Source organism: Arthrobacter pigmenti (assembly GCF_011927905.1).
GTDB classification, from domain to species: domain Bacteria; phylum Actinomycetota; class Actinomycetes; order Actinomycetales; family Micrococcaceae; genus Arthrobacter_D; species Arthrobacter_D pigmenti.
Genome location: NZ_JAATJL010000001.1, coordinates 1667110 through 1724409, shown reverse-complemented (window position 1 = coordinate 1724409; position 57300 = coordinate 1667110). Strand labels below are relative to the sequence as shown.

At 64.0% G+C, this 57300-nt stretch carries 54 protein-coding genes, 4 tRNA genes and 1 riboswitch (2 of these 59 cut by a window edge); of the genes, 40 read left to right on the top strand and 18 right to left on the bottom strand.

What is annotated here, in order from left to right:
* A protein-coding gene (locus BJ994_RS07880; protein ID WP_167993137.1) for a mycothiol-dependent nitroreductase Rv2466c family protein crosses the window boundary here: on the top strand, window positions 1-361 show its 3' portion. The gene continues 260 nt to the left of window position 1, outside the view; only the last 361 of its 621 coding nucleotides appear in the window; the start codon falls outside the window, past its left edge; its stop codon occupies window positions 359-361.
* A gap of 95 nt (window positions 362-456) precedes the next feature.
* On the opposite strand, the gene valS is transcribed toward BJ994_RS07880, so the two are convergent.
* Window positions 457-3093, bottom strand: coding sequence for a valine--tRNA ligase (gene valS, locus BJ994_RS07875; protein WP_167993135.1), 2637 nt, complete (start codon window positions 3091-3093; stop codon window positions 457-459).
* Window positions 3094-3168: 75 nt separating this feature from the next.
* Here valS and BJ994_RS07870 point away from each other — a divergent pair, with 75 nt between their 5' ends.
* The 6 genes from BJ994_RS07870 to BJ994_RS07845 all read left to right on the top strand — a co-directional run bounded on the left by BJ994_RS07870 (window position 3169) and on the right by BJ994_RS07845 (window position 10841).
* Window positions 3169-3927 carry an SDR family oxidoreductase gene (locus BJ994_RS07870; protein WP_167993133.1) on the top strand — a complete coding sequence of 253 codons (759 nt, stop codon included), beginning with the start codon at window positions 3169-3171 and terminating at the stop codon, window positions 3925-3927.
* 319 nt (window positions 3928-4246) lie between these two features.
* Window positions 4247-7528 (top strand): isoleucine--tRNA ligase, encoded by a 3282-nt coding sequence (gene ileS / locus BJ994_RS07865; RefSeq protein WP_167993131.1) that lies wholly within the window; start codon window positions 4247-4249, stop codon window positions 7526-7528.
* A complete protein-coding gene (locus tag BJ994_RS07860) occupies window positions 7525-8910 on the top strand; it encodes a bifunctional folylpolyglutamate synthase/dihydrofolate synthase (protein ID WP_167993129.1) in 1386 nt (461 codons plus the stop codon). The genes ileS and BJ994_RS07860 overlap by 4 nt, the downstream gene beginning before the upstream one ends.
* Before the next feature lie 9 nt (window positions 8911-8919).
* Window positions 8920-9366, top strand: a complete 447-nt coding sequence (locus tag BJ994_RS07855) for a DUF4233 domain-containing protein (protein WP_167993127.1) — start codon at window positions 8920-8922, stop codon at window positions 9364-9366.
* An 81-nt stretch (window positions 9367-9447) separates the two neighbouring features.
* Entirely contained in the window at window positions 9448-9864 is a 417-nt protein-coding gene (ndk, locus tag BJ994_RS07850; protein ID WP_167993125.1) for a nucleoside-diphosphate kinase, read from the top strand.
* A 17-nt stretch (window positions 9865-9881) separates the two neighbouring features.
* Window positions 9882-10841: an aldo/keto reductase gene (locus BJ994_RS07845; protein ID WP_167993122.1), complete on the top strand. Its 960-nt coding sequence runs from the start codon at window positions 9882-9884 to the stop codon at window positions 10839-10841.
* 78 nt (window positions 10842-10919) lie between these two features.
* Here BJ994_RS07845 and BJ994_RS07840 read toward each other — a convergent pair whose 3' ends face one another.
* From BJ994_RS07840 to BJ994_RS07800, 9 genes are all read right to left on the bottom strand, one after another.
* The gene (locus tag BJ994_RS07840; RefSeq protein WP_167993120.1) at window positions 10920-13031 is read right to left on the bottom strand and encodes a 3-hydroxyacyl-CoA dehydrogenase NAD-binding domain-containing protein; all 2112 of its coding nucleotides are present in this window, start codon (window positions 13029-13031) and stop codon (window positions 10920-10922) included.
* Window positions 13028-14275 (bottom strand): thiolase family protein, encoded by a 1248-nt coding sequence (locus tag BJ994_RS07835; protein WP_167993118.1) that lies wholly within the window; start codon window positions 14273-14275, stop codon window positions 13028-13030. Before BJ994_RS07835 ends, BJ994_RS07840 begins: the two co-directional genes overlap by 4 nt.
* Window positions 14276-14352: 77 nt before the next feature.
* Window positions 14353-15645 (bottom strand): HRDC domain-containing protein, encoded by a 1293-nt coding sequence (locus tag BJ994_RS07830; protein WP_167993116.1) that lies wholly within the window; start codon window positions 15643-15645, stop codon window positions 14353-14355.
* 82 nt (window positions 15646-15727) lie between these two features.
* Window positions 15728-16357 (bottom strand): DUF3000 family protein, encoded by a 630-nt coding sequence (locus tag BJ994_RS07825; protein ID WP_167995920.1) that lies wholly within the window; start codon window positions 16355-16357, stop codon window positions 15728-15730.
* A gap of 89 nt (window positions 16358-16446) precedes the next feature.
* Window positions 16447-17520 carry a beta-eliminating lyase-related protein gene (locus tag BJ994_RS07820; RefSeq protein ID WP_167993114.1) on the bottom strand — a complete coding sequence of 358 codons (1074 nt, stop codon included), beginning with the start codon at window positions 17518-17520 and terminating at the stop codon, window positions 16447-16449.
* Between the two features lie 26 nt (window positions 17521-17546).
* Window positions 17547-18263, bottom strand: a complete 717-nt coding sequence (locus BJ994_RS07815; RefSeq protein ID WP_167993112.1) for an SDR family NAD(P)-dependent oxidoreductase — start codon at window positions 18261-18263, stop codon at window positions 17547-17549.
* The gene (locus BJ994_RS07810; RefSeq protein ID WP_342450441.1) at window positions 18260-19612 is read right to left on the bottom strand and encodes a DUF6421 family protein; all 1353 of its coding nucleotides are present in this window, start codon (window positions 19610-19612) and stop codon (window positions 18260-18262) included. The genes BJ994_RS07815 and BJ994_RS07810 overlap by 4 nt, the downstream gene beginning before the upstream one ends.
* Before the next feature lie 184 nt (window positions 19613-19796).
* The gene (gene msrB / locus BJ994_RS07805; protein ID WP_167993108.1) at window positions 19797-20243 is read right to left on the bottom strand and encodes a peptide-methionine (R)-S-oxide reductase MsrB; all 447 of its coding nucleotides are present in this window, start codon (window positions 20241-20243) and stop codon (window positions 19797-19799) included.
* Window positions 20244-20257: 14 nt separating this feature from the next.
* Complete coding sequence (locus BJ994_RS07800) at window positions 20258-20749, bottom strand: hypothetical protein (protein WP_167993106.1); 492 nt, start codon at window positions 20747-20749, stop codon at window positions 20258-20260.
* A 104-nt stretch (window positions 20750-20853) separates the two neighbouring features.
* Between BJ994_RS07800 and BJ994_RS07795 the strand changes: the two genes are divergently transcribed.
* A complete protein-coding gene (locus tag BJ994_RS07795; RefSeq protein WP_167993104.1) occupies window positions 20854-22092 on the top strand; it encodes an alpha/beta hydrolase family protein in 1239 nt (412 codons plus the stop codon).
* On the opposite strand, the gene BJ994_RS07790 is transcribed toward BJ994_RS07795, so the two are convergent.
* Window positions 22081-22524 (bottom strand): SufE family protein, encoded by a 444-nt coding sequence (locus tag BJ994_RS07790; protein ID WP_342450318.1) that lies wholly within the window; start codon window positions 22522-22524, stop codon window positions 22081-22083. The two genes, BJ994_RS07795 and BJ994_RS07790, sit on opposite strands and share 12 nt — an antisense overlap.
* An 89-nt stretch (window positions 22525-22613) precedes the next feature.
* The gene (locus BJ994_RS07785; protein ID WP_167993100.1) at window positions 22614-23516 is read right to left on the bottom strand and encodes a sulfurtransferase; all 903 of its coding nucleotides are present in this window, start codon (window positions 23514-23516) and stop codon (window positions 22614-22616) included.
* A gap of 217 nt (window positions 23517-23733) precedes the next feature.
* On the opposite strand from BJ994_RS07785, the gene zapE reads away from it, so the two are divergent.
* Window positions 23734-24768, top strand: a complete 1035-nt coding sequence (gene zapE, locus BJ994_RS07780) for a cell division protein ZapE (protein ID WP_167993097.1) — start codon at window positions 23734-23736, stop codon at window positions 24766-24768.
* 360 nt (window positions 24769-25128) lie between these two features.
* Window positions 25129-25190: riboswitch (guanidine-III (ykkC-III) riboswitch) on the top strand.
* A 14-nt stretch (window positions 25191-25204) separates the two neighbouring features.
* Window positions 25205-25519 carry a DMT family transporter gene (locus BJ994_RS07775; RefSeq protein ID WP_167993095.1) on the top strand — a complete coding sequence of 105 codons (315 nt, stop codon included), beginning with the start codon at window positions 25205-25207 and terminating at the stop codon, window positions 25517-25519.
* Between the two features lie 45 nt (window positions 25520-25564).
* On the opposite strand, the gene BJ994_RS07770 is transcribed toward BJ994_RS07775, so the two are convergent.
* From BJ994_RS07770 to BJ994_RS07755, 4 genes are all read right to left on the bottom strand, one after another.
* Window positions 25565-25638 (bottom strand) — tRNA-Gly (locus BJ994_RS07770).
* Window positions 25639-25670: 32 nt separating this feature from the next.
* Window positions 25671-25742 (bottom strand) — tRNA-Val (locus BJ994_RS07765).
* A 22-nt stretch (window positions 25743-25764) separates the two neighbouring features.
* Window positions 25765-25838 (bottom strand) — tRNA-Cys (locus BJ994_RS07760).
* A 54-nt stretch (window positions 25839-25892) separates the two neighbouring features.
* Window positions 25893-25966, bottom strand: a tRNA-Gly gene (locus BJ994_RS07755).
* Window positions 25967-26205: 239 nt separating this feature from the next.
* Between BJ994_RS07755 and BJ994_RS07750 the strand changes: the two genes are divergently transcribed.
* The 5 genes from BJ994_RS07750 to rpe all read left to right on the top strand — a co-directional run bounded on the left by BJ994_RS07750 (window position 26206) and on the right by rpe (window position 30911).
* Window positions 26206-27111 (top strand): cytochrome, encoded by a 906-nt coding sequence (locus tag BJ994_RS07750; RefSeq protein WP_167993092.1) that lies wholly within the window; start codon window positions 26206-26208, stop codon window positions 27109-27111.
* A gap of 105 nt (window positions 27112-27216) precedes the next feature.
* Window positions 27217-27804: a peptide deformylase gene (gene def, locus BJ994_RS07745; protein WP_209066689.1), complete on the top strand. Its 588-nt coding sequence runs from the start codon at window positions 27217-27219 to the stop codon at window positions 27802-27804.
* Window positions 27801-28718: a formyltransferase family protein gene (locus BJ994_RS07740; RefSeq protein WP_167993088.1), complete on the top strand. Its 918-nt coding sequence runs from the start codon at window positions 27801-27803 to the stop codon at window positions 28716-28718. The genes def and BJ994_RS07740 overlap by 4 nt, the downstream gene beginning before the upstream one ends.
* Window positions 28715-30211: an RsmB/NOP family class I SAM-dependent RNA methyltransferase gene (locus tag BJ994_RS07735; RefSeq protein ID WP_167993086.1), complete on the top strand. Its 1497-nt coding sequence runs from the start codon at window positions 28715-28717 to the stop codon at window positions 30209-30211. Before BJ994_RS07740 ends, BJ994_RS07735 begins: the two co-directional genes overlap by 4 nt.
* Window positions 30212-30257: 46 nt before the next feature.
* On the top strand, window positions 30258-30911 hold the full coding sequence (gene rpe / locus BJ994_RS07730; protein WP_167993084.1) for a ribulose-phosphate 3-epimerase: 654 nt from the start codon (window positions 30258-30260) through the stop codon (window positions 30909-30911).
* Between the two features lie 44 nt (window positions 30912-30955).
* Here the strand turns inward: rpe and BJ994_RS07725 are convergent, their stop codons facing one another.
* Window positions 30956-31615, bottom strand: coding sequence for an acVLRF1 family peptidyl-tRNA hydrolase (locus BJ994_RS07725; protein ID WP_167993082.1), 660 nt, complete (start codon window positions 31613-31615; stop codon window positions 30956-30958).
* A gap of 61 nt (window positions 31616-31676) precedes the next feature.
* On the opposite strand from BJ994_RS07725, the gene BJ994_RS07720 reads away from it, so the two are divergent.
* The 13 genes from BJ994_RS07720 to nusB all read left to right on the top strand — a co-directional run bounded on the left by BJ994_RS07720 (window position 31677) and on the right by nusB (window position 44180).
* Entirely contained in the window at window positions 31677-33137 is a 1461-nt protein-coding gene (locus BJ994_RS07720; RefSeq protein WP_167993080.1) for an AAA family ATPase, read from the top strand.
* A 208-nt stretch (window positions 33138-33345) separates the two neighbouring features.
* Complete coding sequence (rpsD, locus tag BJ994_RS07715) at window positions 33346-33972, top strand: 30S ribosomal protein S4 (RefSeq protein WP_167993055.1); 627 nt, start codon at window positions 33346-33348, stop codon at window positions 33970-33972.
* A gap of 152 nt (window positions 33973-34124) precedes the next feature.
* On the top strand, window positions 34125-34499 hold the full coding sequence (locus BJ994_RS07710) for a DUF948 domain-containing protein (RefSeq protein WP_167993053.1): 375 nt from the start codon (window positions 34125-34127) through the stop codon (window positions 34497-34499).
* Between the two features lie 44 nt (window positions 34500-34543).
* Entirely contained in the window at window positions 34544-34768 is a 225-nt protein-coding gene (locus BJ994_RS07705) for a DUF6167 family protein (protein ID WP_167995919.1), read from the top strand.
* Between the two features lie 63 nt (window positions 34769-34831).
* Window positions 34832-37510 carry an alanine--tRNA ligase gene (alaS, locus tag BJ994_RS07700; protein WP_167993052.1) on the top strand — a complete coding sequence of 893 codons (2679 nt, stop codon included), beginning with the start codon at window positions 34832-34834 and terminating at the stop codon, window positions 37508-37510.
* Between the two features lie 15 nt (window positions 37511-37525).
* Window positions 37526-38104 (top strand): Holliday junction resolvase RuvX, encoded by a 579-nt coding sequence (gene ruvX, locus BJ994_RS07695; protein ID WP_425339372.1) that lies wholly within the window; start codon window positions 37526-37528, stop codon window positions 38102-38104.
* Window positions 38101-39324: an endolytic transglycosylase MltG gene (mltG, locus tag BJ994_RS07690; RefSeq protein ID WP_167993051.1), complete on the top strand. Its 1224-nt coding sequence runs from the start codon at window positions 38101-38103 to the stop codon at window positions 39322-39324. The genes ruvX and mltG overlap by 4 nt, the downstream gene beginning before the upstream one ends.
* On the top strand, window positions 39325-40218 hold the full coding sequence (locus tag BJ994_RS07685; RefSeq protein ID WP_167993050.1) for a shikimate dehydrogenase: 894 nt from the start codon (window positions 39325-39327) through the stop codon (window positions 40216-40218).
* A 31-nt stretch (window positions 40219-40249) separates the two neighbouring features.
* Window positions 40250-41449 carry a chorismate synthase gene (gene aroC / locus BJ994_RS07680; protein ID WP_167993049.1) on the top strand — a complete coding sequence of 400 codons (1200 nt, stop codon included), beginning with the start codon at window positions 40250-40252 and terminating at the stop codon, window positions 41447-41449.
* Window positions 41449-42006: a shikimate kinase gene (locus tag BJ994_RS07675; protein WP_167993048.1), complete on the top strand. Its 558-nt coding sequence runs from the start codon at window positions 41449-41451 to the stop codon at window positions 42004-42006. The genes aroC and BJ994_RS07675 overlap by 1 nt, the downstream gene beginning before the upstream one ends.
* On the top strand, window positions 41996-43087 hold the full coding sequence (gene aroB, locus BJ994_RS07670) for a 3-dehydroquinate synthase (RefSeq protein WP_167993046.1): 1092 nt from the start codon (window positions 41996-41998) through the stop codon (window positions 43085-43087). The genes BJ994_RS07675 and aroB overlap by 11 nt, the downstream gene beginning before the upstream one ends.
* A 122-nt stretch (window positions 43088-43209) precedes the next feature.
* Complete coding sequence (efp, locus tag BJ994_RS07665; RefSeq protein ID WP_167993044.1) at window positions 43210-43773, top strand: elongation factor P; 564 nt, start codon at window positions 43210-43212, stop codon at window positions 43771-43773.
* Window positions 43770-44180, top strand: coding sequence for a transcription antitermination factor NusB (gene nusB, locus BJ994_RS07660; RefSeq protein ID WP_167993042.1), 411 nt, complete (start codon window positions 43770-43772; stop codon window positions 44178-44180). The genes efp and nusB overlap by 4 nt, the downstream gene beginning before the upstream one ends.
* Before the next feature lie 24 nt (window positions 44181-44204).
* Here the strand turns inward: nusB and BJ994_RS07655 are convergent, their stop codons facing one another.
* On the bottom strand, window positions 44205-45293 hold the full coding sequence (locus tag BJ994_RS07655) for a PrsW family intramembrane metalloprotease (protein WP_167993040.1): 1089 nt from the start codon (window positions 45291-45293) through the stop codon (window positions 44205-44207).
* A 293-nt stretch (window positions 45294-45586) separates the two neighbouring features.
* On the opposite strand from BJ994_RS07655, the gene pyrR reads away from it, so the two are divergent.
* The 12 genes from pyrR to metK form a co-directional block, all read left to right on the top strand.
* A complete protein-coding gene (pyrR, locus tag BJ994_RS07650) occupies window positions 45587-46162 on the top strand; it encodes a bifunctional pyr operon transcriptional regulator/uracil phosphoribosyltransferase PyrR (RefSeq protein WP_167993038.1) in 576 nt (191 codons plus the stop codon).
* Window positions 46159-47157: an aspartate carbamoyltransferase catalytic subunit gene (locus BJ994_RS07645; protein ID WP_167993036.1), complete on the top strand. Its 999-nt coding sequence runs from the start codon at window positions 46159-46161 to the stop codon at window positions 47155-47157. Before pyrR ends, BJ994_RS07645 begins: the two co-directional genes overlap by 4 nt.
* Complete coding sequence (locus tag BJ994_RS07640) at window positions 47154-48485, top strand: dihydroorotase (protein ID WP_167993034.1); 1332 nt, start codon at window positions 47154-47156, stop codon at window positions 48483-48485. Before BJ994_RS07645 ends, BJ994_RS07640 begins: the two co-directional genes overlap by 4 nt.
* Complete coding sequence (locus BJ994_RS07635) at window positions 48476-49015, top strand: PH-like domain-containing protein (protein ID WP_167993032.1); 540 nt, start codon at window positions 48476-48478, stop codon at window positions 49013-49015. Before BJ994_RS07640 ends, BJ994_RS07635 begins: the two co-directional genes overlap by 10 nt.
* On the top strand, window positions 49012-50259 hold the full coding sequence (gene carA, locus BJ994_RS07630) for a glutamine-hydrolyzing carbamoyl-phosphate synthase small subunit (protein WP_167993030.1): 1248 nt from the start codon (window positions 49012-49014) through the stop codon (window positions 50257-50259). Before BJ994_RS07635 ends, carA begins: the two co-directional genes overlap by 4 nt.
* Window positions 50260-53565, top strand: a complete 3306-nt coding sequence (gene carB / locus BJ994_RS07625; protein ID WP_167993028.1) for a carbamoyl-phosphate synthase large subunit — start codon at window positions 50260-50262, stop codon at window positions 53563-53565.
* Window positions 53558-54421 (top strand): orotidine-5'-phosphate decarboxylase, encoded by an 864-nt coding sequence (pyrF, locus tag BJ994_RS07620; RefSeq protein WP_167993026.1) that lies wholly within the window; start codon window positions 53558-53560, stop codon window positions 54419-54421. Before carB ends, pyrF begins: the two co-directional genes overlap by 8 nt.
* 99 nt (window positions 54422-54520) lie before the next feature.
* Window positions 54521-54856, top strand: a complete 336-nt coding sequence (gene mihF / locus BJ994_RS07615) for an integration host factor, actinobacterial type (RefSeq protein ID WP_167993025.1) — start codon at window positions 54521-54523, stop codon at window positions 54854-54856.
* Window positions 54857-54871: 15 nt separating this feature from the next.
* Window positions 54872-55441: a guanylate kinase gene (gmk, locus tag BJ994_RS07610; protein WP_167993024.1), complete on the top strand. Its 570-nt coding sequence runs from the start codon at window positions 54872-54874 to the stop codon at window positions 55439-55441.
* A gap of 46 nt (window positions 55442-55487) precedes the next feature.
* Window positions 55488-55745 (top strand): DNA-directed RNA polymerase subunit omega, encoded by a 258-nt coding sequence (gene rpoZ / locus BJ994_RS07605; protein ID WP_167993023.1) that lies wholly within the window; start codon window positions 55488-55490, stop codon window positions 55743-55745.
* 29 nt (window positions 55746-55774) lie between these two features.
* Window positions 55775-56992, top strand: a complete 1218-nt coding sequence (gene coaBC / locus BJ994_RS07600; RefSeq protein ID WP_167993022.1) for a bifunctional phosphopantothenoylcysteine decarboxylase/phosphopantothenate--cysteine ligase CoaBC — start codon at window positions 55775-55777, stop codon at window positions 56990-56992.
* Between the two features lie 109 nt (window positions 56993-57101).
* A protein-coding gene (gene metK, locus BJ994_RS07595; RefSeq protein WP_167995917.1) for a methionine adenosyltransferase crosses the window boundary here: on the top strand, window positions 57102-57300 show its start. 1001 nt of this gene lie beyond the right edge of the window; 199 of the gene's 1200 nt are visible here — the first part of the coding sequence; the start codon lies at window positions 57102-57104; its stop codon lies beyond the right edge, outside the window.

The following is a 57300-nucleotide window of genomic DNA, read 5'->3' as shown; positions in this document are numbered from 1 at the left end:
GAAGCTTTACGGCGCCATGGGCACACGCATTCATAACGGAGGAAACAAGGATTACCAGGCAGTGATCCGCGAATCGCTTGCGGAGGTGGGCCTCCCAGCCTCGCTTGCCGAGCATGTGTCTTCCGATGAGTACGACGACGCCCTGCGCGCTTCCCACGAGGAAGGGATCAACAAGGTCGGCGACGAGGTCGGAACTCCCGTTGTCGCCTTCAACGGCACCGCCTTCTTCGGACCCGTCCTGACCCGCATCCCGAGGGGTGAGGAGGCGGGCCGCATCTTCGACGGTGCTGTGATGATGGCCGAGTTCCCTGAATTCTTCGAGCTCAAGCGTTCCCGCACCGCAAGCCCGTCCTTCGACTAGGGGCCGGAGCCGTCATCGCGGTCGGCTATGAAACGGCTGAGGCCCCTCAACGCAAGCGTGCGTTGAGGGGCCTCAGCCGTCTCCACGAGAGCTTGTCAGGAGACGCTCCCGGTTTCCTCGCTGGCTGCGAGCCGGACGTCGCGGACCGTTAGCTCGCCCTCGCGCACCAGCAGCTCGAGTGAGCTGGCGTTGCCGGCGGCGCAGAGGTCCGAGCGCGCTGCATCGAGCTGGCGCACTTGCGTTTCGGAACCGCTGATGACGGCCGAGAGCACCTCGGTGCGCTGCTTGACCTTTGCTTCCGACTTGGCCTTGCGGAGACCGCCCAGGGCGGCGCCGACCGTTGGGAGGAGCCCGGTGTCAGCCTCCAGTGCTGCCGCAGTGAACTTTCCGGAAGCGGGCCAGGCGGCCTGATGCACTGAGCCGCGCCGCCACCAGCTCCAGACCTCCTCGGTCGCGAACGGGAGAACCGGTGCGAACAGGCGGAGCAAAGCATCGAGCGTGGTTGCGAGCGCGCCGAGTACCGACGCCTTCTCCGCCTCCCCGACACTGCCGTAAGCACGGTCCTTGATCAGTTCGACGTAATCGTCCGTGAAGGACCAGAAGAAGGTTTCGCTCAGTTGCAGTGCCCGTCCATAGTCGTACTTCTCGAACGCGGCTGTCGCCTGCGCGATGACCTCGTCGAGGGAGGCCAGCAGCGAACGGTCGAGCGGGTTGGTGACGGCCGGCGCGTTTCCGGAAGCAACGTCGGCTTCAGTAGCTCCCAGGTTGAGTACGAACTTCGACGCGTTCAGCAACTTGATCGCCAGTCGCCGGCCAATCTTCATCTGGGCGATCTCGTACGCGGTGTCCGCCCCAAGCTTCGCGGAAGCTGCCCAGTAACGCACGGCGTCGGAACCGAACTGTTCCAGGGCGTCAGTCGGGACAACAACGTTGCCCTTCGACTTGGACATCTTCTTGCGGTCCGGATCGAGGATCCATCCGGAGATCGCTGCATGCTTCCAGGGAGCGGAATCAAGCAGCGAATCCGCACGGACCACGGAGGAAAAGAGCCAGGTCCGGATGATGTCGTGTGCCTGCGGCCGAAGGTCGAACGGATACACGGCCGAGAAGAGGTCTTCATCCCTTGACCAGCCGCCGATGATCTGGGGCGAGAGCGACGAAGTGGCCCAGGTGTCGAGCACGTCGGGGTCGCCCATGAATCCGCCCGGCTCCCCGCGCTGCGATTCATCGTAGCCGGGCGCCGGCTCAGCGGCCGGGTCGACCGGGAGCATCTCGTCCGAAGGCAGGATCGGATTCTCGTAATCCGGTTCGCCGACCTCGTCCAGTGCGTACCAGACAGGGAATGGCACGCCGAAGAATCGCTGGCGGGAGATCAGCCAGTCACCATTGAGCCCTTCGATCCAGTTCTCGAACCGGCTGCGCATGAACGAGGGATGGAAGTCGATCTCACGCCCGCGGGCGATGAGGCGTTCCCGGCGGTCGGCGTCGCGTCCGCCGTTGCGGACGTACCACTGGCGGCTGGTCACCACCTCGAGCGGCTTGTCGCCCTTCTCGAAGAAGTTGACAGGGTGGGAGATCTTCTTCGGTTCACCGTCAAGGAGCCCAGCCTCGGTGAGCATCTCCGCCACGGTTTCTTTGGCGGAAAAAACGGTTTTGCCGGCGAGGCGCGCGTAGTTCTCGCGGCCCGCCGTCGTCGTAATCCACTCGGGTGTGTCCGCGAGGATGCGCCCGTCGCGGCCGATGATGGCGCGCGTGGGTAGCTCGAGCTCGCGCCACCAGGTCACGTCGGTCAGGTCACCGAAGGTACAGACCATCGCGATGCCGGCACCCTTGTCCGGCTTTGCGAGTGGGTGCGCCTTGACTTCTACCTCCACACCGAACAGCGGTGAGGTGACCTTCTGCCCGAAGTACGGCTGGTAACGCGCGTCATCGGGGTGGGCAACGAGCGCCACACACGCAGCGAGCAGTTCGGGACGGGTGGTCTCGATGTGGATCTTCGTGCCGTCCACGGCGTCGAACGGGTACCGGTAGTAGGCGCCTGGTACTTCGCGGTCCTCGAGTTCGGCCTGGGCTACGGCAGTGCGGAACGTGACGTCCCAGAGGGTAGGCGCTTCGGCGAGGTAGGCGTCTCCCTGCTTGAGGTTGGCCAGGAACGCACGCTGGGACACGGCGCGGGACGTCGAATCGATCGTGCGGTAGGTCAGGTTCCAGTCCACGGAAAGGCCGAGTGAGAGGAAGAGATTCTCGAAGACCTTTTCGTCCTCAACCGCGAGCTCCTCGCACAGTTCGATGAAGTTACGGCGCGAAATCACATCGAAGTCCCGCTGGTTCTTGGCGGGCTGCGCGGGCGGCCGGTAAGCGGCATCGTACGCGACCGTTGGATCGCAGCGCACACCATAGTAATTCTGGACGCGACGCTCGGTGGGCAGCCCGTTGTCATCCCAACCCATCGGGTAGAAGACGTTCTTGCCGTTCATCCGCTGGTAGCGGGCCATGACGTCGGTCTGGGTGTAGGAGAACACGTGCCCGACGTGCAGGGAGCCTGACGCCGTGGGCGGCGGGGTGTCGATCGAGTACACCTCCCCGCGGGAGGTCTCGCGGTTGAAGGTGTAGGTTCCTTCTTCGCGCCAACGCTTGTTCAGCGCGGCTTCCAGCCCTTCCAGAGCGGGCTTTTCGGGAACATTGATGGGGGCGGGTGTGGGCGTGTCTGTACCCTCAGTGTTGTGTGCCATGCGGTCAATTGTTCCATGCGCACGCCGAGGGGCTCGCGGATGCGTTCCATATGCCCTTTCGGATAGTTTGAGGGTATGACTTTCCAGCAGGGCAGGGCGGCAGTGGTAACCGGTGCGAGCACTGGAATCGGCGAGGCGACCGTTCGGAGGCTCGCGGCGGACGGCTGGCGTGTCTGGGCAGTCGCGCGGCGGGCAGAACGGTTGGCCGCTTTGGCGGATCAGACCGGCGCCACCGCCGTCGCGCTGGATATCACCGACGACGACGGCGTTGCCCGCCTCGTGCAGCAGGTCACCGCCGGGGGTGGGATCGACACACTGATCAATATTGCCGGGGGAGCCAGGGGTACAGACTGGGTTGCCGATGCCAAGACCGAAGACTGGGAATGGATGTACGAGGTCAATGTGGTCGGCACCATGAAGCTGACCCGCGCGTTTCTGCCGATGCTGCGGGAGCACGGCACGGGCACGGTGCTGAACCTGACATCGACGGCCGCGACAGCTTCCTATGAGGGCGGCGGCGGATACAACGCGGCGAAGGCAGCGCAACGGGCAATGACGCGCGCACTCAGGCTGGAGGAGGTGGAGAACAATGTGCGGGTGGTTGAGGTCCTTCCCGGCATGGTGCACACCGAGGAGTTCTCCCTTAACAGGTTGGGCGACAAGGGGGCTGCTGAGAACGTGTATGCGGGGGTCGAGAAACCGTTGACTGCCGCCGACGTCGCCGACGTCGTCGCCTATGCCGTGTCAGTGCCGCACCACGTCAACCTGGATGAGATTGTTGTGCGTCCGGTTGCGCAGGCTGCCGCGCACAAGGTGATTCGACGCACGAATTAGAGCTGCTTGAACGGCGGCACGGCACGGTTCGCCGAAAACTACGCCGGCCGTTAGAATTGAACCACCAGCTTCGACCCGGCAATCACCGGTGAGCTTCCGGAAGAAAACCCCGTGCAGGGGCCAGTAGAACCGGACGGGTAAGCCCGTCACAGCAGTCATGAAGCGGCCTGTGCCTGGGTGTCCGGTGAAGATCGGGGAAACAGGGAAGGGCAAGCAAGGTGGTACCGCGGGTCCTTCCACGGCTTCGGCCAGGGGAATCCGTCCTTGCACACGCGAACCACCATTGCCCGTCGCACATTCGCCAGCTTCAGGACGTACCATGTCACAGATCTACCCCAAGGCCAGCGCCGCCGATCCGGCCGTCTCCGGGTCCGCTTCCCCAAGGTTCCCCGAGCTTGAGCAGCGCGTGCTCAAATACTGGGACGAAGACGGTACTTTTCAGGCCTCCATTGACCAGCGCGACGCCGGCGAAAACGGCGCGAACGAGTTCGTCTTCTACGATGGCCCTCCCTTCGCCAACGGACTGCCGCACTATGGGCACCTGCTCACTGGTTACGCCAAGGATCTCGTCGGCCGCTACCAGACCCAGCGCGGACGCCGGGTCGAACGCCGCTTCGGATGGGACACGCATGGCTTGCCTGCAGAGCTCGAGGCGATGAAGCAGCTCGGGATGAGCGACAAGAAGCAGATCGAAGCGATGGGCATCGACAAGTTCAACGATGCCTGCCGCGCCTCGGTGATGAAGTATGCCGGGGAGTGGCGGGACTACGTGACGCGCCAGGCGCGCTGGGTGGACTTCGAGAACGATTACAAGACGCTCAATGTCGAGTACATGGAGTCCGTGCTCTGGGCCTTCAAGACCCTCCATACCAAGGGTCTGACCTACAACGGGTACCGCGTGCTGCCGTATTGCTGGAAGGACGAGACGCCGCTGTCCAACCACGAACTGCGGATGGACGACGACGTCTACCAGGACCGCCAGGACCAGACCGTCACGGTGACCTTCCCGCTCGTGCCTGGAGATACCCCCCTCTCACGTGAGCTTGCCGGCGTCGAAGCCCTCGCGTGGACCACCACGCCCTGGACACTGCCGACCAACGCCGCACTGGCGGTCGGGCCGGACATCCACTACGCCATCGTTCCCGGCGCCGGTGAGGTCCAGGGCCGTCGGTTCCTCATCGCCGAGGAGCTGTTGGGAGGGTACGCCAAGGATCTGGGTTACGCCTCCGCCGAGGAGGCGCGCGCCGTCGTCGTCGGTACCCACCGGGGAACTGAACTTGAGGGGCTCGCATACCAGCCGCTCTGGGACTACCTCGTTGATCCGGAACGCGGCGGATACCGCAACGCGTTCCGTTTCCTCGTGGCGGACTATGTGACGACGACGGACGGCACGGGCATCGTCCACCAGTCACCCGCCTACGGTGAAGAGGACCAGCGGATCTGCGAGGAGGCCGGAATCCAGGTTGTCCTCTCGGTCGATGAAGGTGCGCGTTTTCTTCCCATGTTCGACGACGGTCCGCTGGCCGACATCGTTGGCCTGCAGGTCTTCGACGCCAACAAGACCATCACGCGGGTTCTGCGCGACGCCGGCCGGCTGGTCCGCCAGGCGAGCTACGTCCACAGCTACCCACACTGCTGGCGCTGCCGCAATCCGCTGATCTACCGGGCTGTGTCCTCGTGGTTCGTCGAGGTGACGAGAATCAAGGACCGCATGGTTGAGCTGAATCAGCAGATCAACTGGATCCCGGAGAACGTCAAGGACGGCCAGTTCGGGAAGTGGCTCGAAAACGCCCGCGACTGGTCGATCAGCCGCAACCGCTACTGGGGCAGCCCTATCCCGGTCTGGGTCTCCGATGATCCCACCTACCCGCGGACCGACGTCTACGGCTCGCTTGCGGAGATCGAACGGGACTTCGGCCGTTTGCCGCGCAACGCCGCCGGGGAGGTGGACCTGCACCGCCCGTTCATCGACGAGTTGACCAGGCCCAACCCGGATGACCCTTCCGGAAACTCCACCATGCGGAGGGTGCCCGACGTACTGGACGTGTGGTTCGACTCCGGCTCGATGCCCTACGCCCAGGTGCACTACCCGATGCAGAACGAGGACTGGTTCGAGTCCCACAACCCGGCCGACTTCATCGTTGAGTACATCGGGCAGACCCGCGGCTGGTTTTACACGCTCCACATCCTGGCAACCGCCCTGTTCGACCGGCCAACGTTTAAGAACGTCATCAGCCACGGCATTGTCCTCGGTTCGGACGGACAGAAGATGTCCAAGAGCCTGCAGAATTACCCGGACGTGTCCGAGGTCCTGGACCGCGACGGTTCCGACGCCATGCGCTGGTTCCTCATGGCCTCGCCGATCCTGCGCGGAGGCAACCTGATCGTGACCGAGCAGGGCATCCGCGATGGCGTCCGCCAGGTCATACTGCCGCTGTGGAACGTGTGGCATTTCTTCTGCCTCTACACCAACGCGGCGGCCGGCGGCGCGGGTTACGAGGCCAGGACCGTGACGGCCGAGGCGGCTTCGGCACTGGCCGACCCGTTAGACCGCTACATCCTCGCCTACACCGGGAACCTGGTCGAGGACATGACAGTCTCGCTCGACGCCTTCAATATCAGTGACGCCTGTGAATCCCTGCGCCGCTACCTGGACACCCTGACAAACTGGTATGTCCGGCGCGGCCGGCAGCGTTTCTTCGACGAGGACACCGACGCCTTCGACGTGCTCTATACGTGCCTCGAGGCCGTGTGCCGGGTTGCGGCTCCATTGCTGCCCCTGGTCACCGAGGAGATCTGGCGGGGACTGACGGGTGGCAGGTCGGTGCACCTGACGGACTGGGCGCCGTCGTCGTCGTTCGCTTCTGCCACTGACCTCGTGGAGCGGATGGACCGCACCCGGCAGGTCTGTTCCACCGGCTCCAGCCTGCGGAAGGCGGCGAACCTCCGGGTGCGCCTCCCACTGTCCGAGCTGACCGTGGTGGCCCCTGGCGCAGGCGAGCTGGAAGGCAACTACCGCGCAATCATCGCGGATGAACTGAACATCAAGTCCGTCCGGCTGATCGACTCCGCTGACGCCTCGCCCGAAGAATTCGGCATCACCCGGAAGCTCGTGGTCAATGCGCGGGCCGCAGGGCCCCGCCTCGGGAAGAACGTTCAGACCGCGATCAAGGCCGCGAAGGCCGGGGACTGGTCCGTGGACGACGACGGCGCGGTCACCGCCGGAGGACTCGGTCTCGAACCCAACGAGTACACCTTGGAGACGGTCGTGGAAAACGACGACGCCGGATCCTCCTCCGCGGTCAGCGTGCTGCCGGGCGGTGGCTTCCTCGTGTTGAACACAGACGTCACAGACGAGTTGGCGGCCGAGGGCACAGCCCGCGACGTAATCCGTTCGATACAGCAGGCGCGACGGGATGCGGATCTTCATATCAGTGACCGCGTCCTCACCACGGTGGAGGCGGGGGAGGAGATCCTCGGTGCCCTCTCTGTGCACGCCGAACTGGTCAAGCAGGAGACTCTGACCGCCGAACTGGAGCTGGTGAGGGGCGAATCATCCGGAGGGGATGGGGTAGTGGTGAAGGTGGTGCGGCAGGCATGAGCGAGAACAACAACCAGGCCGACGGCGGCATCGACCGCTTCTCCGTCGAAAGCGTCTACGCGGAACTGTTGAGTCGCGCACCCGAAAACAAGATGGAGCCGCGCATGGCTCCGCTGTTCCGGGTCATGGAGATCCTCGGCGAACCGAACAGGGCAGTGCCGATCATCCACATCACCGGTACCAACGGGAAGACATCCACGGCGCGCATGATCGAGGGGATCCTGCGCGCACACGACCTGCGAACCGGGCGTTATACCAGTCCCCACCTCACGCGCGTGACGGAGCGGATCAGTATTGACGGCGAGCCGGTAGCGGACGAGACCTTCGTCCGGATCTGGGACGAGATCCGCCCCTACCTGGAGATCGTCGACGGTGAACTGGACGCCGCGGGTGAGCCCCGGTTGACCTATTTCGAGTGCGTGACCATCCTTGCGTTCGCGGTCTTCGCTGATGAGCCGGTGGATGTGGCCGTGATCGAAGTCGGGCTGGGCGGCATCACGGACGCCACGAACGTGGGAGATGGAGCAGTGGCGGTGGTGACGCCGATCTCGCTCGATCACACAGAGCTGCTGGGGGACACACCGGGCGACATCGCTGTAGAGAAGGCCGGGATCATCAAGCCCGGTGGATTCCTGGTCAGCGCCGCGCAGCCGCAGGACGCCGCTCAGGTGCTCCTTGAGAGGGCCCGTGAGGCCGGTGTCGAGTTCCGTTTCCAGGGAGTGGAGTTCGGGGTGGAGGAGCGTCGGATCGCTGTTGGCGGCCAGCAAATCTCAGTGTCGGGTATCGCCGGCCGGTATTCCGAGGTGTTGCTTCCGCTGCACGGCGAGCATCAGGCCCAGAACGCAGCAGTAGCCATTGCAGCCGTGGAGGCGTTCCTTGGCGGGGGCACCAGGGAGCTCGATGCCGACGTCGTCCGTGCCGGGCTCGAATCGGTGACCTCTCCCGGGAGGCTCGAGCTCGTGAGGACGGCGCCGAGCATCCTGATCGACGCGGCACACAATGCTGCGGGCGCCCGCGCCTCGGCCAAGGCCATCAACGAGGCGTTCGAGTTCAGCAAGCTGGTCCTGGTGATCGGCGTACTCAGGGACAAGGACGCCGGCGCCATCCTTGCGGAGCTGCACGAGGAACTCGGTGGCATTCTGGAGGACGTGTGCCTCACCCAGTCAACCTCCCCCCGCGCGATTCCGCCGGAGGAGTTGCGCCGGGAAGCGCTCGCGGCGGGGTTCGCCGACGAACGCATACACATCGCCGAACGCCTCGACGATGCGCTCGAATGGGCAGTCATGACGGCCGAGGCAGACGGGGATCTCGGTGGGGGCGGAGTTCTCGTGACCGGTTCAATCACGGTGGTGGGCGAAGCCCGCACCCTGCTCGGCAAGTAGGAGATGGCGATGGTTCGACAGACCAAGGCACAGCGTCAATGGCGCCCCGGCATGCCGAAGAAACGCCGTTCAGTGAAGGTGATGTTCGCCTCCACGGTGCTGCTCCTAGAAGCGTTCGTGGTTCTCTTCGCCACTCTCGTAGTGTTCGGGCTGCGCGGCGACGAGATTCCCGTCGGGGTCATCCTCGGAGTTGGCCTGGGACTGAGTGCGGTGCTGATTTTCTCCTGCGCCCTGCTGACCAAACCGTACGGTATCCTCCTGGGCTGGATACTGCAGGGACTGATCATCCTGACGGGAATCGCTGAACCGATGATGTTCGTGGTCGGAGTCCTGTTTGCCCTGACCTGGCTGTACGGGATCAGGACAGGCGCCAGGCTGGATCGCGAGAACGTTGAACGCGACAGGCAGCAGGCCGAATGGGAGCGCGCACACCCCGAGCAGGCAGACGGGGCGTAGTACGCCTCCTGCGTTTAGTAGAGTCAACGGTGGAAACGGGCCGGGTACACCGGCCGCATCAACGTGGAAAGAGGTTGTTCGATGAGTGCTGAGCGCACCCTGGTACTGGTCAAGCCCGACGGCGTCTCCCGAGGACTGAGCGGGAAAATCCTCGCGCGGGTTGAGGCCAAGGGATACAGGCTGATCGATCTGTCGCTTGTTTCCGCCACACGGGAGAAGCTCGAAGCCCACTACGCCGAGCACGTCGGCAAGCCGTTCTACGAACCGCTCGTCGAGTTCATGCTCAGCGGGCCCATTGTTGCGGCCGTCTTTGAGGGTGAACGTGTGATCGAGGGCTTCCGCTCACTCGCCGGAGCAACGGAACCGACGACGGCGGCACCCGGCACCATCCGTGGCGATTTCGGCCGTGACTGGGGGCTGAAGGTGCAGCAGAACCTCGTGCACGGATCGGATTCCGTGGAGTCCGCCGAAAAGGAAATCGGCATCTGGTTCAGCTGACCCGTAGGCTTGAGCGCATGACTGAATACCGGAGACTTGGCACATCTGGATTGAGCGTTTCGGTGGTCGGCCTGGGGTGTAACAACCTTGGCCGGCCGGGAACGCCGTCGGAATCGCAACGAGGCGCCAACGCCGTCATCAGCGCCGCGGTTGAAGCGGGCATCACCCTGTTCGACGTAGCTGACTCCTACGGCCGGACGCCCGGGCTGAGCGAGGAGATGCTCGGCAGGGCGCTGGGGCGCAACCGGGACGACGTCGTTCTGGCAACCAAGTTTGGGCTGGACCTGAAGGGCGCCAACGGGCCGGACTGGGCTGCCCGAGGCTCGCGCCGATACATCATCCGGGCTGTCGAAGCTTCCCTGAAACGGTTGAACACTGAATGGATCGACCTCTACCAGTACCACGCGCCCGACGCCGCAACGCCGATCGATGAGACGCTGTCCGCGCTGGACCACCTCGTACAGAGCGGCAAGGTCCGGTACATCGGGCACTCAAATTTTGCGGGCTGGCAGGTCGCTGAAGCCGAGTACGTCGCCCGCCAACTCGGGCGTACCCGGTTTATCTCAGCGCAGAACCACTACAACCTGCTGGAACGCAGGGTGGAACGTGAGGTTGTCCCGGCCGCGGCCGCTTACGGCCTCGGTCTCCTGCCCTACTTCCCCCTCGCCAACGGCCTCCTCACGGGGAAGTACGGGGCGGGTAGCGCTCCTGCGGGGAGCCGGTTGACGCATTCCCGCACAAATCTGCTCGATCAGGCGGACTGGGATCAGCTCGCCGATTTCAGCGCCTACGCGCGGGCCCGCTCCCTGACCGAGCTCCAGGTGGCGTTCTCCTGGCTGGCGAGCCGGCCCACCGTAGCCAGCGTGATCGCCGGGGCTACGAAACCGGAGCAGGTCAGGCAGAACGCGGAGGCTGTCAGCTGGGTCCCCACGGAGGCAGACCTTGAGGAGCTGGACAGGATCTTTCCGGCGAACTGACGCCAGGCACGCATCGAGCGGCCGGCAACAACGCTTCTACAGAATGGAATCCGTTATTGCCGCCAACGCGATGAGGGATTAGTGGAACGTTCGGCCGTTCACACGATCCGACGCACCCACCCGGTCGAGGTAGGGGGTGATACCGCCAAGATGCATGGGCCAGCCAGCGCCAAGGATCATGCAGAGGTCAATATCCTGGGGAGCGGCAACCACGCCCTCGCTGAGCATTCGGCCAATCTCATCCGCGAGCGCGTCCTGGGTGCGCCGCAGCACTTCCTCGCTGGTCGAGGGCGATGAACCAAACTCAAGCAGCGCAAGGGTTTCTTCCGGCACGACGTCGTTGCCCGAGTCGTCCTTTTCCCACAGCCCCTGCTTCCCGGCGTCAATAAGCCGCTGTTGGTTCTTCGACAGATGGAAGCGGTCGCCGAAAGCGTCGTTCAACGATTCCTGTACATGCTGTCCAACGGGTAGCCCTACGAGGGCCAGGAGTTTGAACGGTGTCATAGGAAGGCCCATCGGGCGCAGCGCATTATCCGCGGTGGCGGCATCCGTTCCCTCATCGAAGACTGCGGTGATTTCGCCGAACATGCGGCCGAGAATTCGATTGACCACAAATGCCGGCGCATCCTTCACGAGCACCGCGGACTTCTTGAGTTCCTTTGCCGCCGCGAACGCGGTAGCGAGGACTTCCTGGCTGGTGTGCGGAGCATTCACCACCTCCAGCAGCGGCATTGCAGCCACAGGGTTGAAGAAGTGGAAACCCACCACGCGCTCGGGGTGCTTGAGGTTCTCGGCCATCGCTGCAACGGAAAGGGACGACGTGTTGGTGGCGAGGATGCATTCGGGTGAAACGACCTCCTCCACCTCCGCAAACACGGTCTTCTTCACCTGAAGTTCTTCAAACACCGCTTCGATAACGAAGTCAGCGTCGGCGAAGGCTGCTTTCGATACGGACCCGGATACCAGTCCCTTGATCCGATTGGCGCCGTCAGCGGACAGGCGCTTCTTCGCGAGCAGCTTCTCCGCTTCGCCGTGCACCCAGCCCACGCCCTTGTCCACCCGCGACTGGTCTATATCGGTAAGCACAACCGGAACGCGAAGCTGCCGCGCGAAAAGCAGTGCAAGCTGGCTCGCCATCAATCCGGCACCAACCACGCCCACCTTGGTAACCGGCCGTGCCAGGGCTGCGTCGGGTGCGCCGGCGGGACGCTTGGCCCGTTTCTGGACCAGGTCCAGGAAGGCATACACTGTGGCGTGGAACTGGGGCGACTGCATCAGTTCCGTGAGTGCCTCGCATTCGGCGGCCGCGGATTCTTCGCGCGTTCGGTGCTGGGCCGCCTCAAACAGGTCCAGCACCTTTCCGGGCGCGGGGGCAGCGTTTCCCGTCTTCGACTCGACGAAGGCACGCCCTGCCGCCACGGTAGCCTTCCACTCGCCGTCGTCATGGCGGGACAGCTCGGCGCGACGCGCCTGGACGGAAGAAGCATCCGAGAGCACTCCCAGGGCCCACTGAAGCGACTGCTCCAGGAAATCGGCCGGCTCAAAGAGCGCATCAGCGATGCCGATGTCATATGCCGCGCGGCCGTCCAGCATGCGGTTGTTGCTGAGCGGGTTTTCAATCATCACCTTCAACGCCGCAGCCGGGCCGGTGAGACGGGGCAGCCGATACACGCCGCCCCAGCCCGGGACCAACCCGATGAAAGCCTCCGGCAATCCGATACCGGAAGCTCCGGTCGAGACTGTGCGATAGGTGGCCGCGAGTGCAATTTCCAACCCGCCGCCCAAGGCAACACCGTTGATGAAGGCGAAGCTCGGCACACCCAGATCGCCGAGCAGGTTGTACGCAGAGTGGCCAAGCTCGGCCATGAGGCGGCCATGCTCGGCCGCCTTCAGTGATTTCACCGTTGACAGATCGGCGCCTGCGGCGAGGAAATAGGGCTTGCCGGTCAGCCCGACGGCGACCAGCTCGCCCGCACCCGCGCGTTTCTGCAGCGATTCCAGGGTGCGACCGAACTCGATGAGCGTGTTGGGCCCGAGGGTGGTTGGTTTGTTGTGGTCCAGCCCGTTGTCCAGCGTTATCAGCGCCATGATCCCGGCGCCGCCTGGTAGCTCGACATCCTGCACCAGCGAGTGGGTCACCACTTCATCGGGTACAAGCGCGGCCAGTTCTTCGAAGCGATCAAAACTCATGCTGCGTCCTCCGACATCTTCAGCGAGTAGTCTGCGTGATGAGGGTTCTCCCAGATGACGGTCCCACCCATTCCCAATCCCACGCACATGGTGGTCATTCCGTATCGCACGCTGGGATCCTCCTCGAACTGGCGAGCGAGTTGGGTCATCAGACGCACTCCCGAGGAGGCCAGGGGATGCCCGACGGCAATCGCGCCTCCATAGCGGTTGACCCTCGGATCATCGTCGGTGATGCCGAAGTGATCCAGGAACGAAAGCACTTGAACGGCGAAGGCCTCATTGATCTCGAACAGGCCGATGTCCTCAATGCGCAACCCCGCCTGGCGCAGTGCCTTTTCCGTGGCGGGAACTGGCCCGATTCCCATTACTTCGGGTTCTACGCCCGCGAAGGCATAGGAGACCAGCCGCATTTTCACCGGCAAGCCCAGCTCGGCCGCGGCGTCGGAGGAGGCGAGCAGGGCCGCCGTCGCGCCGTCGTTCAGCCCTGCTGCGTTGCCGGCTGTGACCCGCCCATGCGGGCGGAACGGGGTGCGAAGCGAAGCGAGATCCTCCAGCGATGTGCCGGGTCGAGGGGGCTCGTCCGTGTGGTGCAATGTCCAGCCCGAACCGGGCTTCCTCCCCGCAACGGGGACGAGGTCGGGCTGGATCCGGTTGTTGCCGTAGGCTTCGGCGAGTTTCGCCTGACTCGCGACGGCATAGGAATCAGCACGCTCCTTGGTAACCGCAGGGAAGCGATCGTGCAGGTTCTCCGCAGTGTTGCCCATATTGAGTGCCGCCGGATCCACAAGCTTCTCCGTGAGGAACCGGGGGTTGGGATCGGTCCCGGCGCCCATCGGATGGTGGCCCATGTGCTCAACGCCGCCGGCCACAACGACGTCATAGGCTCCGAAGGCGATGCCCGAAGCTGTGGTGGTCACAGCGGTCATGGCGCCCGCACACATCCGGTCGATAGCGAATCCCGGGACCGTTCGCGGCAGCCCGGCGAGCAGGGCGGCCGTTCGTCCGATTGTGAGTCCCTGATCGCCGGTCTGGGTTGTTGCGGCGATCGCGATGTCGTCGATGCGTTCCGGGGGAAGCGACGGATTGCGGCGCAGAAGTTCGCGAATGCATTTGACGACAAGGTCATCAGCCCTGGTTCCCGCGTGGATTCCCTTCTCGCCGGCCTTGCCGAAGGGCGTCCTTACGCCGTCAACAAAGACAACCTCTCGAACGTGCCGCCCTGTTGCTGTGGGCTCTGTGGGCATAATCGCTCCTCATCGAGTAACTGGATCAGCCCTATGTTACTCGCCGGTAACATCGCGCCGCAACATGGCTGACGCCCTCACTGGCCTTTCGGTTGTTTGGGCTGAAGCGGATCGGGGTCAAGGAAGGCAACGGTGATCACGGCGGCTACATGCTCGATCTGCCAGCGGCGGGCGCCGAGCTCGGCCAGAGCTGCCGATACAGTGTCGAGGTCAATCCGTGCAGGAGGGCGCCAGGAGAGCCGGCGAAGGTAATCGGGAGTGAGAAGGTTTTCGATTGGCATATCCAGCTTCTCAGCTACGGCGGCTACCCGCGGCTTGGCGGTTTGAAGCCGTGCCGCAGCCGCCGGATCCTTCTCCGGCCAAACGCGCGGGGGAGGAGGGGCGTTGGTGGGCAGCTGTAGCTCCGGCAGGTCCCGCGACATACGAGCCGCGGTGATGCACCGAAGCCACCGCGGAGCTTCACGCTGGGCTGCCCTTCCATGAAATCCGTTCACGCCGAGCAGCTGGGGTACGGTCTGCGGCATGGCCCGTGCCGCTGCTACTATCGCGGCGTCCGGGATCAATCTGCCGGGTGCGACGTCGCGTTTCTCCGCCAGAAGCTCCCGCTCCGTCCACAACTCACGTACTGCCGCTAACTGGCGCCGGTCACGCACCTGGTGGACGCCGGATGTACGACGCCAGGGATCCATCTTCGGGGGCATCGGCGGACTGGTACGAATGAACTCGAATTCCTCCTGCGCAATTGCCAGTTTGCCGTTCCCCTCGAGGATCTCGATGAGGTGCCCGCGCAGTTCCACCAGGACTTCGACATCCAGCGCCGCGTAGCGTAGCCATGGTTCCGGCAGCGGACGCTGAGACCAGTCTGCCGCCGAGTGCTCCTTTGCCAGCGTGAATCCCAGCAGGCTCTCGATGACCGCGGCAAGCCCTACCCTCGGCAAACCGGCAAGGCGGGCAGCCAGCTCGGTATCGAAAAGCTTGTCCGGCCACATACCGAGCGCAGACAGGCACGGAAGGTCCTGGGTGGCAGCGTGGAGAATCCACTCAACCCCGGAGAGAGCGTCATTGATGATCGACAAGTCGGTATAAGGTTCCGGATCAATCAGCCAGGTGCCGGCGTCCTCCCGACGAATCTGGACCAGGAACGCCCGCTGGCCGTAACGGAAACCGGACGCTCGTTCGGCATCAACTGCGGCCGGCCCGGTTCCGGAGGCGAGCGCCTTTGCCGCGCGTTCCAGACCGGCGGGTGTGTCGATGACGAATGGGACGCCTTCTCGGGGTGATTCGAGCAAGGGCAGTTCAGTCGAGGTGCCTGCAGCGGATGCGCTGACACCTGCGGCGCTGCTGTCAGGCTCGGATTGCTGCTGGATCATGGTGATGCCAGTCTAACCGTGCTGCTGCGCGGAACCGGGGCATTGCAACGCCCCTGCTCCGGTGTTACTCCGACGGATAGCTCTAGTTTCGGCGTCGGCTCGGCAGTGCGGCAACGCCGTCGGGCAACGGCGGAAGACCGGCGAACGTGCACACCATGTCCGCCCACGCTTCGAGGTGGTTCTGCACACTTCCTGAATCGGGGGTCCAGGACGCCCGCAGTTCGATATCAATGGTGTCAACACGATCGGCCAGTGATCCGAAACTTTCGGAGAGGATGCGGGTGGCGGTTCCGCCTGCTGACCGGTGGCCCGCGTCGTGCGTCTGCAGCGCTTCAACCAGCCAGGTCCATGCAACCGACCCCAGGAGTGCGTCGTTGCCCATATCCGGCTCCAATTGGGCACGAATGTAGGTGACGATCCGGAACGTTCCATCCCAGACCTCGGAGCCGTCTGGGTCATAGAGGAGGATGAAGCGGCCTGTGGCCAGCTCCTCGGGGTCTGCAGGCTGTAGGGCGGCCCGCGCCGGACCGTGCACGGGAACGGGTCCCGGACGAGCGTCCTGCAGGACCTCGGCGCCCAACGCCACCGCGTATGGCGCGAGCCGGGAGGGCGCCGGAATCTCATCGAGGCGGAGTTCACTGCGGCACTTCGCCCGCCTCAGGCCGGCCAGGGCATTCAGGAATTCTGGGGGGACCTGCGAAAGGTCACCAATAGCACTCACCTTCGAAGGTTAAGCCCCAACCCGGTGCCCGCGCGGAGTGCCACGCCGGACGGCCTCGCAAGACCCGGCGGGAAACGCGGCTAACCGGCCGCAACTTCGCTCCGGATGGCCGCAGCGAAAGCATCCACGTCCTCCGGCGTAGTGTCGAAGGAGCACATCCACCGCACCTCACCTGTGGACGGGTCCCAGTCGTAGAAACGGAACTGCTCGCGGATGCGGTCTGCCGTACCGGGCGGAAGGATCGCGAAAACCGCGTTCGCCGTCGTCGGCTGTGTCAACGTGACGCCCTCGATCCCGGAGACGGCGGCCGTGAGCCGCGCCGCCATGGCGTTGGCGTGGCTCGCGGAGCGAAGCCAAAGTCCATCTTCGAGCAGTGCCACGAGCTGGGCGGAAACAAATCGCATCTTGGAGGCAAGCTGCATGTTCATCTTGCGGAGGTACTCCAGCCCGGTCGCCGCCGCTGGATTCAGGACCACAACGCACTCGCCGAACATCAGGCCGTTCTTCGTTCCGCCGAAAGACAGGACGTCGACGCCGGCATCACGGGTGAAGGCACGGAGCGGCACTCCGAGGGCGGCAGCCGCATTGGCGATCCGTGCTCCGTCCAGGTGCAGATGCATGCCGCGGGCGTGAACATGGTCGGCGATCGCGCGGATCTCTTCAGGGGTATAGAGCGTACCGAGTTCGGTGGTCTGGGTGATCGAGACGGCCAGTGGCTGCGCACGGTGCTCATCCCCCCAGCCCCAGGCTTCGAGGTCTATCAGTTCAGGCGTGAGCTTGCCATCCGGCGTGGCCACAGCAAGCAGCTTCATTCCGCCGACCCGCTCCGGCGCACCGTTCTCATCCACATTGATGTGCGCGGTCTTCGCACAGATCACCGCACCCCAGCGCGGCAGCAGCGACTGCAGGCCAAGGACGTTGGCGCCCGTGCCGTTGAACACCGGGTAGGCCAAAGTTCCCTCACCGAAATGCTCCACCATCAGTTCGCTCAGGCGGGACGTATACACGTCCTCGCCGTAGGCCACCTGATGGCCCTCGTTGGCGGCAGCAAGAGCGGCGAGCACCTCGGCGTGTACGCCGGAGTAGTTGTCGGAGGCGAAACCCCGGACGTTGGGGTCGTGCAGGCGGGCGGGGACAGAGATGGTTTCAGTCACTATTCCAGTATTCCGTATCGGTAGGTTCAGTCCGCGAGCACCAGCCGCTGGCCGTTAATCGCGGCCGGCGCCTGGTCGAAGAGCCCAGCCAGCGTGGCGGCAAGGTCGCGAACGTGCGTGTATCCGGGAAAACGGCGGTCCGGCCTCGCGGCCTGCATGCCGTCGTCGAGCAGTGCTTTGACGACGACGATCGCGGCGGCCGGTCCCTTCGCATCGCTCTCGGACTGGCCGGCGAATTCGTGTGCCACTGCGCGAACCCAGGTTTCGGCGGCGGCTTTCACCGCAGCATACGAGGCATTGCCTGCAGTGGGTTGATCTACGGCAGTGGCGGAGACTATGGCGAGCCTTCCCCGCGCCGATCGCTCAAGGTCCGAAACGAACGAACGGGTGGTGTTTCGAAGCGTTGTCAGCACCGAGGTGTGCAGGAACTCGTAGTCCTCCTCGGCCTGTCCTTCGATGCCGGATCCTCCCCGCCATCCGCCCACGAGGTGTATTAGTCCGTCTACCGCAATGCCCTCGTCCCGCAAACGCGCCGCGAGCGAGCCAACTGCGGCAGCGTCCGCCAGGTTGCACGTGCGCAACTCGACGGTGGGCATGTGACCAAGCGCACTCTGCAGGCGTCCGGAGTCCGACCCGACGGCTATCACTTTCGCACCCGCGGCAGAGAGCGCCTCAGCTGTGGCTATTCCGGCCTGGCTCGTAGCCCCTGCGATCAGGACGTGCAAACTTGAATGATCGCTCACGGATTGCGCCCCGTGATGCCGGCTGTGGATTCGATGACGTCCTTCATCTTGCGGTCCAGCGCCTCGAAGAACATGGAGAGGGGGAACTCATCGTCCAGGACGGCATCGGTCAGACCGCGCGGCGGTCCGTCCAGCGGCAGCGCGTCCGGTCCCTTTGCCCAGATTGAGGCAGGGTGCGGCGTGACGGTTTCTGAGACGAGTTCGTAGGCAGCAAGCCAGTGCGCGATCTTGGGACGGTCGATCGAGCGCCAGTACAGCTGCTGGATCTTCTCACCCAGGGCGATGACGACGCCGGGTACTTCGTCCCAGTCGATAGTCAGGGTGGTATCGGTCCAGTGCAATACGTGGTTCTGGTGCAGCCAGGCAAAGAGCAGTTGCCCGCCGAGGCCGTCGTAGTTCCGCACGCGGCTTCCCGTGATGGCGAAGCGGAAGATGCGGTCGAAGATCACCGCGTACTGTACGAGGCGGGCATGGCGACGCGCTTCTTCGGAGGCGTCGTCGTCGGCCGCTATCCGGACGGATTCGCGGAAGGCGGTGAGGTCGCACCGCAACTCCTCAAGCGAGTAGAGGAAGTACGGCATGCGCTGCTTGATCATGAAGGGGTCGAATGGCAGATCGCCGCGCATGTGCGTTCTGTCATGGATGAGATCCCACATGACGAACGTCTCTTCGGCGAGGTGCTGGTCTTCGAGGAGAAGACGGGCCTCTTCCGGTAGTTCCAGGCGCGTGATGTCGGCGGCCGCTGCAACGACACGGCGGAAGCGGGCTGCCTCCCGGTCCGCGAAGATGGCGCCCCACGTAAACTGGGGGGTCTCGCGCACGGCGACGGTCTCGGGGAAAAGCACCGCGGAGTTGGTGTCATAACCGGGCGTGAAGTCAAGGAACCTGATGGGAACGAAGAGCTTGTTGGAGTAATCGCCGGCCTCAAGCTCAGCGATGAACTCCGGCCAGAGAACCTCGATGAGCACGGCTTCGACCAGGCGGTTGGTACTTCCGTTCTGGGTATACATGGGGAAGATCACCAGATGTCGGCGTCCGTCGGCGCGGTCCAGTTGGGGCTGGAACTCCACCAGCGAGTCCAGGAAGTCCGGCACGCCGAGACCTGCGTCATTCCAGCGGCCGAAGTCGCTCACCAGCGCATCCAGATACACACGGTCGTGTGAGAAGAGCGGCGTAAGTTCCTGGATGCAGCGGATGATGGTATCCACGTTCGCCGAGGCTGCCGGTATGTCCGCTTGGTCGGCAACGGAGCCGTCCTTCGCCTGCAAAGGCTGGAGTGCTGCCGCGGCATCCTTGAGATCTTGCCATGCGGGCAGCGTCTGCGGCTGGTTCTCGGGGTTCGTCCGGATGCTGGAGTCGAGGGTCTGGGTCACGATTACTCCTGTGTCGGTTGCGTGGATCAGTAGCGCTGTGATTGCTTCTGAGCCTAGCAACAGAACAGGTAATCTAATCCATCAGAACCTCATGCGTAAGGAACTCTTATTCAACATCCCGGAGAATTGCGGTTTGGCCTCCACGGCCGCTTCGGCTTCGTCAGACCTGCGGCACCAGACGCATGGAGACAGAATTGATGCAATAGCGCTGGTCCGTGGGTGTGCCGTAGCCCTCACCCTCGAACACATGGCCGAGGTGCGAGTCGCAGCGCGCGCATCTGACCTCGACCCGCTCCATGCCCAGGGTCTTGTCCCGGATGTACCGGACGCGATCCTCGGCGAGCGGTGCCCAGAACGATGGCCAACCACAGTGGGAATCGAACTTCTCGTTGCTCGTGAACAGCTCATGTCCACATGCCCTGCACTGGTACATTCCGCGGGTGTGCGTGTCATGGTACTCACCGGTGAACGGCCGTTCAGTGCCTGCCTGGCGCAGGACGTGGTATTCCTCGGGCGTCAGCTCCCGCCGCCACTCTTCGTCGGTCTTTTCGATACGGGCGGTGTCGGTGCCGTGGCCGGTTTCAGGAAGTTGTTCTGGAGTGCTCATGTCCTCGTTAACGACTAGGAGTCGCCGATAAATCCCGAACCCGAATACAGATGCAAAACCGGCACGCCGAGTTTGTCCTGCGCCTGGTTCGCCCAATCGGTGTGGAACGTGTCCGCCACAGCGTGTGGGCGGGTGATCACAACTGCCTGCCTTGCCTGCCGTTCGTTGGCCGCGTTGACCATGGCCTCCACGGCATTGCCCGGAGCTACGGCACCTTGCGCGTTCAACCCGGCCGCTGCCAGTGCTGCAAGGGAGCGCTGCAGGGAGCTTTCGGCCGAAACCCGCGTCTCTTCGGCGCTGGGCTGTCCTTGCGACAGGTCACGGAACGCCTCGGCGAACTCGAGAAGACTGAGATGGTGCAGGAACTCCCCGAGTACGTTCTTGTGCCGGTCTTCGGGTATCACCACGAAGTAGCTGGGAGCGTCTTCGCCTGCCAGGGTTTGAAGATTGCGGATATCCGCCGCTTCGATGGGCTCTTCCGCCAGTACCACGATCGTCTCAACCATGAGTCCACAGTAGTGGGCCGCGGTTGACCCACCTAGCTGTTCACCGACACTCCGCTCATCCGGTATGTTCGTCCCGCGTGAGTACAGTCAGCCACAATAGGAGTATGCCCACCAGTACTGCACCCGCCGTCGCAACTGGCCAGCCGTGGCTACGTTGGACCCTTCTTGGCCTCGGCGCAGGCGCTGCGGCAACCTCCATCGTCGCCGCTGCCACCTCCGCCCTGGCTGCCCACTTCGCCAAGGAAGTAGTCACGCCGCGCAAACGCGACGAGAAGCTTGAAATTCTTGCGCTGATCCAGACAGCGGACGGCCAGCAGGTGATCCTGCCCGCGAACGAGGACACAACCATAGAGGGAACCTACAGCCTCTATTTCGACGGCGGCGGCGGTCATGCCCGCATCGGGGCGATCCGTTCCTACGTGCCGAGGGAGGGCACAGTGCAACGCGACGTCGAGGCTGTGTACTCGGGCGACCTCCGCTCAGCGACACGCGGATGGTGGAGTGGCGCGGTCTATCCAACCCCGTCAGCCCTGGGTTATGCGGATGAGCACGTGGATGTCCCGGTCTCTGGGGGTTCCGCGCCGGCGTGGCTTATCCGGGCCGAGGCACCGGCTGGAACGTGGGCAATCATGGTTCACGGCAGGGGAGTGCAGCGCTCGGAGGGGCTGAGGGCAGTCCACACCGCACGGGAGATCGGCATGACCAGCCTGCTCGTTTCCTACCGGAACGACGGCGAAGCCCCATTTGCGCCGGACGGCCGCTACGGGCTTGGAATGACCGAGTGGCAGGACGTTGAGTCCGCCATGGAGTACGCCTTCGCCAACGGCGCGGAGGACGTTGCGCTCTTCGGCTGGTCAATGGGCGGTGCCATTTGCCTGCAGGTTGCCGACGTGTCGAGATATCGCAGCCGGATCAGGGCGCTTGTGCTGGATGGCCCGGTCATCGACTGGATGGACGTGCTCACCCATCACGCCGAACTCAATCGCATCCCTGCGCCAGCGGGCAGACTGGGTCAGTGGCTGATCTCGAACAGCATTGGACGGGCCGTCACCGGGCTTGCCACTCCGGTGGACCTGAAGAGTATGGATTGGGTTTCCAGGGCCGAGCAGCTCACGGTCCCGACCCTGATCCTGCACAGCGAGGATGACGAGTTCGTGCCCGTGGGGCCGTCCGTCGAGCTGGCCGAGCGCAATCCGCGATTCGTCACATTCGAACGCTTCCACAGGGCCCGCCACACCAAGGAATGGAATGCGGATCCTATTCGATGGCACACGGTCACGCAGGAGTGGCTGCGGCGTGTTGTGTTCGACCGTCCCGCTCCGCGCGGCCCTTCAGGCGGCTGATTCCCTGATCTTGCGCTTGATTCGTCCGAGCATGGCCGTCATGCCGCGCATCCGCAGGGGAGTGATAGCGCGGGTGAGGCCGAGGCGTTCCGGAACATCATCCGGCACCGCCAGGATGTCAGCGGCCGGTAATCCGTCCAGGCCTTCCTGAAGGACGCCGGCGAACCCCCGGGTAGTGGGGGCCTCGGGGGGCGCGGAGAAGAAAAGCGCAACGGAACGTTGTTCGTCGTCGGAAATTTCGACGGTGAGGAACAGCGGACTCTGGCACTCAACCACCTGTTCGAGGAGTTCCGGATGATCGCGCAGTCGTTCAGGCAACGCAGGCAACCCACGTGAGAACTCCAGCAGCAACTGAAGCCGGTCCGCCTCGGAAAGTGCCTGAAAGTCGTCGACAATTTCTGCGAGCTGTTGGGGTAATGCGCTTGTTTCCACTGCCATCCTCACCAGCCCCGGGCATCTGCCCGGGGCTACTTCATTTAATGCTACGCGGTAACGCCGCGTGAAAGAGCTGCAGATGAATGCTAACTGCGGGCAGGTGCTACTCCGGGTTCTGCACCCTTGACGATCGGGACCCGTACAGCGTTGCCCCATTCGGTCCACGAGCCGTCATAGTTACGCACATTCTCGAACCCGAGCAGGTGCTGGAGCACAAACCAGGTGTGGCTGGAACGCTCGCCGATACGGCAATACGCGACGACGTCGTCACCCTCCTTCAAACCGGCTTCGCCGTGGTAAATCCCCTCCAGTTCCTTCCGGGCGCGGAACGTGCCGTCTTCGGCCGCGGCGCGTGCCCACGGGACTGACGCCGCGGATGGGATGTGGCCGCCGCGGAGCGCGCCTTCCTCCGGATAAGCGGGCATATGGGTGCGGGCACCGGTGTACTCATCTGCGGAACGGACATCGATCAGCGGGTTGCCGAAGTGCTCCAGAACGTCGCTCATGTACGCGCGGATAGGAGCATCGTTGCGCTCCACGACGGGGTAGTCGGTGGCGGCGGGCTGCGGTACGTCGGTTGTAAGGGGCCGGTCTTCGGCGACCCACTTGTCACGGCCTCCGTCAAGCAGACGGACGTCCTCGTGACCGAAGAGCGTGAAGACCCACAGCGCGTAGGCTGCCCACCAGTTGGACTTGTCACCGTAGATGACAACCGTGGTGTCCCGCGCGATTCCCTTGGCGGACATGAGACGGGCGAAACCCTCGCCGTCGACGTAGTCCCGCGATACCTCATCATTGAGGTCGGTGTGCCAGTCGATCTTGACCGCACCCTCGATGTGGCCGGTTTCATACAGCAGGACATCCTCGTCGGATTCCACGACCACGAGCCCGGGCGCGCCCAGGTTCTCTGCCAGCCAGTCTGTGGAGACGAGGCGTTCCGGGTGGGCATACTCGGCAAACTTCTCGTTGGGGTCTGTTGCGACACTCATCCGTAAAAGGGCCTTCCTGTATCGACGGTTGATTCCCACCTAGCCTAACCACGTACGCAGGCTATTGCTTCCGGACAGGTCATGGGACGCCATATTGTCCGCGCCGGCGAAAGCCCCGGGAATCGGGTTACGACGGCGGTCTGCCAGGCTGACGTATTCTTGCCTAGCACGGCTTTCCGGCCGCCAGTTCCCAAGCCGACGAAAGACTCACCAATCTGTGGCAACCATTGAACATCTGACCCAGCGAACTCCACAGGTTTCAGTGGACGAACTACTGGACGGCTTTTATCCCTCGCACCGGTTCGGGTCGGTCTCCTTCGAGTCCTATCGGCCCGACCCCCACCAGCCGTCGCAGGCAGCAGCAGTGAAAGCCCTGCGCCACTTTGCGACCACGGTGAATGCCCCGAAGCCCAGCGGACTGCGAAAGCTCTTCGGTTCAAAGCGGCAGGAGAGCCGCGCCGGGATCTATCTCGACGGCGGGTTCGGCGTCGGAAAGACGCACTTGCTCGCCTCCCTCTGGCATGCAAGCAGTGGGAGGAAGGCTTTCGGCACTTTTGTCGAGTACACCAACCTGGTGGGTGCTCTTTCTTTCAGGAAGACTGTCGACGCGCTCAGCGGATACCAACTCGTCTGCATCGATGAGTTCGAGCTGGACGACCCCGGGGACACAGTGCTGATGTCGCGGCTGATGCGGGAGCTGGCCGACGCAGGGGTAAAGCTCGCGGCGACATCGAACACGCTTCCCGGCTCCCTGGGTGAGGGACGATTCGCAGCCGTTGATTTCCAACGCGAGATCCAGGTCCTCGCCGATCAGTTCGACACCGTCCGCATCGACGGAGAAGATTATCGCCACCGAGGTCTTCCCGAGGCTCCACCGCCGCTCACCGAGCAACAGGTGCGACATCGGGTCCGCTCCTACGACGACGGCTTCACAGTTGCCGAGGACAGCTTTGCCGACCTCATCAAGCATCTGTCCGGCGTACACCCAAGCCGTTACCGGCAGCTCATCGACGGCGTCGATGTGGTGGCCTGGCACAACGTCGCAACCATCACCGAGCAGGCTGTCGCCCTACGCTTCGTGGTGCTGGCTGACCGGCTCTACGACAAGGACGTACCAATACTCGCCAGTGGAGCGCCCCTGAGCGAGCTCTTCACGCAGGAAATGATGGGCGGGGGCTACATGAAGAAGTACTACCGCGCGGTCTCCCGCCTCACTGCACTTGCCCGTCAGGCAGAGGAGCCCATCACCTGAGCTAAGCGGAAGACAAAAGCGCCGACACTGCCTCGCGGCAGGGTCGGCGCTTCCTTGTCGTGCTAAAGGCTTATACGTAAGGCCGGAGGCTTCGGTGAGCTAAGCGAACCGATCGCTTCCTGTGCTGTCCACAGTCCTGCCCGTCAGTCCGGTTGCCCTGTCCTTCAACTCTCCGGCCTTGCCTTTGAGCCCGTCAAATACAGACACAGACACCTCCTTTCTTCTTGAGGGAACCTCTTGTTCCCTCCGCACACCATCATAAGGAGGCCTGATCGCGCCGCCAAGAGTATCCGCTTTCGCCCTGAGCGTGATTTCCATCGCACGCGATCTTGCCCACCGGGGCCCCGTGTGACAGCCTTATCTGAGCCAGATGGCACCCGGACGAGGTGCGCCGTACCCGGTCAGCGACAAGACGGCGCTCAGGAGAAGATCAATCATGGCTTGGGTCATTCTTGTTATATCCGGAGTACTGGAGGCGGTCTGGGCAACCGCGCTCGGAAAGTCGGAGGGTTTCACCAAATTGTGGCCCACGATGATTTTCGCCATCGGGCTGATACTGAGCATGATTGGCTTGGCCTGGGCCATGCGCACCCTTCCAACCGGAACTTCCTATGCCGTGTGGGTGGGAATCGGCGCTGCGCTCACTGTTACGTACGCAATGGTCTTCGACGGCGAGGCCGCATCCCTGCTGAAAGTGCTCTTCGTACTCGGGATCGTGGGCTGTGTAGTGGGGCTGAAGGTGCTCCACTAAGGTCCGCTGCGCTGATCCGGACGAGAGACGCTGGTGAGGTAGGAGAGCGGACGACGGGATTCGAACCCGCGACATCCACCTTGGCAAGGTGGTGCTCTAGCCAGCTGAGCTACGTCCGCGAAAAGGCGCCTCTCAATGGAGGCGCCTTGCGTGGGCGATACTGGGATCGAACCAGTGACCTCTTCCGTGTCAGGGAAGCGCGCTACCGCTGCGCCAATCGCCCGTGCTGTGCAAATATAACCGTATGGAGGTGGGGACGGGATTCGAACCCGCGTATACGGCTTTGCAGGCCGCTGCCTCGCCTCTCGGCCACCCCACCGTGACCTGCCGTAGCAGGACCACTGACCTAGGCCAGCGTATACAGTGACTTGCGAGCGGACGACGGGATTCGAACCCGCGACATCCACCTTGGCAAGGTGGTGCTCTAGCCAGCTGAGCTACGTCCGCGAAAGGAATGTGACCGGGAGTTTCAGGAACATTCAGCTCCGCTCACGGCGTCTTTCCAACGAGTAAAAACAATATCCGAGGAAGGGGGGTTCGTCCAATTCACCGCACCCCGGAGAGCCTGCAGATCCTGGAGAAGGCAATACGGTATAAGCACGCCGCCGTCACCGAAGTCATTCGACCGTGCGGTGGCGATTGCTGCCTGTTCACGTTCTGTCAGTAGCGGGTGACACACTGGAATCATGACCGAGCCGCTCCTCGCACACGCCACTGAACGCGGGCGCATGTACTCCCGATCCACCTCGGAGCCGCCGCTCGTCCCATCCATCACTACGGTTATCTCGCAGGCGCAGTCGTCCTCGCTTGACGGCTGGTTCGGCTATATGGCTGCCAGCGCGCTGGCTCAGGATCCACGGCTGCCCTCCTCGCTCGGCAACGCTTCGGAGATGAGGGCGGTCATACAGGACGCCTCGAAAGCTGCGGAGCGCTACCGGGAAGACGCCGCACGTCGCGGCACCAGGGTGCACTATTACTGCGAGCAGATCGCCCTTCGGGACCTGGGCCGGGAACACCAGGCTGAGCAAGCGCGCACCGACCTTGTGCAGCACGGAGAAGAGGGATTCGCGGCGCGATTCGATGAGTGGTGGGATCTCTACCAGGTGCAGCCCATCGAGCCTGAGATCACCGTATGGAACAGTGAGCTGGGCTATGCGGGAACGTTGGATCTCGTGGCAACGATCGGCGGACGCTTATGCATCCTCGATTTCAAGACCCGTGCTACGGACAGGGACGGAATGGTCAAGCCCCTGGATGAAAAAGTGGTCATGCAGCTTGTCGCGGGAATGAAAGCGCAGGAGTCGCTGGTGGATCCTGTCTCCGGCACCTGGGAGCCGTGGCAGCATGGCGCGGATCCAGTCCTGCTCGGAGTGGCTGTCGGGCAAACTGAGGTGCGCGCACTGCGTGCCAATCCGGAGGTCCTCAAGCATCATTGGTACAAGTTCTGCGCCCTGAGGCGTATCTGGGAGGCGGGGGGAGAAGTGGCAAACGCAGGACGTCCGCTGCTCGTTGTCCCGCCGCCCCCGCGTACGCAGGAAGCGCAGCCCGGCGCTGGGCACGCGGCTTCCGCCGCTCCCGCGCAGGGAGGCTGAACGGCAGCGCCGGCCCTAGAATTGACCATGTTTTCCCCAGCTGAACCCGCGCCGGACAGCGCGTTTCCTCGGCATCACCACATAAAAGTGAGGACGCACAACCGAATGGCAGTTCTGAGCATCAGAATGATCGGAGATCCTGTGCTGCGCACACCGGCGGCTGAGGTGGTGGGCTTCGGTCCCGATCTCGTGCGGCTGGTCCAGAACATGTCCGAGACTATGCACAGCGTGAACGGGGCCGGCTTGGCGGGCCCCCAGGTAGGCGTCGGGCTCCGCATATTCACCTATGCGGTGGATGGCGTGGAAGGGCATGTCATCAACCCTGTATTGACCCTGGGAGAGTCAATACAGTCGGGTGACCAGGAGGGATGCCTGTCGGTTCCCGGAATCGGGTCTGAGTTGCCGCGGGCAGCGCAGGTCCGGTTGCGGGGATATGACGCCTCGGGATCTCCGCTTGAGTTGGAAGCCACCGGCATGCTCGCCCGTTGCTTCCAGCATGAAACAGACCATCTGGATGGGCGGCTCTATATCGACCGGTTGGAAGGTAAGGAGCGTAGCCGCGCGATGCAGGCACTGCGGAATGCGCACTATCGATCAGTTACCCAGGAGACAGTCGAAAAGAGGTCCGCGTCAGTGGGCTCGGCCTTCGGTACTGGTCCGTTACTCAGCCAGGACAAGGGCGGCAGCCGGTGAGGGTGTTGTTCGCGGGCACACCGGACGTGGCAGTGCCGTCACTGACTGAGCTTCTCCGTGCAGGCCACCATGTTGCGGCAGTTCTCACGCGCCAGGATGCGCCGGTGGGTCGGAAGAAGGTCCTGACGCCGAGCCCTGTGGCTCAGGAGGCGGCAAGGCTTGGACTCGAAACCGTGAAAGCAAACCGTATCGACGAGGACGTTGTTGCGCGCCTTGACGCCTTGGATCTTGATGCGGCCGCAATTGTTGCGTATGGCGGGATCGTGCCGGTAACTGCGCTGACAATTCCCAGACACGGTTGGATCAACCTGCATTTTTCGCTCCTGCCTGCCTGGCGTGGGGCAGCGCCGGTGCAGCACGCGCTCATCAACGGCGACGATGTGACGGGAGCGTCCACCTTCCTGCTCGAAGAGGGCCTTGATACCGGCCCTCTCTTCGGTACTGTGACCGAATCGGTTCTGACCGGGGACACCAGCGGTGCTCTTCTGGAGCGGCTCTCTGCCAGCGGGGCAGTGCTGCTTGCGCAGACTCTTTCTGCAATTGAACAGGGACGCGCAAAGGCTTTTCCGCAGGAGGGCCAGGTGTCCCTCGCCCCGAAACTCTCGGGCGAGGACGGCCGGATCCGCTGGAGTGATCCGGCCCTTGCCGTGAAACGGCGTATCAGCGGCGTGACACCGGAACCGGGCGCCTGGACCACCCTGAGTGGGCAACGGTTCAAGATTGGCCCGGTGCTGCTGCGTCCGGAAGTGACCGATCTGCCGCCCGGAGAGGCTTCGCAGCGTAATGGTGCTGTTCTGGTGGGCACCGGTTCCCACGCGGTCGAGCTGGGCGTCCTGCAGCCATCGGGCCGAACCGTCCTCGCAGCCGCCGACTGGTTCCGTGGCGCACAACGAAAAGATGTGAGGTTCGAATGACCGACAGACGCCCCAACGATCCCAGTCGGCGCAATGAGCGTGGACGCGAACGCAACCGGTCAGGGTCCCGAAAATTCTCGACGGCGGCACCGTCTGAGCGCACGCGTCGTGCCGACCCGGCGCGGCTTGTTGCGTTTGAGGTGCTGCGGGCCGTCTCGGCGGACGACGCCTACGCCAACCTGGTTCTTCCCGGCAGTATCCGTAAGCACCGGCTGGGACGCCAGGACGCCGGCTTCGCCACGGAACTGGCTTACGGCGCCCTGCGTGGGCAAGGAACATATGACGCAATCCTGGGGCAGTGTGTGGACCGTCCCCTGGACCAGCTTGATCCGGCCGTCCTTGACGCACTGCGGATCGGGGTGCACCAGCTCATGGCGATGCGCGTGCCGCCGCATGCCGCGTTGGACCAGACCGTCGGGCTCGCCCGCGCGGTCATCGGCGCTGGACCTTCCTCACTGATCAACGCCGTGCTGCGGAAGGTCTCACGCCGACCGCTCGCGGAGTGGCTCGACGAGCTTGTTGGCGGGATGGAAGAGCCGGTCCGGGTCAGCTCGCTGAAGTTCAGCCACCCCGAATGGATCGTCCGGGCGTTACGCCAGAGCCTCGTGGCACACGGCAGGAACGTCAGCGAAATCGACAACCTGCTGCAGGCTGACAACGCCGCGCCCGAAGTCAACCTGGTCGCGCTCCCCGGCATCGGTACTTTGGACGAGGTGCTCCAAGCCGGCGGGCGCCCTGGTGACCTCGTGGAAGACTCCGTGGTGTTTGCCGCCGGCGATGTGGGCCGGCTGGAGAGCGTCCGTTCCGGAAAGGTCCGCGTGCAGGACGCCGGTTCGCAACTCGTTGCCCGGGCGCTGGCTGCGGTGGAACTGGATTCAGGGGGCGGGAAGGGCGAGAGCTGGCTCGATCTGTGCGCAGGGCCGGGCGGCAAGGCGGCGCTGCTCGGGGCGGTCGCGGCCCAGGGCGGCCACGTCCTGGTTGCCAATGAGCCCGCGGAACATCGCGCTGCGCTGGTGCGCCAGGCGTTGGACGCCGTCCCTTCGCATGTCTGGACCGTGCGCGTTGATGACGGCAGGACCGTCGGCGCAGCATATCCGGATGGGTTCGACCGGATTCTGGTTGACGCGCCATGCACCGGGCTGGGTGCGCTGCGTCGCCGTCCCGAGTCGCGTTGGCGCCGGAAGCCCGCAGATCTCGTCGACCTGGCGCCGCTTCAACGCGGCCTGCTGAGCGAGGCGCTCGATACCGTACGCCCCGGTGGAGTGGTCGCGTACGTCACCTGCTCGCCACACCCGGCCGAGACAACCGCCGTCGTGCAGGACTGTCTGCGCGGCCGGAAGGACTTCTCACTCCTCGACGCCGGTGCCGCGCTGGATGCAGTGAGCATCACGGGTGCCCTGAACGCTGGGCATGAGTCCACCGCGCAGCTCTGGCCACATGTCCACGGCACCGATGCGATGTTCCTGGCGCTGATTCGGCGTTCACGGCACTGACCGCGTCGATGGCCGCCAACTCCCGACCACTAACGAAAGGTTGTCCATGACCACGTGCTGTATTCACCCGAGCATCCTCTCCGCGGATTTCGTGAACCTCGAGTCGGAACTGAGGCGCATCGGCTCCGCCGACGCCGTCCACGTTGACGTGATGGACAACAGCTTTGTTCCCAACTTGACACTCGGGCTGCCCGTGGTAAAGCGTATTCAGGCGGTGAGCCCGATCCCGCTCGATGTGCACCTCATGATCGACGACGCTGACCGGTGGGCACCCGAGTACGCGGGCGCCGGCGTGTCCTCGGTGACGTTCCACGCCGAGGCGGCCAGGGCCCCTATCAGATTGGCCCGCGAACTGCGCTCCGCCGGCGCGAAGGCGGGAATGGCACTCCGCCCGGCTACCGCCGTCGAGCCCTATCTGGACATGCTCGGTGAACTGGACATGCTGCTGGTCATGACGGTCGAGCCAGGATTCGGCGGTCAGTCCTTCCTGGACGTGACGCTGCCGAAGATCCGGCGGGCGGCCGAGGCAATCCGGGGTGGGAATCTTCCTGTCGCGATCCAGGTGGACGGCGGTATCACGGAGGAGACCATCGGGCGCGCTGCTGAGGCCGGGGCAACAGTCTTCGTGGCCGGTTCCTCCGTTTACGGCACGGAGGATCCGGCGGTAGCCATCGCCGGCCTTCGCCGTGCAGCGTCGTAGTCCGCGATCGAGGGCTGCTGGTCAAAGGATCGGGCAAATTCAGTTCAGCTCACCGGGATCCCCGTGAGCCGTACCCGGACGGCGCGGGCATCTGCAGCCGCTTTCACGAGCACCTCCCGGCGCGGATCGGGTACCGTCAGCAGCGGCAAGGCAGGGAGTTTCCGGTAACAGTTGAGCCTGGGGTGTTCAAGGCAGTCCGCCACCAGCGGCGCGTCACCGCCGGCCTGAACCGCGTCCAGGCGATGCCCTTCGAAAATGGCTTGTGCGCGGTCCACGGTCGTCTCGACAAGCGCGTCCGCCTGATTGGCCCGCCTTCGTGCAAACCGTTGCTGCGACCAACCTCCCGCCGCTGTACGCGACTGCACATAGCGCGTGCCCGTTTTCGACGCGACCAGTTTTCCGTTCCGCGACACTCCGACTGCGTAACCTCCCCGGCGAATCAGCAGCAGTCCCACCGTTGCCGGGGTTGATGCGGCCTGAATCAGCGCGTCGAGGGCAGTCTGCTCGTCGCTGACATCCGGCGGGCCGTTCTCGACAACGAGGGAGAGCGGTGCGGTGAGCTCTGCCGTGCACCCATTGACGGCACGGAGTACGACGACGGCGCCCGCCGCTTCCACACTGAAGTTGCCGTTTCGTTCCCCGAAACGCTCCACCCAGCCCGCCAGACGTTCCGGCTGTACCAGCACCTGGCGATTGTCCTGCACGATGCTTCCTTTCGCCGGTATGGGACGGAACCTGTCAGTGGTTCACAGTAGCCTTGGCACTGTGAGTGACCTATTCAGTGTGGACCACGGCGAGCAGGAAGATGAGCCGGCATCCGGGCAACCGACGGCGCGCAACCGCCCGCGCAGCCCGCTCGCAGTCAGGATGAGACCACGGACGGTCGATGAGATCGTAGGACAGCAGCACCTCCTGGGGGCCGGGTCGCCCCTGCGCACGTTGGCTGGCGGCGAGCCCGCGGCGCGGGTGGGCGCACCGACATCAGTGATTCTTTGGGGTCCGCCCGGTACCGGAAAGACAACCCTTGCCCATGTCATCGCACGCGGGCCGGGCCGGAAGTTCGTCGAGTTGTCCGCCATCACGGCGGGCGTGAAGGATGTCCGGCGCGTCATGGACGAGGCTCTGTCCGCCCGTGACCTCCATCGCACCACGACCGTGCTCTTTCTCGACGAGATTCACCGCTTCAATAAGGCCCAACAGGATGCCCTGCTGCCGGGCGTGGAGAACGGCTGGGTGGTACTCATCGCGGCAACAACCGAGAACCCTTCCTTCTCCGTGGTTTCGCCGCTGCTTTCCCGCTCCCTGCTGCAGACGCTGAAGCCATTGACGGAGGAGGATATCGCGGCACTCCTGCGGCGAGCCGCCCGAGACCCTCGTGGATTGGCCGGGCAGGTGAGCCTCGAAGATGATGCGCTGGCGCACCTGGTCAGGCTAGCGGCGGGCGACGCGCGGCGGGGGCTCACAGCGCTTGAAGCTGCTGCCGCAGTTGCACAAACGGGGGATGCCCATCCCGATCCAGCGCACCAGGCAGCAGATGATCCAGCCGACCCGCCGTCGGGCCAGGCAGCGGATGCGGCCACGGACAAGACAGTTCGAATAACCCTCGCCCATGCGGAAAAAGCCGTCGACGTCGCGGCATTGCGCTATGACCGGGCGGGGGATCAGCACTACGACGTTGCGAGCGCGTTCATCAAGTCACTGCGGGGCTCTGACGTCGACGCTGCGCTGCACTATCTGGCACGCATGCTCGAGTCGGGGGAGGACCCCCGGTTCGTAGCGCGGCGGCTCATGATCTCAGCGGCCGAGGACGTGGGTATGGCGGATCCCACCGCCCTGCAGACAGCTGTCGCCGCCGCGCAGGCGGTGCAACTCGTCGGCATGCCGGAGGGGAGGATCATCCTTGCCGAGGCAGTCGTACACATTGCCACCGCCCCGAAGTCGAATGCCGCCTACAACGGAATAAACCAGGCCATCGCGGACGTCCGCGCAGGCAAGGGCCAGGGAATACCGTCCCACCTGCGTGATGCGCATTACCCGGGCGCCCGACAGCTGGGCCACGGCAAGGGCTATGTGTACTCCCACGATGAGCCGCACGGGGTTGCGGCCCAACAGTACGCACCCGATGACCTCGCGGGGACCGATTATTATCTTCCCTCCGACCGGGGGGCGGAGCGTGCCGTCGCCGCAAGGTTGGAGAAGCTGCGCTCCATTATCCGTAAGCGCTGAGCACTGCTAGGATTGTCCGTTGACTGGCAAGTCGCGGCTCACGTGCGCCCAACAGGATTTGTGATTCCTGGGCTGTGAGGATCGCGAACTGTAGTACCGGAAAGCGGCCCCTTCCGGCTCTCCACACATGGAGGCCAGCGACACAAGAAAGAGTTCATGCGCTAGAACCTGCGTGAACTGCTTTGCCGTAAAACAGTGAAAGGTAAACGTGGCTAACAACACACGTGCCCGCCGGAAGGTGCGCATCTCGCGTGCCCTCGGTATTGCCCTGACTCCCAAGGCTGAAAAGTACCTGGAGCGTCGCCCGTACGCGCCAGGTCAGCATGGCCGTTCGCGCCGCAAGCAGGACAGCGACTACGCAGTACGTCTGCGCGAGAAGCAGCGTTTGCGCGCCCAGTACGGTATCCGCGAAGCGCAGATGGCGCGCGTCTTCGAGGAAGCACGCCGTACCGCCGGTCTGACTGGTGAAAACCTCATCGAGCTGCTTGAGATGCGCCTGGACGCCCTCGTGCTGCGCGCCGGCTTCGCCCGCACCAGTGCCCAGGCACGCCAGCTGGTGGTTCACCGCCACATCATGGTTGACGGCGCACGCGTTGACCGTCCGTCCTTCCGTGTGAAGGAAGGCCAGCTCATCCACGTCCACAGCCGCAGTGAAACCATGGTGCCGCTGCAGGTTGCCGCCGCAGGCGCGCACCGCGACGTGCTGCCGGCCGTTCCCGGTTACCTCGATGTCCAGCTTGAGAAGCTCCAGGCCCGCCTGGTCCGTCGTCCCAAGCGCTCCGAGGTTCCCGTGACGTGCGAAGAGCAGCTCGTGGTGGAATACTACGCACGCTGATCCAGCGCCGTTCCGCTCGGCCTGACAACACAACTGAATAGCATCTACTCCTGGAGCCCGTGGCGCACGCCGCGGGCTCCAGGAGTAGGTAAGGTACTAAGGGAATTGTGGGCGTGAGCCCGCCCAGCCAAGCGCGTAAGGAGTTGTCGTCAATGTCAGGTGGAGATATCGCCGGACTCATCGCAGCCGGGGTTTTCGCTGTCCTCGTGGCGCTGCTCGCCATTCCGGTCTGGAAGCTCGGGAAAGTCTTCGATGAGCTCCGTCAGGCGATCCGCTCTGTGAGCGACGGCACCACTCCGCTGATCGATGAAGTGACTAATACCGTCTCGACCACGCACCAGCAGCTGAAGAATGTCGACGGGATCACATCGCACGTCTCGGATGCCTCCGCAAACATTTCCGCGCTGTCTTCCCTGGTTGCCGCGACGCTCGGATCACCGCTCATCAAGGTCGCGGCATTCTCCTACGGCGTACGCAGCGCGCTTGCGTCCCGGCGCAAGCCGGCACCGCGCCGTCGTAGCCGCTGAACCGCACCCGTACATACGCTAAGACAGACGAGGTTTTCTCCATGATCAAGAGGGTTTTCTGGCTCACGGCGGGAGTCGCCATCGGCGTCGTCGCTGTCCGGAAAGTATCGGCCATGAAATCGGCTGTCGGTCCGGAAGGGCTCAACCGTGCCGTTGCGCAGCTGACCGATGGCGTCGCTGGCTTCGCAGATGCGCTGCGCCAGGGCATGAATGAACGCGAGGCAGACCTCCGATCCGCCCTGGGTATCGACGCCGATCCCCGTTCCTGACCAGGCCTGTCCCCACGATCCGCGGCTGCGCCTGGGCCGCGAGCAACACAGAAGGATTCCCCCATGAAGTCCCAAGAGATTGCCCGTCGCTGGCTTGACTACTTCGAAGGCCAGGGGCACACCCGCGTGCCCTCTGCATCGCTGGTTTCCAGTGATCCCTCGCTCCTCTTCACAGTCGCCGGCATGGTGCCGTTCATTCCCTATCTGACGGCCCGTGAAACACCGCCGTATGACCGTGCAACGAGCATCCAGAAGTGCATCCGTACCGCCGATATCGAAGAGGTCGGCAAGACGGCCCGGCACGGCACCTTCTTCCAGATGTGCGGGAATTTCTCCTTCGGCGACTACTTCAAGCACGATGCCATCCGCATGGCCTGGCAGCTTCTGACCACCAGTGTCGACGACGGCGGCTTCGGACTTCCTGCCGACCGGCTGTGGGTCACGGTCTACGAAGAGGACTCAGAAGCCCTCGCCATCTGGCGCGACGAAGTCGACTTTCCGGTTGAGCGCATCCAGAAGTTCGGCAAGAAGGACAACTACTGGAATACCGGGCAGCCCGGCCCAGGTGGGCCATGCTCGGAGATCTTCTTCGACAGGGGGCCGGAGTACGGCAAGGACGGCGGTCCGGAGGCCGACGAGGACCGCTACATCGAAATCTGGAACCTGGTCTTCATGCAGTACCGGCTCTCCGCTGTGCGCAGCAAGGAGGACTTTGACGTCGCAGGCGAACTGCCGAAGAAGAATATCGATACGGGACTGGGCCTTGAGCGTCTGGCGATGATCTTGCAGGGCGTCGAGAACATGTATGAGACCGACCAGGTCCGCCCCGTCCTCGATAAGGCGGCTGAGCTCTCCGGGCGGGAATATACCAGCGCCGAGTCCGACGACGATCCCCACCACCAGGACGACGTCCGCATGCGCGTGGTGGCCGACCACGTACGCTCGGCACTCATGCTGATCACCGATGGCGTCACGCCCTCGAACGAGGGGAGAGGCTACGTTCTCCGCCGCCTCATCCGTCGGGCCGTCCGCGCCATGCGCCTGCTGGGCGTCGAGAAGGCATGCCTGCCGGATCTGCTGCCGGTCTCCCGCGATGCCATGAAGGGCGTCTATCCGGAAGTTGAGCGGGATTTCGAGCGCATCAGCAGGATTGCCTACACGGAGGAGAAGGCATTCCTGCGCACCATTGCGTCCGGGACAGCGCGCCTGGAGGAGGCAGTCCGGGAGTCTAAGAGTGCCGGCCGCGCACTGTCCGGCGAAGACGCATTCAGCCTCCATGACACCTACGGCTTTCCCATCGACCTCACCCTTGAGATGGCCGAGGAAGCCGGAGTGCAGGTGGACGCTGACGGCTTCCGCGCCCTGATGCTCGAGCAGCGGCAGCGCGCGCAGGCCGATGCGCGGGGCAAGAAGGCCGGTCACGCCGACATGACGGTCTTCAACGATCTACTCTCGACCGGAGAGACCGTATTCACCGGATACGACGAGCTGACCAGCGAAGCATCCGTGCGTGGAATTATCAGCAACGGAATATCCGTCCCGGTAGCGAAGCAGAATGACGAGATTGAACTCATCCTCGACCGCACCCCGTTTTACGCCGAGGCGGGTGGCCAGGCCGCCGACGTCGGACTGATCACCGGCAACGGCTTCGTCGTGGAGGTCACCGACGTCCAGCGTCCCGTGAAGGGGCTGAGCGTCCACCGCGCCGTCGTCCGCGAGGGTGAGATCACCCGTGACGCGCCGGTGACTGCCGCCGTCGACCGCCAGCGCCGCCACGCCGGCGAGCAGGCCCATTCCGGCACGCATATCGTGCACGCGGCGCTCCATCAGATCCTCGGCCCCGAAGCACTGCAGCGCGGTTCCTTCAACAAGGCAGGCTACCTCCGGTTCGACTTCGCCTGGGGTGAAGGGATCAGTCCGGCCGCGCGCTCCGAGATCGAGGAAGTTTCGAACCTCGCCATCCGAAGCAACCACGAGGTGGAGACGAAGGTCATGGCGCTCGATGATGCGAAGGCACTCGGGGCCACTGCCCTGTTTGGCGAGGCGTACGGCGACAAAGTGCGCGTGGTGGAGATTGACGGCGCATGGTCGCGCGAACTCTGCGGCGGAACCCACGTGGACTCCACGTCACTCATCGGCACACTAACCCTGCTCGGCGAACAGTCGGTGGGCTCAGGTAACCGCCGTGTAGAGGCGCTTGTCGGCATGGACGCCTTCAGGCACGGCGCCGCGGAACGGGCACTTGTGAATGAGCTATCCGAGATGTTGAAGGTTCCCTCACCCCAATTGCCGGAGCGTCTAGGCGCAACGCTGAACCGTTTGAAAGCAGCCGAGAAGGAACTGGAGCGCCTCCGGAAGGAGCAGTTGTCTACTGCCGCAGCGTCGCTGGTCGATACGGCAGTAGACGTCGACGGCGTGCGGCTCATCGCTCATGACGCGGGCGTCGTCGCCAGCGCCGATGATCTCAGGAATCTGGCGCTCGACCTACGTGGACGGCTTGGTTCCGGCGCATCGGTAGTCGCGGCGGCTGGTGTCAGCAAGGACCGTCCCGTCATCCTGGTTGTCGCCAACGAAGAGGCGCGCCGGTCTGGTGTAAAGGCCGGAGCGCTCGTGCGTGCTGCCGCCGGTGTGCTGGGCGGCGGCGGCGGTGGTAAGGATGACATGGCCCAGGGTGGCGGCTCCGACCCCTCGAAGGTGCCGGCGGCCCTGCAGGCGGTCCGATCGGCGCTGGCATCCCGGTAACGGGACGGCAACGAAGTGGAAACCGAAGGCTACCCCCGCGGAGTCAAGATCGGCGTCGACGTCGGGATGGTGCGCGTAGGCATCGCGGCCAGCGACAGGGATGGGCTGATCGCAACACCAGTGCGTACGCTCAAACGCGATCCGAAGAAGAACAACGACCTCTTCCTGCTGGTGCGGAACATTCGGGAACTGGCGGCCGTTGAGGTATTCGTGGGCCTGCCCCGGAACATGAGCGGGACAGAATCAGCCTCCACCGCGATGGCGCGCCAGTACGCCGTCGAGCTCGCGGAAGCGCTGGTCGCCACTGGGTTGTCGGTGCCGGTTCGGCTGATCGATGAGCGCCTGACCACCGTGTCAGCGCACCGCTCACTGCGGCAGGCTGGCTTGAACAGCCGCGAACATCGTAAGGTTGTAGATCAGGTGGCAGCCGTGGAGATACTTCAGCACGCCATCGACATGCAACGAAACCTTGAGCGGGATGTGGGGGAGCCGGTCGTTCACCATCGGCGGCGGGACCTTTCGGGGTCCCCGTCGGCCTCATCCGAGGAGCTAGACATTTCGCACATCAACTGGAGGAGGGAAGAGGAGCAATGAGCCACCGCCATCCTCCATTCCCGGCAGCCGACCACGGCGCTGACCAGCACCCCGACGATTATCTGGACGACCACTACTCCACCCACCCTGAACCGGTGGAACAGTTCTTCGAAGCGGATCTGCCTTCCCGGCGCACACGCCGCCCTTCCAGGGCACGTCAACGGCGTCGTCGGCGCCGCACAATCGTCATGATCGTGGTGGTGCTCGGATTCGTGGGGGTGGTCTTCGCAGTCGCGATGTTCCTCAGGAACCTCCTCGGGGTGGGCGAGGTAACCGACTACGCAGGTCCGGGAACCGGGTCCGTGACATTCACTGTGGAGGCCGGAGCGGCACCGCTCACGATCGGCAGCTCGCTGGAACAGCAGGACATCGTTGCTGACGCTGACGAATTTATGAGCGCCCTGAGCACTGTTGCTGACGGACGGCTCATCCAGCCCGGCGAGTACGAGATGAAGTACCAAATGAGTTCCGAAGAAGCGGCCAAAGCCCTTCTCCTCGACGCAGACGCAGGGGTGCACTACGTGCCGGTCGCACAGAATCTGCGCCAGAATGAGGTTTTCGACATCCTCGTTGAGTCCACCGGTATTCCGCGTGAGGAGTTCGAGTCTTTGGCCGAGGACCCTACCCAGTTCGGTATCCCCGAGCAGGCGCCGAGCCTCGAAGGATACCTGTTCCCGGGTGAATATCGGTTCGACCTGGACATTTCCGCCGCAGAGATTATCCAGGAGATGGTCGACAACAGCATGGCGGCGCTCGAGGACGCCGGCGTCACCGACACCGATGAGCAGTACCGCATCCTCACGATCGCGAGCATCGTGCAGGCCGAGGCAGGCCAGGCCGACTATGCCCAGGTCGCAGGGGCGATCATGAATCGGCTCGGTCCGGAGAACACCGAAACCAACGGGCTGATCCAATCGGATGCGACGGTCACGTACGGGCTTGGACGCAAGAGCTACAGCCTCACCGAGGAGGAGAAGGCTGACGAAAGCAACCCGTACAACACGTATGCCATCCCTGGTCTGCCAGTTGGGCCCATTGGGTCCCCGGGGGAGAGAGCCATTGATGCCGCGGTCAATCCGGCTGACGTGCCCTACTACTACTGGGTAACGGTGAACCTCGATACCGGTGAAACCAAGTTCTCGGAGACGCTTGCCGAGCACGCCCGCTACGTCGAGGAATATCAGGCCTGGTGTGCCGATAATGCGGGAAGGTGCGAATAGGTGGACGAAGCGGTACCGCCGGCCCGTTTCCGGGCCGGCGTAACCGGCCATCCCATTGCACACTCGAAATCGCCGAAGTTGCACGGAGCTGCCTACGCACTTCTTGGTGTCGACTGCAGCTACACGGCTATTGACACACTGCCGGACGAACTCGGTGATCTGATCGCGGATATCCGGTCCGACAATGCATGGCGCGGACTGTCGGTCACCATGCCCCATAAAGCGGCTGCGCTGAAGCATATGGACGACGTCGGCCCGGATGTCAGCGCCCTCGGCGTCATCAACACGGTCCTCGCAAAGGGCGAGGGTCCCGATCGTCGGCTGATGGGCTACAACACGGACGTGGCCGGCATTGTGAACGCGGTCAGACATGCCGGCACCGGGTCTGTCGACCATGCGGTTGTGCTGGGCGGGGGCGGGACCGCAGCTGCCGCGGTCGCGGCGCTTGCCCGCCTCGGCGTGGGTCTCACAGACGTATGTGTGCGCTCCATACCGAAGGCTTCCGGTCTTGTCTTCCTCGGGGAGCGGCTCGGCATCGACGTCCGTCTAACGGACTTTGCTGAGGCGGCGAACCTGTGCTCGAACGCCTCCCTTGTCATCTCGACCCTGCCTCCCCATGGTGCAGACGAGCTGGCCCGTGAGCTGAGCGGCGCCGCTCGAGAGGTCCGCGAGAGCGCAGGATTGCTCCGTGTGCTTCTCGACGTTGCCTATGACCCATGGCCAAGTGCTATCGCCGGGGTTTGGGCGGCACGCGGTGGAGTGATCGTGCCGGGTCTTGAGATGCTGCTGTATCAGGCCGTTGAACAGGTGAAGCTCTTTGCAGGCGATGCCTTCCAGGACGAGAACGCTGTCATAAATGTGATGTGTGACGCGGTAGGGGCTCCTCGGCGCTGAGCTCCCCGGCCACGCGTGGCAGGATGGACGTATGTTGCGTTGGTTGACGGCCGGGGAGTCCCACGGTCCTGCTCTGGTCGGAATCATTGAGGGGATGCCTGCCGGCGTCGAAGTCGTAAGCGAAGGGATCCAGACCGCCCTGGCCCGTCGCCGCCTTGGTTACGGGCGCGGTGCCCGCATGAAGTTCGAACAGGACCAGGTCCGTATCATCGGGGGTGTCCGGCACGGACGCACCCAGGGCGGCCCGGTGGCCATCGAGATTGGTAACACCGAGTGGCCGAAATGGGAGCAGGTCATGGCTGCTGATCCAGTGGATCAGGCGGTACTGGAAGACTCAGCCCGAAATGCGCCGCTCACCCGGCCGCGACCCGGCCACGCCGATTTCACCGGCATGCAGAAATACGGTTTCGACGAGGCCCGTCCGGTCCTCGAACGGGCCAGCGCCCGCGAGACAGCCGCCCGTGTTGCCCTCGGCACCGTTGCGGCCTGTTTCCTCGAAGCGTTGGACATCAGACTCGTCAGCCACACCGTGGCGGTCGCCTCCGTTGCTGTTCCGGAGGGCTCACCCGTGCCAGCTCCCCGGGACGTCCTTGCATTGGATGAAGACCCGCTGCGCTGCTTCGACAGGGAGACCTCGAACGCGATGGTCGCCGAAGTCGACGCCGCGCACAAGGAGGGCGAAACGCTCGGTGGAGTGGTCGAGGTCATCGCCTACGGACTGCCGCCGGGCCTTGGCAGCTACGTCCACTGGGACCGACGGCTGGACGCGCGGCTCGCCGCAGCCCTGATGGGCATCCAGGCGATCAAGGGTGTCGAAGTGGGAGACGGTTTCGAAACGGCCCGGCGGCGGGGATCGGCAGCACATGATGAGATTGTCCGGGAGGAAACGGGGCGTATCGGACGCGCATCCAACCGGGCGGGGGGCATTGAAGGCGGCATGAGCATTGGCGACGTCCTGAGGGTACGGGCCGCGATGAAACCGATCGCGACTGTGCCGAGGGCGTTGCAGACCATCGACGTCAGCACCGGTGACGCGGCGAAAGCCCATCACCAGCGTTCCGATGTCTGTGCTGTGCCCGCGGCCGGTGTGGTGGCGGAAGCCATGGTCGCACTTGTCCTCGCGGAGGCAGTAACCGAGAAATTCGGCGGCGATTCGGTGACGGAGACCAGGCGCAACCTCGAGTCCTACCTGGCCAACATTCCGTCGTCGTTGAACTCGGTCCTGGGCTGATGTCGCCGGCGGGCGAAAAACCGCTGGTGCTGATCGGCCTGATGGCCACTGGAAAATCGACGGTCGGCAGGCGGGTGGCGGTCCGCCACGGTTGGCGGTTTGTTGATACGGACGCCGTGATCGTGGACCGCCACGGTTCAATCGCCGAAATCTTCGCCCAGCGCGGAGAGAGCGGTTTCCGGGAGGTGGAGGCCGCCGTCGTCGCCGAGGTGCTTTCGGGGGCGGACGGGAATACGGTGGTCTCGCTCGGAGGAGGTTCGGTGCTGCACGAGCGCACACAGGAGCTGCTCTCAATGGCACTGGTGGCCTATCTGGACGCCGACGTCGCCACGGTGTTGCCGCGGCTTGAGGGAGACACCGGCCGACCGTTGCTGGCCGACGGCGCCGGTGAGGTTTGGGCGCGTCTGGACCGTGAGCGGCGTCCGGTGTACGAGGCGCTGGCAGATCTGGTGATCGACACAAGGGACGCAACAATCGACGACGTCGTCAATCGACTTGAGGAGCAGGTTCACCGCCTGGGCCCTGCTGAAGGAAAGGACCACGGCAATGACCGCTGAGCCCACTACCATCCGCGTTACGGGCAGTGCCCCGGCGGAGAACTACGACGTCCTCGTGGGGCGCGGGCTGCTCGACCGGCTGGAGCCATTGCTGGGGGAGCGCGTTCGGCGCGTCCTCGTGATCCACCCCCGGGCGCTGCGCACCACCGGAGACACGGTGCGCGAGCAGTTGGCCGATGCCGGCTTCACCGCGGTGACCGCAGAGATTCCGGACGCCGAGGAAGGCAAGCACATCCAGGTCGCAGCTTTCTGCTGGCAGGTGCTTGGCCAGAACGACTTCACGCGGTCTGACGCCGTTGTGGCCGTCGGGGGCGGTGCTGTCACCGACGTCGCCGGTTTTGTCGCAGCGACCTGGCTCCGCGGGGTCAAGGTCATCCACCTTCCGACAACCCTCCTCGGGATGGTCGATGCCGCAGTGGGAGGCAAAACCGGAATCAACACTGCCGAGGGCAAGAACCTGGTAGGCGCCTTTCATCCGCCGGCCGGTGTGCTGGCCGACCTCGATGCCCTCGGCACGCTGCCCGTGAACGAGCTGGTCACGGGAATGGCCGAGGTCGTGAAATGCGGATTCATCGCCGATCCCCGCATCCTCGAACTCATCGAGGCGAATCCCGAAGCGGTAAAGGATCCTGCGAGCGAGACCGTCCGTGAACTGGTTGAACGCTCCATTGCCGTGAAGGCAGCCGTTGTTTCCGAGGACTTCAAGGAATCCGGACGCCGTGAGTTCCTGAACTACGGGCATACCCTTGCCCACGCCATCGAACTCGCTGAAAGATATTCCTGGCGTCACGGCGCAGCGGTTTCTGTGGGATTGGTCTTCGCTGCGGAACTGGCCCGCATGGTGGGGCGCCTGGACGACGCCACGGCTGACCGGCACCGTACAATCCTTGAATCTCTTGGACTGCCCGTGTCCTACCGAAGGGATCGTTGGTCAGCACTCCTGGATGGTATGCGCCGGGATAAGAAAGCACGCGGGGACCTCCTGCGCTTCGTCGTGCTCGACGACATCGCGAAACCTGGAATCCTCGACGTACCGGACACATCGCTCCTCTTCGCGACCTACCAGGAGATCGCGTCCTGAATCGCGGCACAGCGGCAGGGTAGACTGGTTTCTGGTCTTTTGGCGGGCAGTCGCCGCGCGGCGACACCGCGGTGTCGCCGCAGTGAAACCGTCAGAATCAGTCAATCGACGAAAGAGAATCCGTGGCTACCACGAACGACATCAAGAACGGCACCGTGCTCAAGCTTGAGGGGAACCTCTGGAACGTGCTGGAATTCCAGCATGTGAAGCCGGGCAAGGGCGGAGCGTTTGTTCGCACCAAGCTCCGCAACATTTTGTCGGGCAAGGTCGTTGACAAGACTTTCAACGCGGGCCTGAAGATCGAAACCGCCACGGTGGACCGCCGGGATTACCAGTACCTGTACAAGGACGGCGAAGACTTCGTGTTCATGGACACCACGGACTATGACCAGATCACTGTCCCCGGTGCAACCGTCGGCAACGCTGAGAACTTCATGCTCGAAAGCCAGATGGCTACGATCGCCATGCACGAAGGGTCGGCCCTGTACCTCGAGCTGCCGCCCTCGGTGGTTCTGGAAATCACCTACACCGAACCCGGTCTGCAGGGCGACCGCTCCACCGGCGGCACCAAGCCGGCAACCGTAGAAACAGGATATGAAATCCAGGTTCCGCTCTTCCTGGAAACCGGGACCAAGGTCAAGGTCGATACCCGTACGGGCGATTACCTGGGACGCGTCAACGAGTGAGTGCCCGGAGCAAGGCGCGGCGTCGGGCACTGGACATCCTCTTCGAGGCCGAACAACGTTCAGTCTCCCCGCTCGAGGCGCTGCAGGCGCGGCGTGAGAAAACCGACACAGTCATCAACGAGTACTCAGTTGAGGTCATTGAGGGCGTCCTTTCACACGGTGCGCAGATTGACGAATTCCTGAGCACCTACTCACAGGGCTGGACGCTGGACCGGATGCCTGCAGTGGACCGCATGATCCTGCGCGTAGGAACCTGGGAGCTGTTGTACAACGAGGACGTGCCTGACACTGTGGCCGTCAGCGAGGCTGTGCAGCTGGCAACAATGCTCTCCACGGACGAGTCGCCTGCGTTCATCAACGGCCTCCTCGGTAGATTGCAGCAGCTCAAACCGACGCTGCTGGCCTAGCGCAAACACGTCAGGGAACACGCCTCACACGCGGCGGGCTGCCGCGGCGGCGAACATGAGCTCGCGGGTGGCGGTCAGGTCATTGAGTAGCTGTGTCTCATGCTCGGCGTCCATTGGTGAGCCGTGCCCGGCCAGCAGCCGCTGCCTCACAAATCCAAGCCTGGTCCCTGAGCTGATGAAGTGCTTCATCAGCGGACGGGCTCCGATCGCCCCCGCCCAGCCGAGCCCCTGTATACGTCCGCGCGGGGAAGCGATGAGGCCGACTTCCTCCGCGGTGAGCCAACCCGCCTGCGCATAATCCGTAAGGCGCTGGAACGTCAGTTTTCGCTCGGCCCGGCGCAGCCAGAGCACCCCGAGGATGAAAGCAATAAAGAGCGGAAGCTGGAGTAGGAAGTAGAACTCGAAGAAGTCGGTAAACAGGACCACCAGGCCACCGTTCCATAGCATATGGCCGGCAATCGCCGGAACCAGGCCGACGGCGAACGCGCCGATCAGCCGTCCGGGGGACCGATCCTTGACGACAGCCATACCAAGGACAAAACCAAGGGCGGCCGTGAACATCACATGCGCGAAGGGAGAGAAGAGTCCGCGCATCACGAAGACCGCCAGTAGGCCGCCGAGGTCCGCCGGACCAGCAATCGCTGATCCGAAGTAGAGAATGTTTTCAGTGAAGGCGAATCCGGCACCCACGGTGCCGGCATAAACGATTCCGTCCACCGGACCGTCGAAGTGGCTGCGGCGGGAGAACATAAGCACGAGCACGCCCAGCCCTTTGGCCACTTCCTCGACGAGGGGCGCCTGAAATACGGCACCAACGACGTCGGGAGCGGTTCCGTCCAACGCGACCGTAAGCATGGCGGTCACCGTGGGACCGGCCAGCAGGGTGACTGCGACCGACATGCCGGCCCCCCACAGGAATGCGAAAGCCAGCGCACCCCGCGGTTCTGGATCCCAGCGGTCAACCCAGCGGACTCCGAGAAAGCAGATGGCAAGGGGAATAAGCGCCAGCAGTGCGCAGAGGAACAGCGCTTCAGCCCCCAGCATCCCGGTGAGCAGTACTCCGATCCCGGCCACGGCAACCGCCGCGAAGACGAGCAAAAGCGCATTCAACATGGCGGAGCCCCTGACGGAACGCCTCGTCACGGAGGATGCAATACCGCCACGGGATGGCACGACTGTCGGTACAAGACCATTTGGAGATAGCGGGGAGTGCGGCACCAAGGGCCCTGTCCCCACCTGCTGCCATAGCCCCGGCCGCTGTTCGCCGGTAAGTGGCCGAGGCTGGTCTGTGGGCGAGTTCATACTCATCCACACAGGATAGTTCGGCACCGCTCGTGTGATAGTTTTGAATGCGCAGCCACACCTTTAAAGGCCGTCCTGTGAGGCGGAGAAGGAGGAAGCGTTCCATGAGTGTGCCCAATGCCGAACCCGGCGGATCAATCGCACGAGTCGTGCTCGGTGAAGCCGACATTGACCGGGCCCTGACCCGGATTGCCCACGAGATCCTTGAAGCCAACAAAGGCTCGGATAATCTCGTCCTTCTTGGGATTCCCAGGCGCGGATTTCCGCTCGCCCAGCGCCTTGCCCACAAGATTTCCCGAACTGATCCCGCGGTGGATGCCGAAGCGATTGTCGGCCGCCTCGACGTCACCATGTTCCGCGACGATCTTCGACGGCACCCAACGCGCCCTCCCGGACCAACCAAGCTGCCGCCGTCGGGCATTGACGATCGGGTTCTCGTGCTGGTCGATGACGTCCTGTATTCCGGCCGCACCATCCGTGCGGCCCTTGACGCCATCGTCGACCTCGGCAGGCCGCGGAGCGTACGGCTCGCAGTATTGGTGGACCGCGGACATCGCGAGCTTCCCATCCGGGCCGATCATGTGGGAAAAAACCTTCCCACCTCATCGGCGGAGAAGGTCCGCGTGCGCATCAGCGAGGTTGACTCGGTGGACGAAGTAGTGATCGAAGGGCCGGCATGAAACATCTTCTGTCCACCGAAGACCTCAGCCTGACCGACGCCGTGAGGATCCTCGACACCGCTGAGGAGATGGCAGCCGTCGGCGAACGCGAGGTGAAGAAGCTGCCGGCCCTCCGCGGGCGAACGGTAGTCAACCTCTTTTTCGAGGATTCGACCCGTACCCGCATTTCCTTCGAAGCAGCAGCGAAGCGACTCTCTGCGGATGTCATCAACTTCGCCGCGAAGGGATCGTCTGTCTCGAAGGGCGAGTCGCTGAAGGACACCGCGCAGACGCTCGAGGCGATGAGTGCTGATGCCGTAGTGATTCGTCACTGGGCCTCCGGCGCGCCCGCGCGCCTGGCCGCCTCGGGCTGGATCGACGCCGCAGTGATCAACGCAGGCGATGGGACCCACGAGCACCCGACCCAGGCTCTCCTCGACGCCTTCACGCTCCGCCGGCACGTCTGCGCACTGGCCGGGCGGTCATCAACCGGCGAGGACCTGCGCGGTCTTCGAATCGTGATCGTGGGCGACGTCCTGCACTCGCGCGTTGCCCGCTCCAACCTCTGGCTGCTGAACACCCTGGGAGCCGAGGTTACGCTCGTCGCGCCGCCCACCCTCTTTCCAGTGGGAATTCAGGCCTGGCCCTGCAAGGTCAGCTTCGACCTGGACGAGGCATTGGCGGACAATCCGCACGCGATCATGATGCTCAGGGTCCAGGGGGAGCGCATGAACGCTGCCTTCTTCCCCTCCGCGCGCGAATATTCCCGAACCTGGGGGTTCGACGATGACCGGCTCGCTGCGTTGGAGGCAACCGCCGGGAAAGACACCATCATCATGCATCCCGGGCCGATGAACCGTGGGCTGGAGATTTCCTCCGCCGCCGCGGATTCGCCCCGATCCACCATTCTCGCCCAGGTGCGCAACGGGGTCTCCGTTCGCATGGCCGCCCTGTACCTGCTGCTGTCCGGAGAGGACACAGCGACCACCACGCCCGCCCAGGAGGCAACCGTATGAGTAACCGCTACCTGATCAAGGGCGCAACGGTGCCCTCCGGTGAGAGGGGCGTAGACATCCTGCTTGAGCGGGGACGGATCGTGGAGCGGGGGCGCGCGCTCGACGCGACGGGCGCCGTCGTCGTCGACGCCGATGGCCTCATCCTCCTGCCCGGGATGGTGGACATCCACACCCACCTCCGCGAGCCTGGCAGGGAAGACGCCGAGACCGTGGAAACCGGGACCAGGGCCGCCGCGCTAGGCGGATACACGGCCGTCCATGCGATGGCCAACAGTTCTCCTGTGGCGGACACCGCCGGAGTGGTGGAACAGGTCCATGCCCTGGGCCGTCGTGCCGGTTGGGTGGACGTGCGTCCTGTTGGCGCCGTCACCGTCGGGCTGGCAGGGGAGCGGCTGGCAGAACTCGGAGCGATGGCGCAGTCCAGCGCCGGCGTAAGGGTCTTTTCCGACGACGGCATCTGCGTATCCGACCCGGTGCTGATGCGTCGCGCCCTGGAGTATGTGAAGGCGTTCGACGGCGTCGTCGCCCAACACGCACAGGAGCCCCGCCTGACCGAGGGCGCGCAAATGAACGAGGGTGCCGTCTCAGCTGTCCTGGGCCTGGCCGGCTGGCCCGCCGTGGCCGAGGAGAGCATCATCGCGCGGGACGTGCTGCTGGCCCAGCACGTCGGCTCGCGCCTGCACGTGTGCCACGTCTCGACGGCGGGCTCAGTGGAGATCATCCGCTGGGCAAAGCAGCGCGGGATCAACGTGACCGCTGAGGTAACACCGCATCACCTGTTGCTCACCGACGACCTCGTGCGTTCCTGGGATCCCGTCTACAAGGTGAACCCGCCGCTGCGGACCACGGAGGACGTCGAGGCACTCCGTATTGCACTTGCCGACGGCACGATCGACGTCGTGGGAACGGACCACGCACCGCACCCGTCGGAACACAAGGAGTGCGAGTGGGCGCAGGCCGCCATGGGCATGACCGGGCTCGAAACGGCGCTGTCCGTGGTCCAGCACAGCATGATCGAGACCGGGCTGATGAGCTGGGAGCGGTTCGCCGAGGCCACATCGATCCTCCCCTCGCGCATCGGGCGGGTCGCAGGCCAGGGCAGGCCGTTGGAGGTAGGCGAAACGGCGAATGTCACACTGATCGACCCGGCAGCCCGCTGGACGGTTGATCCCCATAGGATGGCTACCAAGGGCCGCAACAGCCCGTTCGCCGGCCTGGAACTGCCCGGTGCCGTCGTCGCCACCTTGTTTGCCGGCCACCCCACAGTGCTCGACGGTGTATTGAACTCACCACATCCGTCCAGAGATGAGGTTCCCGCATGGACGTAGCAACCACCGCCGTCGTCGTTTCCCTTATTGCGATCGCCGTTCTGCTTGGTCTCATGGCTCTGGGCTGGCGGAACCGGCTGCGCAGGCAGCAGCACATCCAGCCTCCGTCGGCAGCTCCGGAAGATCGGGGAGCCCCGCACTACGCAGCTGTCGGGCAATACGTCGTCACAACGTCGGGTGGTGACTGGCTGGACCGCGTCAGCGTCCATGGACTCGGCAACAAGGCGTCGGCAACGGCTGCTGTCTACTCCCACGGCCTCCTGTTCGACCGTTCGGGTGAGCGCGAAATCTACATCGCACGGGACAGCCTTGTCGGCGTCCGGCTGGAGCGCGGCATGGCCGGCAAGTTTGTCGAGAAGGACGGACTGCTCGTTGTCACCTGGACGCTCGGCGAGGAAATCTATGACACAGGGTTCCGGACCAGATATGCGGCGGACAAGCCGCAGCTGCTTGCTGCGGTGAACGCGCTGATCGGGGAACCGGACTCCTCAACAAACCCAACAAGCCCAAACAGCAAGGAAATACAGTGACAACACACGCGGAGGTAACGCGGGCGGGCACGGCAGCGGTTCTGGTGCTGGAAGACGGACGGACGTTCCGGGGGAGCGGCTATGGCGCTCAGGGAACGGCGCTTGGCGAAGCTGTTTTCGCCACCGGCATGACGGGCTACCAGGAAACCATCACTGATCCTTCCTACGCGCGTCAGCTCGTGGTGCAGACAGCTCCCCACATCGGGAACACCGGGGTGAACCGGGACGACGCCGAATCGCGCCGGATCTGGGTGTCCGGCTACATCGTGCGCGACGCCGCCCGGCGCCCCTCGAACTGGAGATCCGAAAAAAGTCTTGACGAGGAACTCGTCGAACAGGGTGTCGTGGGCATCCAGGGCGTGGACACACGCGCCATCACCCGGCACCTGCGTGAGCGTGGCGCTATGAAGGCGGGCATCTTCTCGGGCCCGGACGCCGCACGCAGCGACGCCGAGCTGCTCGCGGAGGTTACCGCTCAGCGCAGCATGGAGGGTTCGCGCCTTGCCGAGGAAGTCAGCATCGACTCAAGCTACGTCGTTGAGCCTTCCGATCATGGCTGGGAGGGGGGCCCGCGCTTCACCGTGGCGGCCCTGGACCTCGGCATCAAGGCTATGACGCCCAAGCACTTCGCGCAGCGGGGCGTACGCACGGTGGTCCTGCCGGCGGACGCCTCCTACGAGGACGTTGTTGCCGCGGGAGCTGACGGCGTGTTCATGTCCAACGGCCCAGGAGATCCATCCACCGCGGACGCGCAGGTTGCGCTCCTGCGGCGTGTCCTGGATGGCCGCGTGCCGTTCTTCGGGATTTGTTTCGGAAACCAGATTCTCGGCCGGGCACTCGGCTTCGGCACCTACAAGCTCCGCTACGGCCACCGGGGCATCAACCAGCCGGTGCTCGACCGCCGGACCGGCAAGGTTGAAATCACGAGCCAGAACCACGGGTTTGCAGTCGATGCGCCGCTGGATGGCCCGGTGACCGCTCCCGAGGAGCGGTTCGGCCGGGTGGAAGTCAGCCACGTCAGCCTGAACGACGACGTCGTGGAGGGCCTTGCGTGCCTCGACCTCCCCGCCTTCTCGGTCCAGTACCATCCGGAGGCAGCCGCCGGCCCCCATGACTCCGCTTACCTGTTCGACCGGTTCATCGACCTCATGACCGATGCCGCCAACGCAGACCGCGATGGCTCGGATGAGCCTGATGCCTCCGACGTCTCAAAAGCTCCCACCCCCGCGCAGGAAGAAAACTAGATGCCCCGCAGAACCGATCTCACGTCCGTACTGGTCATCGGATCCGGTCCGATCGTTATCGGCCAGGCCGCCGAGTTCGACTACTCGGGCACTCAGGCACTGCGCGTCCTGAAGGAGGAGGGACTGCGCGTGATCCTCGTGAACTCGAATCCGGCCACGATTATGACCGACCCGGAGTTCGCTGACGCGACCTACGTTGAACCGATCACACCCGAGGTGGTCGAAAAGATCATCGAAAAGGAACGTCCCGACGCCATCCTCCCGACCCTGGGCGGGCAGACAGCGCTCAATACAGCGATTGCGCTCGACAAGAACGGTGTCCTCGAAAAGTACGGCGTGGAGCTGATCGGCGCGAATATCGCGGCGATCGAACTCGGCGAGGACCGCGAGAAGTTCAAGGGAGTAGTGGAGCGTTGCGGCGCCGAGTCCGCCAGGTCGCGCATCATCAACACGCTCGACGCTGCCCTTGAAGCGGCCGGCGATCTCGGCTACCCGATGGTTGTTCGTCCGTCCTTCACAATGGGGGGACTGGGATCCGGCCTCGCCTACAACGAGGACGATCTGCGCCGCATTGTCGGCCAGGGCCTGCAGTACAGCCCCACCAGCGAGGTGCTCCTCGAGGAGAGCATCCTCGGCTGGAAGGAGTACGAACTCGAGATGATGCGGGACAAAAAGGACAACGTGGTTGTCGTCTGCTCCATCGAGAATTTCGATCCCGTAGGTGTCCATACCGGCGACTCGATCACAGTTGCCCCTGCACTGACCCTGACCGACCGCGAGTACCAGCGCCTGCGGGATATCGCCATCGCCGTCATCCGTGAGGTCGGGGTGGACACAGGCGGTTGCAACATCCAGTTTGCAGTCGAGCCGGACACCGGCCGGGTCGTGGTCATCGAAATGAATCCGCGTGTCTCGCGTTCCTCCGCGCTGGCGTCGAAGGCAACCGGCTTCGCCATCGCGAAGATCGCCACCAAGCTCTCACTCGGCTACACGCTTGACGAAATTCCGAACGACATCACACGCCAGACACCGGCCTCATTCGAGCCCACCCTGGACTACGTCGTAGTGAAAGTTCCGCGCTTCGCGTTCGAGAAATTCCCAGCGGCGGACCCGACACTGACCACCACCATGAAGTCCGTGGGCGAAGCAATGGCCATGGGTCGTAACTTCACCGAAGCTCTGCAGAAGGCGCTGCGGTCGCTCGAACAGAAGGGCTCGCAGCTCACGTTCGACTCAGTCAACGACTTCGAGGTGCCGGAACTTATCGAGGCGGCCAAGCGCCCAACGACCGAGCGGCTTTCGCAGGTCCAGCGTGCACTGCTGGGCGGAGCCACCGTGGAAGACCTTTATGCCGCGACGGGCATCGACCCCTGGTTCCTGGACCAGCTTGTCCTGCTGAACGAGGTGGCCGCCACCGTGCGAAAGGAAGGCATCAAACCCGGATCCCTACGCCTGGCGAAGCGCCACGGCTTCTCCGATGAACAGATCGGCCTCCTCACGCATACCCCCGAGGCCGTTGTGCGCGGCGTCCGCCACGCGCTGGATATCCGCCCGGTCTTCAAGACCGTAGACACGTGCGCGGCCGAGTTCGCTGCGTACACGCCGTACCACTACTCGTCCTATGACGAGGAAGACGAAGTCGGGCTGCATGCCAAACCGTCCATCATCATTCTGGGCTCCGGGCCTAACCGGATCGGGCAGGGGATTGAGTTCGACTACTCCTGCGTTCACGCGACCATGGCATTGCGCAAGGCCGGATACGAGACCGTCATGGTCAACTGCAACCCCGAAACCGTCTCCACTGACTACGACGTTTCCACCCGGCTTTACTTCGAGCCACTCACGCTCGAGGACGTGCTGGAGGTCATCGCCGCTGAGGAGCGCACGGGCGGCGTTATGGGCGTCTTCGTACAATTGGGCGGCCAGACGCCGCTGAAGCTAGCCAAGGAACTGGCCGACGCCGGTATCCCGATTCTCGGTACTTCTCCGGAGGCGATCGACCTGGCGGAGCACCGCGGCGAGTTTGCGCGGGTTCTGGATGAGGCGGGGCTCATCGCGCCGAAGAACGGCACCGCGGTGTCCTTCGAGGACGCACGGGCCATAGCCGATGAGATCGGCTATCCGGTCCTCGTGCGTCCATCGTATGTACTCGGCGGGCGCGGCATGGAGATCGTGTATGACGAAGCGAACCTGTCCCGTTACATCTCCAATGCCACCGAGATTACCCCGGACCACCCCGTCCTGATCGACCGGTTCCTTGAGGATGCGGTGGAGATCGACGTCGACGCCCTCTACGACGGCAAGGACATGTACCTCGGCGGCATTATGGAACACATCGAGGAAGCCGGGATCCACTCCGGTGACTCCGCATGTGTCCTGCCACCAATCACCCTTGGCGCGAACGTGCTTGAACGGGTGCGCACTGCAACCCAGGCCATCGCGGAAGGCGTAGGAGTCCGCGGCCTGATCAATATCCAGTTCGCACTGGCCTCTGATGTGCTCTACGTGCTCGAAGCTAATCCGCGCGCCTCACGGACGGTGCCCTTTGTTTCGAAGGCGACCGGAGTGCAGATGGCGAAGGCCGCCGCACTCATCGGGACCGGCGTGACCATCCACCAGCTTCGCACCGCGTACAAAATGCTGCCGGAAACTGGAGACGGCGGGGCTCTCCCGCTGGACGCACCGGTTTCCGTGAAGGAGGCCGTCCTGCCGTTCAGCCGCTTCCGGACTCCCGAGGGGAAGGTAGTGGACTCACTGCTCGGTCCGGAGATGCGTTCGACGGGTGAGGTAATGGGGATTGACAAGCACTTCGACACAGCGTTCGCCAAGAGCCAGGCGGCGGCAAACAACGCCCTGCCCACCTCGGGCAAGGTGTTTGTCTCAGTTGCCAACCGCGACAAGCGCTCCGTGATCATGGGCGTGAAGCGTCTGTCCGACCTGGGATTCGAGATTATCTCCACCGGCGGGACCGCCGATGTCCTGAGGCGCAACGGAATTCAGGCCACACCGGTCCGCAAGGTCGCCGAAGGCAGCAGCGCCGAAGGCGAAGGCACGATCGCAGACCTCGTGGTCGCCGGGGACATTGACATGGTCTTCAACACCCCCTCCGGCGGCGAGGCGCGAAGCGACGGCTATGAGCTCCGCGCAGCCGCAACGTCCATCGGTATCCCGTGCATCACGACGGTTGCCGAGTTCAATGCCGCAGTCCAGGCGATCGAAGCGCTGCGCACTTACCAGTGGTCGGTCACCAGTCTCCAGGACCACGCGCGCGCCGTCCGCGGGGAAACCGTTGTGCCGAATGCCTGAGCCGAGGGCGACCTTCGGAGCGCGCCTTGCCTCCGCCGTCGAACAGTGGGGGAGTCTGTGCGTTGGCGTGGACCCTCACCCTTCGCTCCTGGAGGCATGGGGGCTCGACGACACGCCGGAGGGCCTGCGGCGTTTCTCCCATACAGTCCTGGACGCGGTCTCCGGGAGGGTATCTGTCATCAAACCGCAGGTGGCACTGTTTGAAAGGCACGGTTCGCGGGGGTTCGCGGTCCTTGAGGACCTCCTGGCACGGAGTGCGGCCAATGGTTTGCTGACCATCGCTGACGCCAAGCGCGGGGACATCGGATCCACCATGGCCGGTTACGCCGACGCATGGCTCAGGGACGGTTCGGCACTGGCTGCCGACGCCATTACCCTCAGTCCGTACCTCGGATTCGAATCCCTTCGTCCGGCGTTGACGGCAGCGCGGGAATCGGGTCGAGGCGTTTTCGTGCTGGCGCTGACCTCCAACCCGGAGGGTGCTTCGGTCCAGCACGTGGGCGGCGAGAATTCGGTGGCTCAGAGGATAGTTCGCGCTGCTGCCCAGGAAAACCTGGCCGACGGTCCGGGATCAGTAGGCCTGGTGATCGGCGCCACGGCGGGAAAGGCCGTGCGGGAGCTTCGTCTGGAGCTGGAGTCGCTGAACGGCCCCATTCTCGCTCCCGGCGTTGGAGCGCAGGGGGCCGGTCGGAGAGAGCTGGATGCGGCGTTTGCCGGTGTATCGGGAGTGGTCCTGCCCAACTCGAGCAGGGAGATCCTCCGCGCCGGACCAGACGTGTCTGCGCTCAAGGAAGCGGTCGAGGCAACGCAGAACGCTCTGAGGACGCCGGCGGAGGCAGGGTCCGGAACGGATTGATTTTCTGCCGCCCTAGCGGATAGGTTCAGTGCAAGCCCAAACTACAGATCCGTGACTGCCGGTGCTTCAGCCGACGGTTCAACTGCCTAGGGAGCACGAGTGAGTTTGAAGCCCCTCACCGACAGCGAACGAACATTGGCGCGGGAGAAAGCCACCGCGGCACGGACGGTGCGGGCAGAGCTGAAGTCCCGGCTCAAATCGGGGGACATCACCGTCGGTGAGGTCATCAACGGCCACTCCAGTGAGGAAGCGATCGGAAGGCTTCGTGTCCTCGACCTGCTCAAGGCGCTTCCGGGCGTGGGTGAGAAGAGGGCGGCTGGGATCATGGATGCCGTCGGGATCGCCTCCACCCGCCGCGTGCGCGGCCTAGGTATCCACCAACGGCGTGCGCTGGTTGAGCATTTGAGGCACCATTCGGCGAATAGCCGCCCCTAGAGAAAGAAGTATCTTGTGAATCAGCCGCGGCTGACCGTGCTCGCGGGCCCAACGGCTGTGGGTAAAGGCACGGTATCCACCTACATACGCGACAACTATCCGGAGGTCGCACTCTCTGTTTCGGCCACCACGCGCCCGCCGCGTCCGGGTGAAGTGGAGGGCGTGCACTACCACTTCGTTTCGTCCGAAGAGTTCGATGCCCTCGTCGAATCCGACCAGATGCTGGAGTGGGCGCACGTGCACGGAAGGAACCGGTACGGGACCCTGCGCCGGACCGTGATTGATGCGATGGCCGAAGGGAAATCTGTGCTCCTTGAGATCGATCTTCAGGGTGCACGGCAGGTCAAGGAGACCATGCCGGAGGCAAATTTCGTGTTCCTCGCACCACCGAGCTGGGAAGAAATGGTCCGCCGATTGGTGGGCCGCGGCACTGAAACCGCCGAGGAGCAGCAGCAACGGCTTGAAACCGCTAAACTGGAACTTGCTGCAGAACCGGAATTCGACCACACGGTGGTCAATGACAACGTCCAGCGTGCAGCAGATGAGCTTGTTTCACTGATGGGCCTGACCGCGCACGCACACTGAAACGCAAGCGCAGTGACCGAACGGCCCAGCGAATATTGGAGATTTTGTGTCAACTCAGCCCGAAGGCATCATCAACCCGCCGATCGACTCCCTGTTGGAGGCGTCGGACTCAAAGTACGCCCTCGTGATCTACGGGGCCAAGCGTGCGCGCCAGATCAATGCCTACTACTCGCAGCTGCATGAGGGCCTGTTCGAGTATGTCGGCCCGCTCGTGGATACCCGGCTGAACGAGAAGCCGCTGTCCATCGCCCTTCGCGAGATCAACGAGGGCATGCTTGTCTCCTCGCCCGAGGCATCGGAGTAGGTCAACCCGATACTCTGCTGAACAAACGCATGCGCATCGTACTGGGTGTTGGAGGAGGGATCGCTGCCTATAAGGTGGCGTCCCTTCTTCGTTTGTTCACCGAGGCCGGACACGGGGTGACCGTCATTCCCACGGAGGCCGCCCAGCGGTTCGTGGGGACTGCCACCTGGGAAGCACTCTCCGGAAATCCGGTCAGCAACAACGTGTTCGACGCCGTCGACCAGGTTCGCCACGTCCGCCTAGGTCAGGAAGCGGACCTGGTGGTCATTGCCCCGGCCACAGCTGATTTACTGGCCCGCTCCGCAGCGGGTATGGCAGATGACCTGCTGACGGGCACGCTCCTGGTCACCCGCGCCCCGGTCCTGTTCGCACCTGCAATGCATACCGAGATGTGGCAGCACCCCGCAACGGTTGCCAACGTCGCCACCCTCAGGGGACGCGGCGCCGTCGTGCTCGACCCGGCGGTTGGCAGGCTAACCGGCACCGACACCGGTCCCGGGCGTCTACCGGAGCCGGCGGACATCTTCCACGCGGCCCTGCATCTCTCCGCGGCGCCGGCAAACGGAACGCTCGCCGGGCGGACCGTCACCATCACGGCCGGCGGGACGCGGGAACCTCTTGACCCGGTCAGGTTCCTGGGCAACCGCTCGTCGGGCAAGCAGGGCGTAGCGCTAGCCCAGGCGGCGTTGGCTGCGGGCGCAACCGTGCGATTCATCGCCGCGCACATTGAGGTCCCTCCACCACCGGGGGCGGAGCTCACCGTCGTCGAAACTGCCGAGGAGCTGCGGAAAGCCACGCTGGAGCTCGCGCAGACCTCGGACGCGCTCATCATGGCTGCGGCTGTCGCGGATTTTCGTCCCGCGTCAGTGTCCGAGACGAAAGTCAAGAAGCGCGACGACGGCGAGGAACCGGTTATCACCCTGATCCGCAACCCGGACATCCTCAGGGAGGCCGTCCAGCAGCGCGATGCCGCACGTGCGCCGCAACTGATCATCGGATTCGCAGCCGAAACGGGGGATGAGAGCGGCGACCCACTGGCGCACGGCCTGCAGAAACTCAAGCGCAAGGGCTGTGACCTGCTCGTTCTCAACACCGTCGGCCGTTCCCTCGTTTTCGGTCAGGACTCCACCGAAGTAACCATCCTTGATGCACATGGCGCCGAACCGGAAACGGTGAGCGGAAGCAAGAGCGATGTCGCCGGAGCAATTCTTGCGAGGATCGTTGCGGTCCTCCCTGCGGGCGACTGAGTGACCTTTGGCACCGGACGCCGCCGTAGTAACCGGTCACACAACCCGTCCGAGCCGTAGCCCAACCAAGTAGAGTGATCACGTGAATTCACCCCATATGCCCAACTCCATGACGCCTGCTTCGTTGCGATTGTTCACCTCGGAATCGGTGACGGAGGGTCATCCCGACAAGATCTGCGACCAGATCAGCGACGGCATCCTCGATGCGCTGCTGGCCGCTGATCCCCACTCCCGGGTGGCCGTGGAAACCCTGGTCACTACCGGCCTGGTCCATGTCGCGGGTGAAGTCACCACCGATGCGTATGTCG

Bases quoted from the DNA above. Each gene is read 5' to 3' on its own strand.
- valS (WP_167993135.1), bottom strand. From the start codon at position 3,093: ATGGCACACAACACTGAGGGTACAGACACGCCCACACCCGCCCCCATC.
- BJ994_RS07870 (WP_167993133.1), top strand. From the start codon at position 3,169: ATGACTTTCCAGCAGGGCAGGGCGGCAGTGGTAACCGGTGCGAGCACT.
- ileS (WP_167993131.1), top strand. From the start codon at position 4,247: ATGTCACAGATCTACCCCAAGGCCAGCGCCGCCGATCCGGCCGTCTCC.
- BJ994_RS07860 (WP_167993129.1), top strand. From the start codon at position 7,525: ATGAGCGAGAACAACAACCAGGCCGACGGCGGCATCGACCGCTTCTCC.
- BJ994_RS07855 (WP_167993127.1), top strand. From the start codon at position 8,920: ATGGTTCGACAGACCAAGGCACAGCGTCAATGGCGCCCCGGCATGCCG.
- ndk (WP_167993125.1), top strand. From the start codon at position 9,448: ATGAGTGCTGAGCGCACCCTGGTACTGGTCAAGCCCGACGGCGTCTCC.
- BJ994_RS07845 (WP_167993122.1), top strand. From the start codon at position 9,882: ATGACTGAATACCGGAGACTTGGCACATCTGGATTGAGCGTTTCGGTG.
- BJ994_RS07840 (WP_167993120.1), bottom strand. From the start codon at position 13,031: ATGAGTTTTGATCGCTTCGAAGAACTGGCCGCGCTTGTACCCGATGAA.
- BJ994_RS07835 (WP_167993118.1), bottom strand. From the start codon at position 14,275: ATGCCCACAGAGCCCACAGCAACAGGGCGGCACGTTCGAGAGGTTGTC.
- BJ994_RS07830 (WP_167993116.1), bottom strand. From the start codon at position 15,645: ATGATCCAGCAGCAATCCGAGCCTGACAGCAGCGCCGCAGGTGTCAGC.
- msrB (WP_167993108.1), bottom strand. From the start codon at position 20,243: ATGAGCACTCCAGAACAACTTCCTGAAACCGGCCACGGCACCGACACC.
- BJ994_RS07800 (WP_167993106.1), bottom strand. From the start codon at position 20,749: ATGGTTGAGACGATCGTGGTACTGGCGGAAGAGCCCATCGAAGCGGCG.
- BJ994_RS07795 (WP_167993104.1), top strand. From the start codon at position 20,854: ATGCCCACCAGTACTGCACCCGCCGTCGCAACTGGCCAGCCGTGGCTA.
- BJ994_RS07785 (WP_167993100.1), bottom strand. From the start codon at position 23,516: ATGAGTGTCGCAACAGACCCCAACGAGAAGTTTGCCGAGTATGCCCAC.
- BJ994_RS07775 (WP_167993095.1), top strand. From the start codon at position 25,205: ATGGCTTGGGTCATTCTTGTTATATCCGGAGTACTGGAGGCGGTCTGG.
- BJ994_RS07750 (WP_167993092.1), top strand. From the start codon at position 26,206: ATGACCGAGCCGCTCCTCGCACACGCCACTGAACGCGGGCGCATGTAC.
- def (WP_209066689.1), top strand. From the start codon at position 27,217: ATGGCAGTTCTGAGCATCAGAATGATCGGAGATCCTGTGCTGCGCACA.
- BJ994_RS07735 (WP_167993086.1), top strand. From the start codon at position 28,715: ATGACCGACAGACGCCCCAACGATCCCAGTCGGCGCAATGAGCGTGGA.
- rpe (WP_167993084.1), top strand. From the start codon at position 30,258: ATGACCACGTGCTGTATTCACCCGAGCATCCTCTCCGCGGATTTCGTG.
- BJ994_RS07710 (WP_167993053.1), top strand. From the start codon at position 34,125: ATGTCAGGTGGAGATATCGCCGGACTCATCGCAGCCGGGGTTTTCGCT.
- alaS (WP_167993052.1), top strand. From the start codon at position 34,832: ATGAAGTCCCAAGAGATTGCCCGTCGCTGGCTTGACTACTTCGAAGGC.
- mltG (WP_167993051.1), top strand. From the start codon at position 38,101: ATGAGCCACCGCCATCCTCCATTCCCGGCAGCCGACCACGGCGCTGAC.
- aroC (WP_167993049.1), top strand. From the start codon at position 40,250: ATGTTGCGTTGGTTGACGGCCGGGGAGTCCCACGGTCCTGCTCTGGTC.
- BJ994_RS07675 (WP_167993048.1), top strand. From the start codon at position 41,449: ATGTCGCCGGCGGGCGAAAAACCGCTGGTGCTGATCGGCCTGATGGCC.
- aroB (WP_167993046.1), top strand. From the start codon at position 41,996: ATGACCGCTGAGCCCACTACCATCCGCGTTACGGGCAGTGCCCCGGCG.
- BJ994_RS07655 (WP_167993040.1), bottom strand. From the start codon at position 45,293: ATGTTGAATGCGCTTTTGCTCGTCTTCGCGGCGGTTGCCGTGGCCGGG.
- pyrR (WP_167993038.1), top strand. From the start codon at position 45,587: ATGAGTGTGCCCAATGCCGAACCCGGCGGATCAATCGCACGAGTCGTG.
- BJ994_RS07645 (WP_167993036.1), top strand. From the start codon at position 46,159: ATGAAACATCTTCTGTCCACCGAAGACCTCAGCCTGACCGACGCCGTG.
- BJ994_RS07640 (WP_167993034.1), top strand. From the start codon at position 47,154: ATGAGTAACCGCTACCTGATCAAGGGCGCAACGGTGCCCTCCGGTGAG.
- BJ994_RS07635 (WP_167993032.1), top strand. From the start codon at position 48,476: ATGGACGTAGCAACCACCGCCGTCGTCGTTTCCCTTATTGCGATCGCC.
- carB (WP_167993028.1), top strand. From the start codon at position 50,260: ATGCCCCGCAGAACCGATCTCACGTCCGTACTGGTCATCGGATCCGGT.
- pyrF (WP_167993026.1), top strand. From the start codon at position 53,558: ATGCCTGAGCCGAGGGCGACCTTCGGAGCGCGCCTTGCCTCCGCCGTC.
- coaBC (WP_167993022.1), top strand. From the start codon at position 55,775: ATGCGCATCGTACTGGGTGTTGGAGGAGGGATCGCTGCCTATAAGGTG.